50 protein-coding genes and 1 pseudogene (1 of these 51 cut by a window edge) are annotated in these 56,827 nt (G+C 72.6%); 21 read left to right on the top strand and 30 right to left on the bottom strand.

Annotated elements, in window-relative coordinates; translation table 11 throughout:
- The 4 genes from ACFRAV_RS22770 to ACFRAV_RS22755 form a co-directional block, all read left to right on the top strand.
- On the top strand, positions 1-930 hold the 3' portion of the coding sequence (locus tag ACFRAV_RS22770; protein WP_382558103.1) for a protein kinase. It extends 741 nt beyond the left edge of the window; 930 of the gene's 1,671 nt are visible here — the last part of the coding sequence; its start codon lies beyond the left edge, outside the window; it ends in the stop codon at positions 928-930.
- A gap of 490 nt (positions 931-1,420) precedes the next feature.
- On the top strand, positions 1,421-2,623 hold the full coding sequence (gene pdhA, locus ACFRAV_RS22765) for a pyruvate dehydrogenase (acetyl-transferring) E1 component subunit alpha (RefSeq protein ID WP_382558102.1): 1,203 nt from the start codon (positions 1,421-1,423) through the stop codon (positions 2,621-2,623).
- A 2-nt stretch (positions 2,624-2,625) separates the two neighbouring features.
- The gene (locus ACFRAV_RS22760) at positions 2,626-3,633 is read left to right on the top strand and encodes an alpha-ketoacid dehydrogenase subunit beta (protein ID WP_382558101.1); all 1,008 of its coding nucleotides are present in this window, start codon (positions 2,626-2,628) and stop codon (positions 3,631-3,633) included.
- A gap of 14 nt (positions 3,634-3,647) precedes the next feature.
- Positions 3,648-5,123, top strand: a complete 1,476-nt coding sequence (locus ACFRAV_RS22755) for a dihydrolipoamide acetyltransferase family protein (RefSeq protein ID WP_382558100.1) — start codon at positions 3,648-3,650, stop codon at positions 5,121-5,123.
- Positions 5,124-5,194: 71 nt separating this feature from the next.
- On the opposite strand, the gene ACFRAV_RS22750 is transcribed toward ACFRAV_RS22755, so the two are convergent.
- A complete protein-coding gene (locus tag ACFRAV_RS22750; protein WP_382558099.1) occupies positions 5,195-6,121 on the bottom strand; it encodes a D-alanyl-D-alanine carboxypeptidase family protein in 927 nt (308 codons plus the stop codon).
- A gap of 221 nt (positions 6,122-6,342) precedes the next feature.
- Here ACFRAV_RS22750 and ACFRAV_RS22745 point away from each other — a divergent pair, with 221 nt between their 5' ends.
- Together ACFRAV_RS22745 and ACFRAV_RS22740 are read left to right on the top strand one after the other, a co-directional pair.
- Positions 6,343-6,993, top strand: coding sequence for a GntR family transcriptional regulator (locus tag ACFRAV_RS22745; RefSeq protein WP_351114977.1), 651 nt, complete (start codon positions 6,343-6,345; stop codon positions 6,991-6,993).
- Positions 6,990-8,324 carry a nitrate/nitrite transporter gene (locus ACFRAV_RS22740; RefSeq protein ID WP_382558098.1) on the top strand — a complete coding sequence of 445 codons (1,335 nt, stop codon included), beginning with the start codon at positions 6,990-6,992 and terminating at the stop codon, positions 8,322-8,324. Before ACFRAV_RS22745 ends, ACFRAV_RS22740 begins: the two co-directional genes overlap by 4 nt.
- Positions 8,325-8,411: 87 nt before the next feature.
- Here ACFRAV_RS22740 and ACFRAV_RS22735 read toward each other — a convergent pair whose 3' ends face one another.
- Complete coding sequence (locus ACFRAV_RS22735; protein WP_382558097.1) at positions 8,412-9,236, bottom strand: maleylpyruvate isomerase family mycothiol-dependent enzyme; 825 nt, start codon at positions 9,234-9,236, stop codon at positions 8,412-8,414.
- 146 nt (positions 9,237-9,382) lie between these two features.
- Here ACFRAV_RS22735 and ACFRAV_RS22730 point away from each other — a divergent pair, with 146 nt between their 5' ends.
- A complete protein-coding gene (locus ACFRAV_RS22730; protein WP_382558096.1) occupies positions 9,383-10,186 on the top strand; it encodes a carbon-nitrogen family hydrolase in 804 nt (267 codons plus the stop codon).
- Between the two features lie 69 nt (positions 10,187-10,255).
- Here ACFRAV_RS22730 and ACFRAV_RS22725 read toward each other — a convergent pair whose 3' ends face one another.
- From ACFRAV_RS22725 to ACFRAV_RS22715, 3 genes are all read right to left on the bottom strand, one after another.
- Positions 10,256-12,418, bottom strand: a complete 2,163-nt coding sequence (locus ACFRAV_RS22725; RefSeq protein ID WP_382558095.1) for an Ig-like domain repeat protein — start codon at positions 12,416-12,418, stop codon at positions 10,256-10,258.
- A gap of 222 nt (positions 12,419-12,640) precedes the next feature.
- Positions 12,641-13,144, bottom strand: a complete 504-nt coding sequence (locus tag ACFRAV_RS22720) for an LURP-one-related/scramblase family protein (RefSeq protein ID WP_382558094.1) — start codon at positions 13,142-13,144, stop codon at positions 12,641-12,643.
- Positions 13,145-13,201: 57 nt separating this feature from the next.
- Positions 13,202-13,480: a hypothetical protein gene (locus ACFRAV_RS22715; protein ID WP_382558093.1), complete on the bottom strand. Its 279-nt coding sequence runs from the start codon at positions 13,478-13,480 to the stop codon at positions 13,202-13,204.
- 112 nt (positions 13,481-13,592) lie between these two features.
- Here ACFRAV_RS22715 and ACFRAV_RS22710 point away from each other — a divergent pair, with 112 nt between their 5' ends.
- Together ACFRAV_RS22710 and ACFRAV_RS22705 are read left to right on the top strand one after the other, a co-directional pair.
- Positions 13,593-13,844 (top strand): GntR family transcriptional regulator, encoded by a 252-nt coding sequence (locus ACFRAV_RS22710; protein WP_382558092.1) that lies wholly within the window; start codon positions 13,593-13,595, stop codon positions 13,842-13,844.
- Positions 13,845-13,892: 48 nt separating this feature from the next.
- On the top strand, positions 13,893-15,716 hold the full coding sequence (locus ACFRAV_RS22705; protein WP_382558091.1) for a thioredoxin-like domain-containing protein: 1,824 nt from the start codon (positions 13,893-13,895) through the stop codon (positions 15,714-15,716).
- A gap of 33 nt (positions 15,717-15,749) precedes the next feature.
- On the opposite strand, the gene ACFRAV_RS22700 is transcribed toward ACFRAV_RS22705, so the two are convergent.
- The 11 genes from ACFRAV_RS22700 to ACFRAV_RS22650 all read right to left on the bottom strand — a co-directional run bounded on the left by ACFRAV_RS22700 (position 15,750) and on the right by ACFRAV_RS22650 (position 27,404).
- Positions 15,750-15,971 (bottom strand): DUF6458 family protein, encoded by a 222-nt coding sequence (locus tag ACFRAV_RS22700; RefSeq protein ID WP_382558090.1) that lies wholly within the window; start codon positions 15,969-15,971, stop codon positions 15,750-15,752.
- Positions 15,972-16,051: 80 nt separating this feature from the next.
- Complete coding sequence (locus ACFRAV_RS22695; protein WP_382558089.1) at positions 16,052-17,347, bottom strand: M18 family aminopeptidase; 1,296 nt, start codon at positions 17,345-17,347, stop codon at positions 16,052-16,054.
- A gap of 112 nt (positions 17,348-17,459) precedes the next feature.
- Positions 17,460-18,752 carry an ABC transporter permease gene (locus tag ACFRAV_RS22690; RefSeq protein ID WP_382558088.1) on the bottom strand — a complete coding sequence of 431 codons (1,293 nt, stop codon included), beginning with the start codon at positions 18,750-18,752 and terminating at the stop codon, positions 17,460-17,462.
- The gene (locus ACFRAV_RS22685; protein WP_382558087.1) at positions 18,749-19,486 is read right to left on the bottom strand and encodes an ABC transporter ATP-binding protein; all 738 of its coding nucleotides are present in this window, start codon (positions 19,484-19,486) and stop codon (positions 18,749-18,751) included. Before ACFRAV_RS22685 ends, ACFRAV_RS22690 begins: the two co-directional genes overlap by 4 nt.
- Before the next feature lie 23 nt (positions 19,487-19,509).
- A complete protein-coding gene (locus tag ACFRAV_RS22680) occupies positions 19,510-21,228 on the bottom strand; it encodes a peptidoglycan-binding protein (protein ID WP_382558086.1) in 1,719 nt (572 codons plus the stop codon).
- Complete coding sequence (locus tag ACFRAV_RS22675) at positions 21,228-22,181, bottom strand: hypothetical protein (protein WP_382558085.1); 954 nt, start codon at positions 22,179-22,181, stop codon at positions 21,228-21,230. Before ACFRAV_RS22675 ends, ACFRAV_RS22680 begins: the two co-directional genes overlap by 1 nt.
- Positions 22,182-22,229: 48 nt before the next feature.
- On the bottom strand, positions 22,230-23,027 hold the full coding sequence (locus ACFRAV_RS22670; RefSeq protein ID WP_382558084.1) for a hypothetical protein: 798 nt from the start codon (positions 23,025-23,027) through the stop codon (positions 22,230-22,232).
- Between the two features lie 248 nt (positions 23,028-23,275).
- Positions 23,276-23,689, bottom strand: coding sequence for a peptidase inhibitor family I36 protein (locus tag ACFRAV_RS22665; protein ID WP_382558083.1), 414 nt, complete (start codon positions 23,687-23,689; stop codon positions 23,276-23,278).
- Between the two features lie 240 nt (positions 23,690-23,929).
- Entirely contained in the window at positions 23,930-24,811 is an 882-nt protein-coding gene (locus ACFRAV_RS22660) for a hypothetical protein (protein ID WP_382558082.1), read from the bottom strand.
- Positions 24,812-24,876: 65 nt separating this feature from the next.
- Positions 24,877-25,386, bottom strand: coding sequence for a SigE family RNA polymerase sigma factor (locus ACFRAV_RS22655; RefSeq protein ID WP_382558081.1), 510 nt, complete (start codon positions 25,384-25,386; stop codon positions 24,877-24,879).
- A gap of 197 nt (positions 25,387-25,583) precedes the next feature.
- Positions 25,584-27,404, bottom strand: coding sequence for an acyl-CoA dehydrogenase (locus ACFRAV_RS22650; protein WP_382558080.1), 1,821 nt, complete (start codon positions 27,402-27,404; stop codon positions 25,584-25,586).
- A 253-nt stretch (positions 27,405-27,657) separates the two neighbouring features.
- On the opposite strand from ACFRAV_RS22650, the gene ACFRAV_RS22645 reads away from it, so the two are divergent.
- Together ACFRAV_RS22645 and ACFRAV_RS22640 are read left to right on the top strand one after the other, a co-directional pair.
- Complete coding sequence (locus ACFRAV_RS22645; RefSeq protein ID WP_382558079.1) at positions 27,658-28,029, top strand: ADP-ribosylation/crystallin J1; 372 nt, start codon at positions 27,658-27,660, stop codon at positions 28,027-28,029.
- 23 nt (positions 28,030-28,052) lie between these two features.
- Complete coding sequence (locus ACFRAV_RS22640; protein WP_382558078.1) at positions 28,053-29,102, top strand: endonuclease/exonuclease/phosphatase family protein; 1,050 nt, start codon at positions 28,053-28,055, stop codon at positions 29,100-29,102.
- Positions 29,103-29,129: 27 nt separating this feature from the next.
- On the opposite strand, the gene ACFRAV_RS22635 is transcribed toward ACFRAV_RS22640, so the two are convergent.
- The gene (locus tag ACFRAV_RS22635) at positions 29,130-31,226 is read right to left on the bottom strand and encodes a PhoX family protein (protein ID WP_382558077.1); all 2,097 of its coding nucleotides are present in this window, start codon (positions 31,224-31,226) and stop codon (positions 29,130-29,132) included.
- A gap of 480 nt (positions 31,227-31,706) precedes the next feature.
- Here ACFRAV_RS22635 and ACFRAV_RS22630 point away from each other — a divergent pair, with 480 nt between their 5' ends.
- The 6 genes and pseudogenes from ACFRAV_RS22630 (at position 31,707) to ACFRAV_RS22605 (ending at position 38,523) form a co-directional block, all read left to right on the top strand.
- On the top strand, positions 31,707-33,605 hold the full coding sequence (locus ACFRAV_RS22630; protein ID WP_382558076.1) for a VWA domain-containing protein: 1,899 nt from the start codon (positions 31,707-31,709) through the stop codon (positions 33,603-33,605).
- A gap of 148 nt (positions 33,606-33,753) precedes the next feature.
- The gene (gene metG, locus ACFRAV_RS22625; protein ID WP_382558075.1) at positions 33,754-35,463 is read left to right on the top strand and encodes a methionine--tRNA ligase; all 1,710 of its coding nucleotides are present in this window, start codon (positions 33,754-33,756) and stop codon (positions 35,461-35,463) included.
- Between the two features lie 133 nt (positions 35,464-35,596).
- Positions 35,597-35,962, top strand: a complete 366-nt coding sequence (locus tag ACFRAV_RS22620) for a PH domain-containing protein (protein WP_382558074.1) — start codon at positions 35,597-35,599, stop codon at positions 35,960-35,962.
- A 110-nt stretch (positions 35,963-36,072) separates the two neighbouring features.
- Positions 36,073-36,540, top strand: coding sequence for a hypothetical protein (locus ACFRAV_RS22615; protein ID WP_382558073.1), 468 nt, complete (start codon positions 36,073-36,075; stop codon positions 36,538-36,540).
- A gap of 227 nt (positions 36,541-36,767) precedes the next feature.
- A complete protein-coding gene (locus tag ACFRAV_RS22610) occupies positions 36,768-37,328 on the top strand; it encodes a Uma2 family endonuclease (protein ID WP_382558072.1) in 561 nt (186 codons plus the stop codon).
- Positions 37,329-37,633: 305 nt separating this feature from the next.
- Positions 37,634-38,523, top strand: a pseudogene (locus ACFRAV_RS22605) (helix-turn-helix domain-containing protein).
- Positions 38,524-38,691: 168 nt separating this feature from the next.
- Here the strand turns inward: ACFRAV_RS22605 and aspS are convergent.
- Positions 38,692-40,455, bottom strand: coding sequence for an aspartate--tRNA ligase (gene aspS / locus ACFRAV_RS22600; protein WP_382558071.1), 1,764 nt, complete (start codon positions 40,453-40,455; stop codon positions 38,692-38,694).
- A 194-nt stretch (positions 40,456-40,649) separates the two neighbouring features.
- On the opposite strand from aspS, the gene ACFRAV_RS22595 reads away from it, so the two are divergent.
- Positions 40,650-42,842: a SpoIIE family protein phosphatase gene (locus ACFRAV_RS22595; protein ID WP_382558070.1), complete on the top strand. Its 2,193-nt coding sequence runs from the start codon at positions 40,650-40,652 to the stop codon at positions 42,840-42,842.
- A gap of 8 nt (positions 42,843-42,850) precedes the next feature.
- Here ACFRAV_RS22595 and ACFRAV_RS22590 read toward each other — a convergent pair whose 3' ends face one another.
- The 4 genes from ACFRAV_RS22590 to ACFRAV_RS22575 form a co-directional block, all read right to left on the bottom strand.
- Positions 42,851-43,828: a pirin family protein gene (locus ACFRAV_RS22590; RefSeq protein WP_382558069.1), complete on the bottom strand. Its 978-nt coding sequence runs from the start codon at positions 43,826-43,828 to the stop codon at positions 42,851-42,853.
- A 216-nt stretch (positions 43,829-44,044) separates the two neighbouring features.
- Positions 44,045-44,545 (bottom strand): SseB family protein, encoded by a 501-nt coding sequence (locus tag ACFRAV_RS22585; protein ID WP_351115047.1) that lies wholly within the window; start codon positions 44,543-44,545, stop codon positions 44,045-44,047.
- Between the two features lie 10 nt (positions 44,546-44,555).
- The gene (locus tag ACFRAV_RS22580) at positions 44,556-45,605 is read right to left on the bottom strand and encodes a hypothetical protein (RefSeq protein ID WP_382558068.1); all 1,050 of its coding nucleotides are present in this window, start codon (positions 45,603-45,605) and stop codon (positions 44,556-44,558) included.
- Between the two features lie 194 nt (positions 45,606-45,799).
- Positions 45,800-46,549 (bottom strand): hypothetical protein, encoded by a 750-nt coding sequence (locus ACFRAV_RS22575; protein WP_382558067.1) that lies wholly within the window; start codon positions 46,547-46,549, stop codon positions 45,800-45,802.
- 264 nt (positions 46,550-46,813) lie between these two features.
- Here ACFRAV_RS22575 and ACFRAV_RS22570 point away from each other — a divergent pair, with 264 nt between their 5' ends.
- Together ACFRAV_RS22570 and ACFRAV_RS22565 are read left to right on the top strand one after the other, a co-directional pair.
- Positions 46,814-48,223, top strand: coding sequence for a PP2C family protein-serine/threonine phosphatase (locus tag ACFRAV_RS22570; RefSeq protein ID WP_382558066.1), 1,410 nt, complete (start codon positions 46,814-46,816; stop codon positions 48,221-48,223).
- A 69-nt stretch (positions 48,224-48,292) separates the two neighbouring features.
- On the top strand, positions 48,293-49,054 hold the full coding sequence (locus ACFRAV_RS22565) for a hypothetical protein (RefSeq protein ID WP_382558065.1): 762 nt from the start codon (positions 48,293-48,295) through the stop codon (positions 49,052-49,054).
- Positions 49,055-49,376: 322 nt separating this feature from the next.
- Here the strand turns inward: ACFRAV_RS22565 and ACFRAV_RS22560 are convergent, their stop codons facing one another.
- Both ACFRAV_RS22560 and ACFRAV_RS22555 read right to left on the bottom strand, forming a co-directional pair.
- Entirely contained in the window at positions 49,377-49,691 is a 315-nt protein-coding gene (locus ACFRAV_RS22560) for a DUF6401 family natural product biosynthesis protein (RefSeq protein WP_382558064.1), read from the bottom strand.
- A 97-nt stretch (positions 49,692-49,788) separates the two neighbouring features.
- The gene (locus ACFRAV_RS22555; RefSeq protein WP_382558063.1) at positions 49,789-51,537 is read right to left on the bottom strand and encodes a glycoside hydrolase family 13 protein; all 1,749 of its coding nucleotides are present in this window, start codon (positions 51,535-51,537) and stop codon (positions 49,789-49,791) included.
- Between the two features lie 238 nt (positions 51,538-51,775).
- On the opposite strand from ACFRAV_RS22555, the gene ACFRAV_RS22550 reads away from it, so the two are divergent.
- The gene (locus ACFRAV_RS22550) at positions 51,776-51,940 is read left to right on the top strand and encodes a hypothetical protein (protein ID WP_382558062.1); all 165 of its coding nucleotides are present in this window, start codon (positions 51,776-51,778) and stop codon (positions 51,938-51,940) included.
- Here ACFRAV_RS22550 and ACFRAV_RS22545 read toward each other — a convergent pair.
- The 6 genes from ACFRAV_RS22545 to ACFRAV_RS22520 form a co-directional block, all read right to left on the bottom strand.
- The gene (locus tag ACFRAV_RS22545) at positions 51,935-53,074 is read right to left on the bottom strand and encodes an ABC transporter ATP-binding protein (RefSeq protein ID WP_382558061.1); all 1,140 of its coding nucleotides are present in this window, start codon (positions 53,072-53,074) and stop codon (positions 51,935-51,937) included. The two genes, ACFRAV_RS22550 and ACFRAV_RS22545, sit on opposite strands and share 6 nt — an antisense overlap.
- Positions 53,075-53,265: 191 nt before the next feature.
- Entirely contained in the window at positions 53,266-54,069 is an 804-nt protein-coding gene (locus ACFRAV_RS22540; RefSeq protein WP_382558060.1) for an ABC transporter permease, read from the bottom strand.
- On the bottom strand, positions 54,066-54,842 hold the full coding sequence (modA, locus tag ACFRAV_RS22535) for a molybdate ABC transporter substrate-binding protein (RefSeq protein WP_382558059.1): 777 nt from the start codon (positions 54,840-54,842) through the stop codon (positions 54,066-54,068). The genes ACFRAV_RS22540 and modA overlap by 4 nt, the downstream gene beginning before the upstream one ends.
- Entirely contained in the window at positions 54,839-55,243 is a 405-nt protein-coding gene (locus ACFRAV_RS22530; protein WP_382558058.1) for a molybdopterin-binding protein, read from the bottom strand. Before ACFRAV_RS22530 ends, modA begins: the two co-directional genes overlap by 4 nt.
- Before the next feature lie 113 nt (positions 55,244-55,356).
- Positions 55,357-56,226, bottom strand: coding sequence for an NAD(P)H-binding protein (locus ACFRAV_RS22525; protein ID WP_382558057.1), 870 nt, complete (start codon positions 56,224-56,226; stop codon positions 55,357-55,359).
- A gap of 105 nt (positions 56,227-56,331) precedes the next feature.
- Positions 56,332-56,535 (bottom strand): cold-shock protein, encoded by a 204-nt coding sequence (locus ACFRAV_RS22520; RefSeq protein ID WP_043247736.1) that lies wholly within the window; start codon positions 56,533-56,535, stop codon positions 56,332-56,334.
- Between the last annotated feature and the right edge of the window lie 292 nt (positions 56,536-56,827).

The raw sequence follows: 56,827 nt of genomic DNA, 5'->3' as shown, positions 1-56,827 counted from the left end.
CCGCTGTCGGTGGTCTACCAGCACGTCCAGGACATCCCGCTGCCTCCGTCCGGCGTGAGCAACCAGGTGCCGCCGGAGCTCGACGGCCTGGTGATGCGCTCCCTCGCCAAGGACCCGGACGACCGGTTCCAGACGGCGGAGGAGATGCGCGGGCTGGTCCAGTACGCCCTGGAGATGCTCTACGAGCAGGGCGGCTACACCGGCACCTGGAACACCGGACCGGTCCTCGCCAACGGCGGCGCGCGCGGTGGCGCCGGCGCCACCGCGGCGACGGCGATGCTCCCGCACGGCGGCGGTCCGGGCGCCGGTTCGTCGACGACGCAGATCCCGCAGCCGATGATCCCCTCGTACAACCCGGGGGACGACGGCGGCTACACCGGAGGCTCCGGCGGGTCGGGCGGCGGCAAGGGCAAGCTGCTGCTGCTGGCCGCGCTGGCGGTGATCGCCGTGGTGGCGGGCGTCGCGCTGGCCATGAACAACATGCAGAACGACACGACCGAGAAGAACCCGAAGAAGCCCCCGGCGACGTCGCAGACCTCCGCACCCGAGGAGGAGTCCGAGGCGCCGGACGACACCTCCGGCCAGGAGGAGGAGAACACGGACACCAGCACCGGCGGCGGATGGGGCGACACCCCGCGCGAGCAGGAGTCGCCGACGCCCTCCCAGCAGCCCGAGTCCCCCAAGCCGGGGAACAGCGGCAGCGGCGGGAACTCCGGTAAGGGCGGCAACACCAACAGCACCGGCGGCACGAGCGGCTCCACCAGCGGCGACACCGGCGACACCGGCACCGTGGACGGCTCCACCGGCAGCAGCACCGGCGAGAGCGGCACCGTGGACGGCTCCACCAGCGGCGACACCGGCGACACCGGCACCGCCGAGGGAAGTGCCGAGGGCACCATCGTGGGAAGCGTGACCGGCTCCGAGGGCTGACCGGCCAGTACAAAGAAAGGGGGCGGAGGAGCGTATGCGCTCCTCCGCCCCTCGATCTTTTCCCTAGGGAACTTCGTGCGATCCGGGAAAGGCTGGCACGAATGAGGAGAAAAAGAGCCGTACGGAGTCTTCCATGAGGCCCGTGTCCGTTATACGGTGCGCGATGTTCCGGCCACCTGCGGGCCGTTCCAAGGCTGCCACCAGCGGTTCTTCCCGACTTCTGGGAGATGGTCGGGCTTCCGAGTTCTTTTACTTGGAAATCCAATCAAAATCCCAGGTCAGGCGCGGTTTCCCAGAAATGAGGAGCCGCGGGTAACGTGATTTCTCGTAGGGCGCTCGCCGGGGCACTGTCACGCCTGCTACCGGCCGAGGGCACCCACCCCGTGCGCGCTGTCGGGGCCAGGCGGAACTGTTACCCCGCGTCCCAAAGGGCGAGGGGGGCACCCCAGGTCACCCGGCAACCCCGGGGACCGGACGACGGAGGAGCAACGTGACCGTGGAGAGCACCGCCGCGCGCACCCAGCGACGCAGCGCCGCCTCAGGCAAGGCCGGGACGTCCCGTGGCCGGACGGCGGCGAAGAAGACCGCCCAGGCGGCCGACTCCGCCCCGGCGGAGCCCCAGCTCGTACAGCTGCTGACTCCCGAGGGGCAGCGGGTGAGCAACCCGGAGTACGACGGCTACGTCGACTCCATCACCCCCGACGAGCTGCGCGGGCTGTACCGGGACATGGTGCTGACCCGGCGTTTCGACGCCGAGGCCACCGCCCTGCAGCGCCAGGGCGAGCTGGGCCTGTGGGCCTCGCTGCTCGGCCAGGAGGCCGCCCAGATCGGCTCCGGGCGCGCGCTGAACGACGAGGACTACGTTTTCCCGACCTACCGTGAGCACGGCGTCGCCTGGTGCCGCGGGGTCGACCCGGCCAACCTGCTGGGCATGTTCCGCGGCGTGAACCACGGCGGCTGGGACCCCAACAGCAACAACTTCCACCTGTACACGATCGTCATCGGCTCGCAGACCCTGCACGCCACCGGCTACGCCATGGGCGTCGCCAAGGACGGGGCCGAGAGCGCGGTCATCGCCTACTTCGGCGACGGCGCCTCCAGCCAGGGCGACGTGGCGGAGGCCTTCACCTTCTCGGCCGTCTACAACGCGCCGGTGGTGTTCTTCTGCCAGAACAACCAGTGGGCGATCTCCGAGCCCACCCACCGCCAGACCCGCGTGCCGCTGTACCAGCGCGCCCAGGGCTACGGCTTCCCGGGCGTCCGCGTCGACGGCAACGACGTGCTGGCCTGCCTCGCGGTGACCAAGCAGGCCCTGGAGCGGGCCCGCCGCGGCGAGGGCCCGACCCTGGTCGAGGCCTTCACCTACCGCATGGGCGCGCACACCACCTCCGACGACCCGACCCGCTACCGCGGCGACGACGAGCGGGCGGCCTGGGAGGCCAAGGACCCGATCGCCCGTCTGCGCGCGTACCTCCTCGCCGAGACCGACACGAACGAGGGGTTCTTCGAGGAACTGGAGACCGAGAGCGAGGCGTTGGGCAAGCGGGTACGCGAAGCGGTCCGGAACATGCCCGAGCCGGACAAGTTCGCGATCTTCGAGAACGCCTACGCCGACGGTCACGCGCTCGTCGACGAGGAGCGCGCCCAGTTCGCCGCCTACCAGGCGTCGTTCTCCGACGGTGAGGGGGTCTGACCATGGCAGTCGAGTCCGTGAAGGCGCGTGAGTCCTTGAAGACGCTGGCGATCGCCAAGGCGATCAACGAGTCGCTGCGCAAGGCCCTGGAGACCGACCCCAAGGTCCTGATCATGGGTGAGGACGTCGGCAAGCTCGGCGGCGTCTTCCGCGTCACCGACGGCCTGCAGAAGGACTTCGGCGAGGAGCGGGTCATCGACACCCCGCTCGCCGAGTCCGGCATCGTGGGCACCGCCATCGGTCTGGCGCTGCGCGGGTACCGGCCCGTCGTGGAGATCCAGTTCGACGGCTTCGTCTTCCCCGCGTACGACCAGATCGTCACCCAGCTCGCCAAGATGCACGCCCGTTCGCTGGGCAAGGTCAAGCTGCCGGTCGTCGTCCGCATCCCCTACGGCGGCGGCATCGGCGCGGTCGAGCACCACAGCGAGTCGCCGGAGTCGCTGTTCGCGCACGTCGCCGGCCTGAAGATCGTCACGCCGTCGAACGCCGCGGACGCCTACTGGATGATGCAGCAGGCGATCGAGAGCGACGACCCGGTCATCTTCTTCGAGCCCAAGCGCCGTTACTGGGACAAGGGCCAGGTCGACACCGAGGCCATCCCCGGCCCGCTGCACAAGGCCCAGGTCGTCCGCCAGGGCAGTGACCTCACCCTGGTGGCCTACGGCCCGATGGTGAAGCTGTGCCAGGAGGTCGCCGACGTGGCCGCCGAGGAGGGGCGCTCGCTGGAGGTCCTGGACCTGCGGTCGGTCTCCCCGCTCGACTTCGACGCGATCCAGGCGTCGGTGGAGCGCACCGGCCGGCTGGTCGTGGTGCACGAGGCGCCGGTCTTCTTCGGTTCCGGCGCGGAGATCGCCGCCCGGATCACCGAGCGCTGCTTCTACCACCTCGAGGCGCCCGTGCTGCGGGTCGGCGGCTACCACGCCCCGTACCCGCCGGCCCGCCTGGAGGAGGAGTACCTGCCCAGCCTGGACCGCGTGCTCGACGCCGTCGACCGCGCGCTCGCGTACTGAGAGGAGGCCGGAACATGAGCACCTCCGTGCGCGAGTTCAAGATGCCCGACGTGGGCGAGGGCCTCACCGAGGCCGAGATCCTCAAGTGGTACGTCCAGCCGGGTGACACCGTCACCGACGGCCAGGTCGTCTGCGAGGTCGAGACGGCCAAGGCGGCCGTGGAGCTGCCCATCCCGTACGACGGGGTGGTGCGCGCGCTGCACTTCGAGGAGGGCGTCACGGTCGACGTCGGCACCTCGATCATCGCCGTGGACGTGGCCGGCGGCGCGCCCGCCGAGCCCGAGGCGGCCCCGGCGGCCGAGCAGCCCGCCGCCGCCCCGGCGGCCCCGGCTCCGGCCGCGGGCGAGGAGGCCAAGCCGCAGGGCCGCCAGCCGGTGCTGGTCGGGTACGGCGTGGCGGAGTCCTCCACGCGCCGCCGCCCGCGCAAGAACGGCGCGGCCCCCGCCGTGGCCGTCGCCGAGGTGACCACCGCCCCGGCGGCGGTCCCCGCCCCGGCGCCCGCCGCGGTCAACGGCAACGGCGCGGCCCCAGCCGTGCCCGGCGGGCCGGACCGCCCGCTGGCCAAGCCGCCGGTGCGCAAGCTGGCGAAGGACCTCGGGGTCGACCTGTGGTCGGTCCGCCCGAGCGGTCCCGACGGGATCATCACCCGGGCGGACGTGCAGGCCGCGGCGGCCGCCGCCGTTCCCGAGGTGCAGGCCCCGGTCCCGGCGGCCCCGGCACCGCAGGCGGCTCCGACCGCTCCGCTTCCTGCCACGGCGGGCGCCGCGCCCGCCGCGGTGTCCGACGGTGCGCGGGAGACGCGGATCCCGGTCAAGGGCGTCCGCAAGGCCACCGCCGCCGCGATGGTCGGCTCCGCCTTCACCGCCCCGCACGTCACCGAGTTCGTCACGGTCGACGTGACGCGCACGATGAAGCTGGTCCAGGAGCTCAAGCAGGACCCGGACATGGCGGGGCTGCGGATCAATCCGCTGCTGCTGGTCGCCAAGGCGCTGCTGGTCGCGATCCGGCGCAACCCGGGGATCAACGCGTCCTGGGACGAGGCCAACCAGGAGATCGTCCAGAAGCACTACGTGAACCTGGGCATCGCGGCCGCCACGCCGCGGGGTCTGATCGTGCCGAACATCAAGGACGCGCACGCCAAGACCCTGCCGGAGCTCGCCGGGGCGCTGGGCGGCCTGGTCGCCACGGCCCGCGAGGGCCGGACGTCCCCCGCGGACATGCAGGGCGGCACGGTCACCATCACCAACGTCGGCGTCTTCGGCGTCGACACGGGCACGCCGATCCTGAACCCGGGCGAGGCCGCCATCCTGGCCTTCGGCGCGGTCAAGCTGCAGCCCTGGGTGCACAAGGGCAAGGTCAAGCCGCGTCAGGTCACCACCCTGGCGCTCTCCTTCGACCACCGGCTGGTCGACGGGGAGCTCGGCTCCAAGGTCCTCGCGGACATCGCGGCGGTCCTGGAGCAGCCGAAGCGTCTGGTCACCTGGGCCTGACGGTTCCCTGAGCAGAACGAAAGAGCCCGCCGCGCGACAGCGCGGCGGGCTCCTTTCCGTGTCCGGGTGGCTCAGCCCACGCGGGCGAAACCGTGGTTGAGCAGGCGGGTCGCGTCGGTGGTGCGCTGGGACGAGGACGTCGAGCCCAGGACCGTGCCGATCACGGTCTTGCCGTTGCGGGTGGCCGCGAACACCAGGCAGTAGCCGGCGACCTGGCCCGAGCCCGTCTTCACACCGATGGCCCCGCTGTAGCTGCTGAGCAGCGGGTTGGTGTTCTTCCAGGTGCCCATGGTGCGGGTGGAGCCGCTCTTGGTGACCGTCTTCGCGGTGTACGACTTCGTCTTCACCACGGTGCGGAAGGTCGTGTTGTTCATCGCGCTGCGGGCCAGCTTGGTCAGGTCCCGCGGCGTCGAGTAGTTCGAGCCGTTGCTGATGCCGTCGAACGAGTCGAAGTGCGTGTTGGTCATGCCGAGGCTCTTGGCGGTGGAGTTCATCTTGCCCAGGAACGACTTCACCCGCGCCGACCGCGTCGAGCCGGTGCCGAACTTGTCGGCGAGCGCGTAAGCGGCGTCGCAGCCCGACGGCAGCATCAGCCCGTAGAGCAGCTGCCGCACGGTCACCTTGTCGCCGACCACCAGGTTCGCCGAGGAGGCGCCCTTGTTGACGATGTAGTTCCGGTAGTCCTGGGCGATGGTCACCTTGGAGTCGAGGTTCAGGTTCGACTGGCTGAGCACCACCTTGGCGGTCATGATCTTGGTGGTCGAGCCGGTGGGCCGCTTGGTGTCGGCACTCTTGCTGTAGGTGGTCCGCCCGAACTGGGTCTCCATCACGAAGCCGCCCTTGGCGACGATGGACGGCGAGGCCACGTTCTTCAGCGGCGGCGCGGCGGCGGCATGCGCGGGCGCCGAGGCGAGCGTCCCGCCGAGGAGCATCGCGCCCCCGGTGACGAGCGAGACCGCGACTCTGCGCGGGCGACGGCTCCTGATGCCGGTCTTCACGTAGGGAACCCCCGGATGTGATGTGCCCCTGAACTGTCCCCGGGGCAGGGCGCCGCCGCGGGATACGGCGGTGCGTGATGTCCGACGACCGGCGAGGGCCAAGGGTTGCGCCGGAGACGGGGGTAATTTCTGGATTTTGCGGTGACTGGGGGTGGAAAGCCGTCCGTCCGCATGCCGGATGCGAACCGAGGATGCGCCTGTCTTGTATCTATGCTGTTCGCATGACCGTGCCGTTGAAGCAGCCGCCCGCCGCCGAGCGGGTGTACATCCACGTCAAGCAGGCGGTCCTCGACCGGCGGTACGAAGGGGGCAGCCTCCTCACCGAGGGTGAACTCGCCGAGGCGGTGGGGGTGTCACGCACCCCGGTGCGGGAGGCGCTGCTACGGCTCGAGGTGGAGGGGCTGATCAAGCTCTACCCGAAGAAGGGCGCGCTGGTCCTGCCGGTCACCGCCCAGGAGATCGCGGACGTGGTGGAGACCCGGCTGTTGGTGGAGGAGCACGCGGCCCGCAAGGCGGTTCCCGCCTCCCCGCAGCTGATCGCCCGGCTGGAGGAGCTGCTGGAGCGGCAGCGGGAGCAGGCGGCGGCCGGAGACTACGCCGCCGCGGCGGTCACCGACCGCTGCTTCCACGCCGAGATCGTCCGCAGCGGAGGGAACGTGATCCTCTCCCACCTCTACGACCAGTTGCGGGACCGGCAGTTGCGGATGGGCGTCGCGGTGATGCACTCGCATCCCGACCGGGCCGCCAAGACGCTGGTGGAGCACGGGGAGATCCTGGAGGCGCTGCGGGCCGGCGACGCGGACCGCGCGGTCGCGGTCGTGCACGGGCACGTCAGCTGGTTCTCCCACCTGGCGCGCGGAGAGGCCCGATGAGCGAGCAGCCGGCCGCACGGGCGGCCGACGCCCCGCGGGCCGGGGACGCCCTCCCGCCGCTGGACCCGCCGGGCGGCACACGGGCCGTCGCCGTCTGGGCGGTGGGCCTGTCCGTCTACTTCGTGGCCGTCCTCTTCCGCACCTCGCTGGGTGTGGCCGGCCTCGACGCGGTGGAGCGCTTCCACGTCAGCGCCTCCGCGCTCTCGACGTTCTCCATGCTGCAACTGCTGGTCTACGCCGCGATGCAGATACCGGTGGGCCTGCTGGTCGACCGGTTCGGCACCAAGAAGGTCCTGGTGGCCGGCTGTGTGCTGTTCACGCTGGGCCAGCTCGGGTTCGCGCTGGCGCCCTCGTACGGCATGGCGCTGGTCTCCCGCGCGCTCCTCGGCTGCGGCGACGCGCTCACCTTCCTCAGCGTGCTGCGGCTGGGCGCCCGCTGGTTCCCGGCGCGGCGCGGCCCGCTGATCGGGCAGCTCGCCGGTCTCATCGGGCAGGGCGGCAACGTCGTCTCCACGCTGGTGCTCTCCCGGGCGCTCACCCAGTTCGGATGGACGGCGTCGTTCGTCGGCAGCGCGCTGTGCGGCGTGGTGGTGCTGGTGCTGACCCTGCTCTTCCTCAAGGACCACCCGGACGGGCACGGCACCCCGCCGGCCCCGCACCGGGGCGTGGCCTACGTCCGGCGGCAGATCACCGAGTCATGGCGGGAGCCGGGAACCCGGCTCGGCATGTGGACGCACTTCACCACGCAGTTCCCCGGCATGGTCTTCCTGCTGCTGTGGGGCATGCCGTTCCTGGTCGAGGACCAGGGGATGGAGCGGGCCAGGGCGGGTTCGCTGCTCACCGTGATCGTGCTGGCCCACATGATGATCGGCGTGGTCTACGGGCAGATCATCGGCCGCCGCCACGGGGCGCGGATGCCGCTCGCGCTCGGCACGGTGGGAGCCACCGCGGTGGTGTGGGCGGTGCTGCTGGCCTGGCCCGGGAGGGCGCCGCTGGCCGTCTTCGCGCTGCTGTGCCTGGTGCTCGGGGCGTGCGGACCGGCGTCGATGATCGGCTTCGACCTCTCCCGCCCGGCGAACCCGGCGGAGCGCGCGGGCACCGCGTCCGGGATCACCAACATCGGCGGGTTCACCGCGTCGATGACGACCCTGCTCGGGATCGGCGTCCTGCTCGACGCCACCGGCGACGACTACCGCGTCGCGTTCTGCGTGGTGTTCGCGGTGCAGCTGCTCGGCGCCTCGCAGATGGTGCGGCTGTGGCGGCCGACGGTACGCCGCGAGCGCGAGCGGGCCGTGGTCCCGGGGCGGGTCGCGGCGGTCCACAAGCCGTAGACCGGCCCCGTCCGGTGCGAGGGACGGCAGCGGTCGCCGGAGGTCTCGGCCCGCTCCGGGCCGCTGCCCCGCCCCTCCCGCGCCGGGCTACCGGGTGACGGTGAAGTTGTCCAGGATCGCCGCGGTCAGGTCGAGGTCGCCCTCCTGCTTGACCCGGTCGATCACCGCGGCCGGCTTCACCCGGCCGCAGGCGAGCAGCACGTACGTCTCCCAGTCGAGCGTCAGCGTCGCCGCCGGGCCCAGCGCCGGCGCCGTCTCCACCGTGCCGCGGCCGCGGATGTCGACCCGCACCGTGCGCAGGAACTCCACCGGACCGTGCACGTCCACCACCACGGCCGAGCTGCGCGGCGCGCCCGCCCGCTCGGCGACCACCTCCGGCAGCGCGTCCAGCAGGTAGTCGCGCGCCACCTGGGCGCCCGGCGAGTCCAGGTTCCCCGGCACGCCGAGCGCGGCCCGCAGGTCCTGCTCGTGCACCCAGACGTCGAAGGCGCGGTAGCGCATCGACTCCTCCAGCGTGATCTCCCGCCCGAGGGGGCCGCGCACCACCGCGTCCGGCTGCCGGCTCTCGTTGCGCAGCTGCCGGTTGCGGCGGATCACCGTGTACTCCAGCTCGGAGGTCATCTCCGGCGCCGTGTGGTGACGCCGGACGTCGACCTGCATCTCCATGTACCGCTGGTGCTCGGTCGTCACGTGGTAGAGGTCGCGCGGCAGGGAGTGGATCGGCCGGGGGTCGCCGAGCATCTCGCAGTCCATCCCGATGACATGGGAGACGATGTCGCGGACGGACCATCCCGGGCAGGGCGTCCGCCGGTTCCACCCGCCCTCCACGAGGGGCAGCACCAGCTCGGATATCGCCTCGATCGAGTGAGTCCAGGCGTCGGCGTAGGGCTGAAGGGCAGGATGCAGACTCACGGAACGGGACCCCTCGGGCGGTTGGAACTCGGGCAGTGCCAGCGTCTTGGAAAGCTAAGTTACGCTGCGGGGAGGTACCCCGGCAGAGCTTTCGTGTGACGATCGTAGAGCTGGGTGGACATCACGACGGCCAAGGCGGTGGTACGGTGCGCGCCTCTCTTCTCCAGATGCGTGTCGACGGGAGCGAATCGGTCGAGCGGCGCCGCGAGCGGGCCTCCGCACTGGTGCGCGAGCAGGCCGGGGCGGACCTGGTCGTCCTGCCGGAGCTGTGGACCACCGGGGCCTTCGCCTTCGACGACTTCGACACCTGGGCCGAGCCGCTGAAGGGCCCCACCCACGAGGCCATGTCGGGGGCCGCGCGCGACGCCGGCGTCTGGCTGCACGCCGGCTCGGTCCCCGAGCGCGCCGACGACGGCACGCTCTACAACACCTCGCTGGTCTACGCGCCCTCCGGCGACCTCGCCGCCGTCTACCGCAAGATCCACCGCTTCGGCTTCGACAAGGGCGAGGCCGTGCTGATGGGCGCGGGAGGCGACCTGGTCACCGTCGAACTGCCGCGGACCACCCTGGGGCTGGCCACCTGTTACGACCTCCGTTTCCCCGAACTCTTCCGCGCGCTGGTGGACGCCGGTGCGCAGACGCTGGTGGTGCCGGCCGGGTGGCCGGAGCGGCGCCGCGGACACTGGACGCTTCTCGCCCGCGCGCGGGCGGTGGAGAACCAGTGCTTCGTCCTCGCTTGTGGAACGGCGGGCACGCACGCCGGAGTTCCGCAGGCGGGTCACTCGATCGTGGTGGATCCGTGGGGCGAGGTCCTCGCCGAGGCGGGCCCCGACGAGGAGGTCCTCACCGTGGAGTTCGACCCCGCGCGGGTCGCCGCGACGCGCGAGCAGTTCCCCGCCCTCAAGGACCGCCGCCTGGGCCTCCCCACGCCTCCCCGCCCCTCCTTCTGACGACATGCCTCCGACAGCACGACGCCGCGCCCCGGGGATCCGGGACGCGGCGTCGTGGCGTGACGGGCGTCAGTTGGTGAAGTACAGGTACTTCCAGGAGCCGTACGTCGTGGAGTTGACGTTGTCGCCGGACGAGGCGTTGATGTAGCTGGTCCGGACGCGGAACTTGAGGCCCGCCTGGCCGGAGGCGCCCAGGTTCACCGTGACCTTGCCGGTGCTGGACAGCTTGAAGTAATCCGAGACACCACTGCGCCAAGCGCCGTTGTAGTACATCTGCACTTCGTAGCGCGCCGCGCGACCCGAGTAGTAGCTCATCGTGGTGCCGACGAGCACGTCCTTGGTCTTGCGGAACCAGTAGTAGTTGTGCGAGCCGACGTAGCCGGTCTTGTAGTGGCCGGAGACGCTGTTGGAGATGCTGACCTTGGCGTAGCCGACCGACGTCACCGTCTTGGGCGCGTACTTGGCGTCGCCCTTGAACACGGCGGTCACCGTGGTGTCGCGCTTCATGTCGACGACCGCGGAGATGTTGCCGCTGGAGTTGACCTTGCCGGACTTCAGCAGCGTGTTGGGCTTGTCCGAGCCGTAGGGGTTGGCCCAGATCTCCACCGTGCGGTTGGAGTACGTCGTGCCCAGGTGGGCGGTGAACGTGACGTCCTTGCCGTACGAGTAGACCTTGCCGTTGTTGTTCAGGGTCAGCGAGGTCGAGGAGCGCGGGATGACGACGGTGTCCGACTTGACCACCGAGGTGTGCGTGGCGTCGCCCGCGTAGGTGACCCGGTAGACCACGTCACCGCCGGCCGGCGGCGTGTCCGTGAAGCTGAACGTGCCGTCCGCCTTCGCCGTCACCGACGCGAGCGCCTTGCCGCTGGGGCTGGCCACGTCGATGCGGGCGACCGACAGCTTCACCCCGGTCGGCAGCGGGACCGTCGCCGTGATCTTGCCGGTGACGGTGAGCTTCGTGCCGCGCGTGCCCTTGGAGGGGGCGCTGACGGTCAGGGTCGGGACGTTGAGCTTCGGGCCGCTGAAGGCCTTCAGGGTGTAGGTCCCGTTCGACCCGACCAGGGCGAAGAGGCGGGAGCCGTCCGGCGCCCACTCGACGTCGGCCAGGCCGCCGCCGGCGGAGAGGGTGCGCAGCGGCTTCGTGCCCTTGGGGGCGAAGACGGAGACGGTGCTGCCGCCGTAGGGGTCGAAGGAGGCGACGGTGCCGTCCCCGTTGACGTCCCCGCTGGCACCGTAAGGCGTGTCCACCGGGTACTGGCCGGCGACGGAGAACACGCCGCCCGCGTAGGTCAGACGCCTGGTGCCGTCGACCAGCACCTCGCCTCCGGGCGCGAGGTCCACGTCGCGGAGGAATTCGCCGAACGTCTTGCCGCTGCCGCTGGCCAACGTCACCGGCGTACCGGAGGAGACGTCGAGGACGGCGGTGGGGCTGCTGCTGATGGAGGTCGAGCCCATGGCGAGCAGGCCGGGGGAGGACGGGTCGGTGTCCAGGATGGCCGGGTCGTGCCAGTGGGAGGACGGGAGGAGACCCATCCTGACCTGGCCGTCCTCCTCCAGGGCCGCGGAGAACTCCGTCAGGGCGGGCTCGGTCGGCTCGGTCGGAGGCTCGGTGGGCTCGACGGGAGGCTCCGTGGGCTCGACCGGAGGCTCGGTCGGCTCGACGGGAGGCTCGGTCGGCTCGACGGGAGGCTCGGTCGGCTCGACCGGAGGCTCGGTGGGCTCGACGGGAGGCTCCGTGGGCTCGACCGGCGGTTCGGTCGGCTCGACCGGCGCCGTCCAGTCCGGGTCGATCGACCCCAGGTTGCCGTCCCACTGGTCGCCGTAGCTGAACCAGACCTTCCCGGAGGTGAAGGCGATGCCCCGCGGACCCTCGGTGGTGTCGATGGTCCAGCGGTCGGTGACCGCGAGCGTGCCCGCGTCGAGAGCCACGACCTCGTGGCTGCCCTCGGCCGCGGCGTACAGGGTGGAACCGTCGTCGGAGAGCACCAGACCGGTGACCCCGGGAAGGCCGGAGACCTTCTTGATGAGGCCGCCGGACCAGTCGGCGGCCGTGATGGTGCCGCCGCTGCGGTCGGCGACGAAGACGCGCTGGAGGCCCGCGTGGGCCACCATGCCGCCGGGAGTGGTGACGGAGGCGGCGGCCGAGGCGGTGCCGGCCGCGGTGACGGTCAGTGCCGCCGAGCTGAAGAGGACGGCCAGAGCCGTCGCGGTGGAGATGCTGCGCCTGCGCACAGGTGGTGTACCCCCCAGGGAACCCGGTGATCGCCGGGCGCGAGGGTCGCGCGAGAACACACGCGTGAGGCCGCCCTTCGAGCGGGGCGCCTTGCACGCGGGGCGCGACTGCCGAGGGCAGCATATGACGTGCCTGCGACAACGGAGAACAGGGTTTCTCCTGTGAATCCCCTCGCCTTCGTCACACCTCCTCCTCGAAAGGCGGAGTCCACCGCCGGAGGTCTAGTCGTCGCCGCCCCCGCGGTCCTTCTCCGCCAGCTGGATCACGCTGATGGCCACCGCGACCAGGAGCGGGGCGTCGGCGTCCTCGCGCACGATGTCGATGCCGTAGGTGTCGCGCAGGGTCAGCCAGCGGCGGGAGATCACCGCGAGGAGCTCGCCCTCGTGCTCCACGGCGAACTCGCGGTCCGCGATCCGGCCGCTGACGTTCAGCTCCGTGCCGTCGGCCATGGTGACCGTGTAGTGGTTCCGCAGCAGCGAGAGCCGCTTGCGGCGCACGGTGGCCAGCGTCTCGCCGTCCCGGTCGATCACCATCGTGCCGCGGAGGGCCACCATCTTCTGGTGGATGCCGAGCAGCACCTCGTCCGTCCGGCCGTGCTTCAGCTCGAAGGTCTCCCGTAGCCGCATGGACTTGCCGTCGACCAGGTAGACCTTGTTGCCGTTCTCGTCCTCGATCCAGTAGTCGTCGCCCACGGCGACCAAGCGTTCGCGCACCACGAGTCTCATGGGTGATGGAGTTCCCCACGAGAGGGCTCGGGACGCGGTGGGTAGACCGAACGGCGGTCACAGTCCCAGTCGCGCGCCGCGGGATTCGGCCACGTGCAGGGCGTCGCGCAGGCACTCGGTGAGGCGGCGGTTCACCCAGGTGGCCTCCAGCAGCGTCGTCCGGCCGGAGGCGAGCGTCTCGCGGGCGAGGGCCAGCACGACGGCGGCGGTCTCCAGCTGCTGGTCCTCCAGCTCGTCTGCGAGCCGCGAGACGGGCCCGTCGTCCCCCGACAGGAACGCCGGCCTCCCGTCCTCCGTCCACGGCAGCCGCCGCAGGGGTGTGGGTTCGTCCGTCACGGGGCGCTCCTCTCGTCGGTACGCCGTGACAACGACACAGGGCGGGGGTAGGTAGTGGTGGGTAGTGGTGGTGGGTAATGCGTAGTGGTGCACGGTCGCATACGGTCACCGTGTGGACAAGATCAATCCCGACTCGCCCCAGTACGTCTACGAGCAGCTGGCCTCGATACTGGAGGCCAAGATCAGGTCGGGCGAGTACCCGCCGGGGACGCGTCTGCCGGGAGAGCTGGCGATGACGCACCACTACGGCGTCGGCCCGGGGACCGTCCGCCGCGCGCTGGCCTTCCTGCGGGACGCAGGGCTGGTGGTCACGCGGCCTGCGCGGGGCAGCTTCGTCGCCGATCCGCTGCCTCCGGGGAAGTGAGGGGACGGTGCCCACCGGCACCGTCCACCCCCGTGGCACCCTTGAGGGATGAACGACTCCGCGCCCCGTCGCGCCCGCGTTCGCGCCCCCGAGCTGATCGGCAAGGGCGGCTGGCTGAACACGGGCGGTAAGCAGTACACCCTTTCCGACCTGCGAGGACGCGTTGTCGTTCTCGATTTCTGGACCTTCTGCTGCGTGAACTGCCTGCACGTCCTGGACGAGCTGCGGGAGCTGGAGGAGAAGCACCGGGACACCCTGGTGATCATCGGCGTGCACTCGCCGAAGTTCGTCCACGAGGCGGAGCACCAGGCCGTGGTCGACGCGGTGGAGCGGTACGGCGTGGAGCACCCCGTGCTGGACGACCCGGAGCTGGCGACCTGGAAGCAGTACGCCGTCCGGGCCTGGCCGACGCTGGTCGTGATCGACCCGGAGGGCTACGTCGTCGCCCAGCACGCCGGCGAGGGCCACGCGCACGCCATCGAGAAGCTGGTGGAGGAGCTGGAGGCCGAGCACGAGGCCAAGGGCACCCTGCGCCGCGGTGACGGCCCGTACGTGCCGCCGGAGCCGGAGCCGACCACCCTCCGCTTCCCCGGCAAGGCGCTGCTGCTGCCGAGCGGGAACTTCCTGGTCAGCGACACCACCCGGCACCAGCTGGTGGAGCTCGAAGCGGACGGCGAGAGCGTCGTGCGCCGCATCGGCGGAGGCGGCCGCGGTCTGGCCGACGGCGGTCCGGACACCGCCCTGTTCAGCGAGCCGCAGGGCCTCGCGCTGCTGGACGACACGACCGTGGTGGTCGCGGACACCGTGAACCACGCGCTGCGCCGCCTGGACCTGGCCACCGGCGAGGTCACCACGGTGGCCGGCACGGGCCGGCAGTGGATGCAGGGGGAGCCGACCTCGGGCGCGGCCCGCGAGGTCAGCCTCTCCTCACCGTGGGACGTCGCCCACTGGCGGGGCAAGGTGTGGATCGCGATGGCCGGCGTCCACCAGCTGTGGGCGTGGGACCCGGCGGCCGGCACGGTCGAGGTGACCGCCGGCACGACCAACGAGGGCCTGGTCGACGGCCCGGGCCGGGAGGCGTGGTTCGCGCAGCCCTCGGGACTCGCGGTGTCCACGGACGGCGAGCGGCTGTGGCTCGCGGACTCCGAGACCAGCGCGCTGCGCTGGGTGGACGGTGACGGCGCGGTGCACACCGCGGTCGGCACCGGCCTCTTCGACTTCGGCCACCGTGACGGCGAGGCGGGGCAGGCGCTGCTTCAGCACCCGCTGGGCGTCACCCCGCTGCCCGACGGCTCGGTCGCGGTCAGCGACACGTACAACCACGCGCTGCGCCGCTTCGACCCCGCCACCGGCGAGGTCGCCACGCTCGCCACGGATCTGCGCGAGCCCAGCGACGCGGTGCTGGTCGGCGGGGACATCGTGGTCGTCGAGTCGGCCCGGCACCGGCTGACCCGGCTGCGGCTGCCGGAGGAGGCGGTACGGGTGGAGTCGGTCGCGCACCGCACGCGGCGTGCGGCGACCGAGGTGGCCCCGGGCAGGCTGGAGCTCGACGTGATCTTCCAGGCTCCCGCGGGTCAGAAGCTGGACACCCGGTACGGGCCGTCGACCCGGCTGCTGGTCTCCTCGACCCCGCCGGAGCTGTTGCTCGCGGGCGAGGGCGCGGACACCGATCTGAGCCGTGCGCTGGAGCTGAACCCCGCGGTGGCGGAGGGCGTGCTCCACGTCTCCGCGATGGCCGCCTCGTGCGACGACGATCCGGCGAACGAGTACCCCGCCTGCCACGTGCACCAGCAGGACTGGGGCGTCCCGGTCCGCCTCACGGCCGACGGGGCGACCCGCCTGCCGCTGGTGCTCGCCGGGATGGACGCGTAACCACGCGTCGCCGGGGAGGAGTCCCGGTCCCCGTCAGTACGGGCGACGGGGCTCCTCCTCGATGACCGGGGCCGCCGGCGGCATGACCACGCGACGGCGCCGCGCGATGCTGGTGAACGTCGCCACGCCGATCAGGCCGACGAGCATCAGGATGATGCCGACCAGGTCGACGTTGACGCCGCTCATCTCCCAGTCGGTGGCGAAGGTGAGAATCGCTCCCACCGCTATCAGGACGATGCAGCCACCCAGTCCCATGACGTGTGTCTCCTTCGTGAGGATTCTTCGTCAACCCCGGATACCCGGGCGGCTGCCGCCCATGTGTCACAAGGGTTCCGCTATCCCTGGAGGAACGCGGCCAGCGCGCCCGCGAGGAGGAACGGGTCGTCGGCGGCGCACAGTTCGCGGGCGCTGTGCATGGACAGGATGGCCACGCCGATGTCGACGGTGCGGATGCCGTGGCGGGCCGCGGTGATCGGGCCGATGGTGGTGCCGCAGGGCATCGAGTTGTTGGACACGAAGGACTGGAACGGCACTCCGGCCCGCTCGCAGGCGTCGACGAACACCGCGCGGCCCGAACCGTCGGTCGCGTAGCGGTTGTTGACGTTCACCTTGAGGATGGGGCCGCCGCCGGCGCGCGGGTGGTGCGTCGGGTCGTGCCGCTCCGCGTAGTTGGGGTGCACGGAGTGGCCGGTGTCGGAGGAGAGGCAGACGGTGCCGGCGAGGGCGCGGGCCCGGTCCTCCAGGGAGCCGCCGCGGGCCAGCACGGAGCGCTCCAGCACGGTGCCGAGCAGCGGGCCGTCGGCGCCGGTGTCGGACTGCGAGCCGGTCTCCTCGTGGTCGAAGGCGGCGAGCACCGGGATGTACGGCAGGTCGTCGACGGCGGCCACGGCGGCCAGCGCGGCGGTGCCGGCGTGCACCGAGAGCAGGTTGTCCATCCGCGGCCCGGCCAGCAGTTCGCGGTCGCGGCCCAGGTAGGCGGGGGCCTCCACGGAGTGGGTCATCAGGTCCCAGCCGGCGACCGAGCCGCGCTCCAGGCCGGCCTCGTCCTCCACGAAGGCGATCAGGTCGCCCTCGGCGACGTCGTCGCCCAGGCCCCAGACGGGCTGCATGTGGCGCTGCTGGTCCAGCTTGAGTCCGTCGGTGTGGACGGAGCGGTCCATGTGGATGGCGAGCTGCGGGACGCGCAGCAGCGGACGGTCGACGTTCACCAGGCGGGTGCTGCCGTCGCGCAGGGTCAGCCGGCCGGCCAGGCCCAGGTCGCGGTCGAGCCAGGAGTTGAGCAGCGGGCCGCCGTAGATCTCGACCGCGACCTGCCGCCAGCCCTGGGAACCGGTGTCGGGCAGCGGCTTGACGCGGAGGTTGGGGGAGTCGGTGTGCGCGCCGACGATGCGGAACGGGGTGTGCGGGGCCGCGCCCTCGGGCACGAACCAGGCGATCAGCGCGCCGCCGCGGATCACGTAACGGCCGCCGGCCGAGGCGTCCCAGGCGTCCGTCTCCGACAGCTCGCGGAACCCGGCCTCCCGGAGCTTCGCGGCGGCGTTGGCCACGGCGTGGTACGGCGACGGGGAGGCCGCCAGGTAGGTCATCAGGTCGTCGGTGTGGCCGCGGTCGAAGCGGACGGGTGCGCTCATGGGAGCCAGCCTAGAGTGCGGCGGTCCGTGGGCTTCGGCGCCCACCGGGCGACCGGGCGGCCCGGGCGGTCCCGCCCCGCGGGGGGTGATGGCCGCCGGGCCGCGGCGGCCGTCACCGGCGCAGCGCCTCCACCGGTTCGATCCTGGCGGCCCGCCAGGCCGGGTAGATGCCGGCGACGACGCCGGTCACCAGGCCGATGACCGGGGCGGCGGCGACCGTGCCGGGGTGGATGACCGGTGTCCAGTCCCGGGCGATCGCCACGCCGACCACCGCGACCGTTCCGACGCTGGTGCCGACGAGCCCGCCCAGGGTGCCCAGGACGCCGGACTCGGCGAGGAACTGGCTGGTGACGTGCCGTCCCCTGGCGCCGAGGGCACGGCGCAGGCCGATCTCGCCGGTCCGTTCCAGGACGGCGACCAGCGTGGTGTTGGCGATGCCGACCGCGCCGATGACCAGGCAGATCGCGGCGAGCAGCAGGAACAGCTGGTTCAGGTCGGAGGTGACGGAGGTGCGCAGCAGTTTCGGGTCCGGCGGCGGAACGGACTTCAGGTACTCGGGATGGTCGGGACGCAGCGCGACGGGCGCCTCCTCGGCGATCTGCCGGGCGGCTCCGACCTTGGTGGAGATCAGCATCTCGGCCTTGGCCGACGGCCCCCACAGTTCCCGGGCGACGGTGTCGGGGACGAGCACCGCGGTCAGGAGGTCCGACTTGCGTTCCACGTCGTCGACGATGCCGATGACGGTGAACGGCTGGTCGCCGATGAACAGCGCGGGCCGGGTCTCCAGCGTGGTGATGCCCAGCCGGCCGGCGACGGCGCTGCCGACGACCGCGACCCGCTGCCGGCTGCCGGCGTGGAAGGCGTCGTAGGCCCTGCCTTCCTGGAGGTGGGCCACCGCCGCGCCGAGGACTCCGGGCGAGGCCGCCACCACGTCGACGGGCTGGTCCGAGCCGTCGCCCACCGGGGAGGAGCGCACGGCCGGGGCGCCGTCGGGAGGCTGCACCTTCCAGTGGACGCCCGCGTGTCTCACCCCGGCGAGCTTCTCGATCCGCTCGCCGGCGTCCTCGGGGAAGGAGGGGCCGGCGAATTCGTCCTTGTCCCGGGCGACGTCCTCGACGGTGACCTCGGTGGCGGTCAGCAGGTTGAACCGCTCGTCGATCTGCGAGGACGCGGTGGCCGTCAGGCCGAGCACGGCGACGAAGGTGCCCACGCCCAGGACGGTGCCGAGGGCGGTGAGACCGGACCGGCCGGGGCGCTGCAGCATCCCGGCCAGCGCCTCGCCCAGCAGGTCCCGCAGGGCGAACCGGGAGGACTCGACGAGAGGCGCGCCGGGGGCCGGAGGGGCGCCCCGGCGGCCGGGGCGGCGCGGTGAACAGCGCGGCGAGAGCCTGCCGAACGGGTTCATCCGGCCATCGCCTCCTCCCGCAGCACCCCGTCGCGGATGGCGACGGTGCGCCGGCCGCGCGCCGCGACCTCCTGGTCGTGGGTGATCAGCACGATGGTCATGCCCTCGTGGTGCAGTTCCTCCAGCAGGCGCAGCACGGTCTGCGCGTTGGCGGTGTCGAGGTTTCCGGTGGGCTCGTCGCAGAGCAGCAGCGACGGGCGGCCCACCAGGGCCCTGGCGATGGCGACGCGCTGCCGTTCGCCGCCGGACATCCGGGACGGGAGCGCGTCGACGCGGTGGCCGAGGCCGACGCGGCGCAGCGCCTCACGGGCCCGTCGCGTCCTCTCCCGCCGCGGGGTGGCCCGGTAGACCATGGCCAGGGCGACGTTCTCCAGGGCGCTGCGGTGGGGCATCAGGTGGAAGGACTGGAACACGAAGCCGATGCGGCGGCCGCGCAGCGCGGTGCGGTCGGCGTCCTTCAACGAGCCGGTGTCGATGCCGTCCAGCAGGTAGGCGCCCGCGGTGGGGGCGTCCAGCAGTCCGGCGAGGTTGAGGAAGGTGGACTTGCCGGAGCCCGAGGGGCCGACGACGGTCACGAAGTCCCCGTGCCGGATGGTCAGGTCGCACGGGCGGAACGCCTCGACCGGCGGTGGCCCGGGGTAGGTGCGGGCCACCTGGCGGAACTCGATCACCGGTGGCCGCCCGGCGGCACCGTCCGGTCCGGCCACGGCGGCGGTACCGTCCGATCGGGTCACGGCGGCGGCACCGTCCGGTCCGGTCACGGCGCCCCTCCGGCGTCCGTGCCGGCGGCCCGCCGTACGCCGGTGAGCACCTTGTCCCCTTCGGTGAGCGTGCCCTTGTCCTCCGGTGTGACCTGCACGTAGCCGTCGCCGCTCGCGCCGGTCCGCACGGGCACCCGCCGTTGGGCGCCTGTCCCGTCGACGACGGTGACCAGGGTCCTGCCGTCGGTGCCGGAGGCCACCGAGGTCACCGGCACGCTGAGCACGGGACCGTCGGTCGAGGCGGCCTGCACGGTGAGCCGGACGTCCTGGCCGGCGAGGTCGCCGGGGAGGGCCTTGCCGGGCCGGACGACCATGAGGAAGCCGGACCTGCCGGCCGGCTGGGTCCCCTGGTCGCCCTGTTCGGCGGTGCCGGCGGCCTGCTCGGCGGACGGGGAGTCGGCCACCGACTGCACGGTGCCCTTGGCGGCGGTACCGGTGATCTCGGAGAGGATGTCGGTCTTCATGCCGGACTTCACCAGGCCCTGCTGGTGTGCCTGGAGGTAGCCCTGGACGACGAGTTCGCCCGAGGACACCTTCATCACCGGGCCCGACACCTCGGTGCCGACCGAGGCCGAGAGGCTCGCGACGCGCGCCGGGAAGGACTTCAGGAAGACGACCTCGGAGGACGGCAGCATGGCGCCGGACGCCGCCTGCGCCTCGGCGAGGTCGGTGCGGGCCTCCGCCAGGTCCTCCTGGGCGCGGGCCAGGTTCTTGCGGGGGCCCTCCAGTCCGTTCTGCGCGTCGCCGCCGCTCGCGCTCCCTCCGCCGCTCGCGCCGGGGGCGTTCGGGGCGGGGCTCTGGGCCGCCGTGCCGTCCGACGCCTCGTCCCCTTCCCCGTCCGCGTCGCCGCTGCCGTTCCCGGAACCCGCGGTGGCGTCGCCGGCGCCCGCCTGCGCGGCGTCCTCCGCGTCGTCCAGGGCGTCCTGCGCGTCGGCCACCGCGCGCTCCAGCGACTTCACCTGGTCCTCGGCGGCCTCCACCTCGGTGTCGTCCTCGCCGCCCGCCGGTACCGGGTCGTAGCCGAGGGAGCCGTAGAGGGCGGTGACGGCGGCCTTGGTGCCGGATCCGTAGGTGCCGGACGGGTCCGGCGAGGTGCCGTGACCGAGTCCGGCCAGCGCCTTCTGCAACTGGACGACGTCGGCGCCCTCGGAGCCCGGCTTGAGGTCGCGGTACACCGGCAGGTCACCCTTGAGCGCGATCACCGGGCGGCCGGAGACCTCGATCAGCACCCTGCCGGGGGAGATCTTCGCCCCCGCCTTCAGCGGGGTCTTGGTCACGGTCGGCGCGCCGCCGCCCCCGTCCTCGCCGCCGACGGCCGAGGGGGTGACGTCCACGCTCTGTTCCGCGACCACGGTGCCGCGCAGGATCACGGACGTGGTGAGCACCTTGCGTTCGGCCGGGGCGGTCAGCACGTCCGCGGGCGGCGCCTTCGACTCGGCGGCCGCCTGGGCCGGTGACTTGATCAGCATGGAGGCGCCCAGCCCGGTGCCGGTGAGGGCGACCGCGCCGGCCGTCACGGCGATCAGCCACCGGCGGCCGCGGGCCGCACCGCTCGGCGCGGCGCCGCCCGCGGGGTCGTCGTCCCCGGCCGCCGCCGGAGCCGGTGCGGGCTCCTCCGTCGCGAGGACCGCCGTGTCCTCGAGGAAGGGCTCCTCCCCCGGGCCGGAGGTGTCCTTGCGTCTGCCGAAGCCCCCGAAGGGTCCGCGCCCCGTCATCAGTTGCTCTCGAGCGCGCTCTTGGCGTTGGCGAGGTAGCCCTTGTTCCACTCGGCCATGACCTCGAACTCCTCGGCGTGCTGGTCGATGGCCTCCTGCTGGAGGGGCACGATCACCTTGAGCCAGGCCTGCTCCAGGGCCGCCTTCTTGTTGCAGGAGCTGTCCGCGACGGCGACCTGCTTCTCCTCGTCGGTCGCGACGGCGGAGACCCGGGCGCCCTCGGACGGCTTGGACGCCTTGGCCGTGCCCTTGCCCAGGAAGCGGCCCGCGGCCTCCCGCGGGTGGGCGAAGACGAAGCCCTGCTCCTTCATGCAGGAGCCCCACTTCTGGACGGCCTTGGTGAGGGCCTGGTCGGACTCCGCCTGCTGCGTGGTGGCGCGGACGACCTCGTCCACCTTGCCGCCGGCGTCGTTCACGTCGGGCAGACCGTCGGACAGCTTGCGGTCGACCTCGCCCTTGCAGCCGCCCTTCGGCACCGCCTTGCCGTTGACCGTGGCGGCGCCGGTGCCCAGGCGCACGGCGTTCTCGGCGTCCGAGCCCGCCTTGCCGTCGCCGCGGTCGGTCGCGACCGTCCCGCCGCCCTTGGGGTGGTAGCCGTACGCCGAGGCGTGGTCGGACGGCAGCATCCGGTAGTCGGAGTCCCGCACCGGCTTCTCGGTCCCGGTCTCGTCGCCCGCGGCGGCGGTGTCGGTGAAGCCGTACTTCTCCATGCACTGCTGCATCAGCAGGTCCGAGGCCCGGCGGATGGTGCGGCTGTCGTCCTCGGACAGCTCGGAGTAGGCGGCCAGCGGCAGCGCCTGGGACGTGGTGCCGTTTCCGGCCTGCGCGGCGGAGGCGCCCTTGCCCTTCGACGCGCCGTCCTCGTCGGAGGCGCCGCAGGCGGTGACCGCCGTCAGCAGGAGGGCCGGCAGGGCGCAGCGCAGCGCGGTGCGGTGGGCGGAGCTGAGCTTCATGTCTGTTCTCCGGATACGGGGATGGACGGTCGGTGGGTGCGGGTGTGGTCAGCCCTTGTGCCGCGCGAGGACCTCACGGGCGTTGGCCAGCCGGGTCTCGCGGTCCTTCCCGGCCGCCTCCAGCTCGGAGGTGTGCCGTGCCATGAGGGCCCGCTCGGCGGCGCTCTCGGCCTTGTGCCAGACGGCGACGAGACCGGTCCGCTCCTTGCAGGCCACGTCGGCGACCGCGGTGCGCTTCTCGGCGTCGTCGGCCGGCGGGTCGCGGGGGAAGGACTTGTCGTTGGGCGGCTCGAGCGGGCTCCGGTAGGAGAAGCCCTTCTCCTTCATGCACGCGGACCAGGCGGCGAAGACCGCGACCACCTTCGGGTCCTTCTGGGAGTCCCGGTAGGCCTCGGCGTAGATGTCCCTGGTGACCGGTGTCAGGTCGCGGTTGTCGTCACGCTCGGCCAGGGTGCGCCGGGCCTCGCCCAGACAGCCGCCCTCGGGGACCGGGCGCCCCTTGTACTCGGTGGTCTTCGGGACGTCCGCGTACGGCATGGGGGAGCCGTCCTCCTCGTAGGCCGTTCCCCCCGTGATGAGCGTCAGCGCCGTGTCGTCCGGCTGCTGTTGCTCCGCGTCCGGCCCCGGGGAGGCCGCCAGGCCCGGGGGAAGCCGGTAGCCGTGGTCGCGGGCCCACGCCTCGACGGTGACGCCGTAGGGGGCCTCGGGCGACGGCTCGGTCACGTCGGTGTGGGGCGAGCGGTAGTCCGCGCCGAGATCGGCGAGACATTCGTTGACGAGCAGCTGCTCCGCGGCGCGGAGTTCGGCGAGCTCGCCGTTGTCGAGCCGGTACCGGTCGATCGGCATTTTCAAGGGGGCGGGAATGCGTAATTCCTCTTTCGACACCGAGGCGGAGGCGGAAGGGGAATTCCCGGCTTCCTTTTCCGTTCCGGTTCCACTCGAACAGGAGGTGAGAAATGCGCAGGCGGTCAGCAACAACAAGGGCGCGAGGCCCTGCTTGGCGAAAGAGTGCATCGTTCCGCTCATGGAGGTGGGGAGAGGGACGGGTGCCCGCCTTTCGGCGGGCACCCTCTTCCTCGGATCCGGAGTTCGGTCTACCAGAAGCTGTGCGAGGCGTTCTCGTTGTAGACGTTGTCGAACTGGCCGTCGCCGGTACCGGCGGGCAGGGTGTCCGAACGGCCCGTGTAGGTGCCGTTGTTGAAGTTGCTGTTGTACCAGATGCTGACGTGCAGGTACGTCTCGAAGTTGAAGCCGCCGGCGGCGTTGTTCTTGACGACCTGCCCCTTGCCGTTCCCGGTGCTCAGGTAGGTGTTGTCGGCCAGGTTGGCGTCGTTGTAGAAGAAGTCCGACCGCGAGCCCGCGTAGCCGGTGTTGAAGTAGTAGCAGAGCTCGCCGGTGTTGCAGGAGCCGTCCCGGTCCGCGGCCGCGGCCGGGGTGGAGAGGGCCAGGCCCAGGCCGGCGGCGGTCGTGACCGCGGCGAGCAGAACCGCGCTGAAGCGCTTGGTCATGAAAGTCTCTTCCTCGGTTTCTCGACTGACAGGTGTCGACACCGGGAATGGGCGTTTCCGCCGTGTTTCCCGAGGCCGACATCCACGCTACCGAGGGAGATCCAAAAGCCTGCCGGCCATTTGTCCTGATGCCGTTGATCTTGACGGCGAATTCGGGCCACGGTGAATACAGCGAGCGAAGATCGTCTCTTGCGGGAATGTTTGGTTCCTCCCGATAAGGGAGGGGGGCACCCGTGTTGATCAAGACGCGCTCCGAGGGCGGTCAACATTGGCCCGATTCGAATGCTTGTTCACGGAGGGGTCCACCCACAGCTCCCAGCGCGGGCTGGTGGCGACCGACCGGAGCTGCTCCGGCGCCAGTTCGGTTCCTGTGGCGACGACGACCACGCGGATGCCGTCGGGGCGCAGGACGTCCGCCGCGTACTCGCCGGAGCGGTTCTCACGGCTCAGCAGGACCGAGCCGTCGCTCAGGCTGGAGGAACGGCACCGGTCGTCGTCCTGGTCCGGGCAGGCCTGACGCTCGGCGAGTTCGTCCCCGGTCGCCTTCCCCGGGTCCGGCTGCCGGCTCCTGCCGCCGGAGTCCTTGCCGCGACCCCGGGCGGGGTCGGAGGCGGCGGGGTCCTGCGGCTCCCCGGTGCCGGCGAGGCCCGCCTGCAGCCAGACGGTGACCTTCCCCCCGCCGGCCAGGGTGACCTGGCCGCGGACCTGGACGACCGGGTGGTGGGGCACGCTGTCCGTGCCGGAGAACTCGGCCACCTCGGGCCGGCCGGGGAGGAGTTCCGCCAGCAGCGCGGCCGCGGCGGCCCCGGTGACGGGCTCCTTGCCGACGGGCGCCGAGGCGCCGGGGCCCGCGGGCCCCGGCGGCAGGGCGACGGTGGCCGGCCGGTCCGGGTCCCCTGGCAGGGCCAGGACGAGCGAGGCGCAGGTCAGCGCGGCCGCGGCGACGCAGGCGGTGCTCCAGGCGGCGACCCGCCTGCGGCGCCGGATGTGGTTCCCCCTGGTGATCGCGCCGGACACCAGGTGATCTGTGCGCAGGGGGATGCCCTCCAGGGCGGCGGTGATGTCGCGGGAGAGTTCGCCGCCGAAGCGCAGGTCGTCCTGCGGGGTCGGGTCGTGCCGCATGGTGCACCGTCCTTTCCGGTGGCGGATCGGCGTTCGGTCATGGGGTGAGGCGGGACGCCGCGGAGTCAGACCATCGCCGTGGACCCCTGTTCCTCGCCGATCAGCTTGCGCAGCTTCGCCAGCGCACGGCTGCTGCGGTTGCGGACGGTGCTCTGGCTCATCCCGAGCATCGACGACGTCTCCTGGACGCTGCGGTCCTCCCAGTAGCGGAGGACCACGACCGCGCGGTCCCGCTTCTGGAGCTTGCCGAGGGCGGCGACGAGGGTGACGCGCAGTGCGCCGTCGCCCTCCTCCGCCGCCTCCTCCTCGGGCAGCACCGCCACCGGCTGTTCCGAGGAACGGCGCAGTCGCTTGTGGGAGATGTAGGTGCGCATCAGGACGGTGTGGGCGTAGGCGTGCGGGCTCTCCGCCCGGCGGACCCGCGACCAGGCGGCGTAGACCTTGCCGAGGGCGGTCTGCACCAGGTCCTCCGCGAGGTGCCAGTCGCCGCACATCAGCAGGGCGGAGCGGAACAGCCGCGGCGTCACGGCACGGGCGAAGGCCTGGAAGTCGTCGAGCGCACCGGCAGTCCGCACTCGTCCCCGCCCTTCCCTCGGTTCAGCTCCTCACCCGTATGACGCTTCGGCGGTACGGGTGTGTCGCAGGGGTCCGGGAAATTTTTTTCCGGGGGTCCGGGGACGCGGGACGACGCGGGACACGGACAGGCGAAACGGCCTGTGCCCCCGCCGGAGGGCGGGGGCACAGGCCGTCGGGCCGGGAGGCGTCAGCCGGATCAGAAGGCCTCTTCGGGCAGCTCCATGATGTCCAGGTCGACGCTCTGGGCGACCTTGCGGGCGAGGGTGACGCCCGGCAGCACGGTCTTCGCGAAGAACTTCGCGGCCGCGATCTTGCCGGTGTAGAACGCGACGTCCTTGCCGGTGGCGGTCTGCAGCTTCTCGACGGCCACGGCCGCGCCCTTGAGCAGCAGGTAGCCGACGATCACGTCACCGGCGGCCATCAGCAGCCCGGTGGTGTTGAGGCCGACCTTGTAGATGTTCTTGACGTCCTCCTGGGAGGCCATCAGGTCGTTCAGCAGCTGGCCGACGATCGCCTCGAGCTCACCGGCCGCGCGGCCGAGCTGCTCGCGGGAGGCGGCCAGGTCCTCGCCGCCGATGTTCTGGCCGATGAAGGACTTGATCTCCTCGGCGATCGCGGTGAGCGGGGCGCCGCCGGTGCGGACGATCTTCCGGAAGAAGAAGTCCTGGCCCTGGATCGCCGTGGTGCCCTCGTAGAGGGTGTCGATCTTGGAGTCCCGGATGTACTGCTCGATCGGGTACTCCTGGAGGAAGCCGGAGCCGCCGAAGGTCTGCAGGGACTGCGCCAGCTGCTCGTAGCCCTTCTCGGAGCCGTAGCCCTTGACGATCGGGAGCAGCAGGTCGTTGAGGGCCTGCTCGGCGGAGGCGTCCTCGCCGTTCGCCTCCTTGACCTGGATGGCGTCCTGGACGGAGGCGGTGTACGTCACCAGGGCGCGCATGCCCTCGGCGTACGCCTTCTGCGTGAGCAGGGAGCGGCGGACGTCGGGGTGGTGGGTGATGGTGACCTTCGGGGAGCCCTTGCCGCCGGCCAGGTCGTTGCCCTGGACGCGCTCCTTGGCGTACTCCAGCGCGTTGAGGTAGCCGGTGGAGAGGGTGGAGATCGCCTTCGTGCCGACCATCATGCGGGCGAACTCGATGATGAGGAACATCTGGCGGATGCCGTCGTGCTTGTCGCCGACCAGCCAGCCCTTGGCGGGGTGCTGGTCGCCGAAGGTCATCTCGCAGGTGTTCGAGGCCTTGAGACCCATCTTGTGCTCGACGTTGGTGGCGTAGACGCCGTTGCGCTCGCCCAGCTCACCGGTCTCGAAGTCGAACTCGTACTTCGGGACGAGGAAGAGGGACAGGCCCTTGGTGCCGGGGCCGGCGCCCTCGGGGCGCGCGAGCACGTAGTGGAGGATGTTCTCCGACATGTCGTGCTCACCGGACGTGATGAAGCGCTTGACGCCCTCGATGTGCCAGGAGCCGTCCTCCTGCTGGACCGCCTTGGTGCGGCCGGCGCCGACGTCGGAGCCCGCGTCGGGCTCGGTGAGCACCATGGTGGCGCCCCACTGACGCTCGACGGCGATCTCCGCGATCTTCTTCTGGACCTCGTTGCCCTCGTCGTACAGGACGCCGGCGAAGGCCGGACCGGAGGCGTACATCCAGATGGCCGGGTTCGAGCCGAGCAGCAGCTCCGCGTACGACCAGATGAGGGAGCGCGGCGCCGGGGTGCCGCCGATCGCCTCGGGCAGGCCGAGGCGCCAGTACTCGGAGTCCATGAAGGCCTGGTAGCTCTTCCGGAAGGACGCCGGAACGGGCGCGGTGTTGGTGGTGGGGTCGAACACCGGGGGGTTGCGGTCCGCGTCGGCGAAGGACTCGGCCAGCTCGTTCTCCGAGAGGCGGGCTACCTCTTCGAGGATGCTGCGAGCGGTGTCGACGTCCATCTCCGCGAACGGGCCGGTGCCGTACAGCTTGTCGCGCCCGAGGACCTCGAAGAGGTTGAACTCGATGTCGCGGAGGTTCGACTTGTAGTGCCCCATCGACGGCTCCGTAAGGGATCAGGTGGCGGTTCCGGCGGTCTACCGGCAGGTAACAACGATGATGCTACCCGTCGGTAATAAGCCGCAACCCCGCATGGGCCATCTGTGACCGAACACTCCCGCCCTGGCGGCATCGTGCCTGGTGGAGGGGGTGTTGGGTCTCCGGGCTGTTACCGGCGGTAGCCCGCGGGTCGGCCTGCGCCGCCGGGAAATCGCGTGGCCCGCACGCTCCGCCCCCGCCTGTCGTCGCCGCATGACCGCGACGAAGAGGACGACGAGCACCACGACCCTCTGGCGCCCCGTGGGCCCGGAGGAGCTGGCGCTGGTCGCGGCGTCCGGTCACCGTGCCTGGCCGCCGCGGCTGCCGGAGCAGCCGATCTTCTACCCGGTGCTCAACGAGGACTACGCCGTCCGCATCGCCCGGGACTGGAACGTGCCTGCCTCCGGATCGGGCTACGTGACCCGCTTCGAGGTGGAGAGCGACTTCCTGGCCCGCTACCCGGTCCGTCAGGCCGGCGGCGAGACCATCCTGGAGCTCTGGGTGCCGGCCGAGGAGCTGGACGAGTTCAACCGCCACATCGTCGGGCGCATCGAGGTCGTGCGGGAGTTCCACGCCCCGCGGTGAGCCGGGTGCGGCACGATGGACGCGTGGCCGCCGTGAAGCAGCAGCAGGAGCCCGGCGGCGGACGCCGGGGCGCCGGACGTACCGTCGCCACCTGGGGCTGCGCGGCGCTCCTGGCGGGGACCTCCGCCGTGACGGCGTTCCGGGTCGCCGACGCCGACGGCCCCACCCCGGTGCCGCAACTGCTCGCGTTCCTGCCCTGGTTGCTGGTCCCGGCCGGTCTGGGACTGCTGTGCGCGCTGCCCGCCCGGCGTCCGGCCCTGGCCGTCTGGGGAGCGGGGCTGACCGCGCTCCTGGCCTGGTACACGGCCGCGCCCGGCGCGGTCCGCGCCGCCGAGGGGGTTCCGGCGGCCGAGGGGGCTCCCTCGGCCGAGCTGCGGGTGCTGACCGCCAACCTGCAGTTCGGGCAGGCCGCCGACGCCCTGGTGGACCTCGTCCGGCGTGAGGAGCCGGACCTGGTCTTCGTCCAGGAGTGCGACCCCGCCTGCGTGCGGGAGCTGGCCGGCGCCCTCGCCGCCACCCATCCGCACCACCACGCGGTGGAGGCACGGGGCCCGGCCGGGTCGGTGATCCTCTCGCGGCGGCCCCTGACGCCGGCCGCGGGCGTCCCGGCGGAGATGGGGCAGCCGGGCGCCTTCGTCGAGGCGGACGGCCACCGGGTGCGGCTCCAACTGGCCCACCCCTCTCCCCCGACCCCGGGGCGGCTCGCCGCCTGGCGCACGGAGCTGGACGGCCTGCGCCGCTGGGCCCGGGCGCAGGGTGCCCGCGGGCCCGCGGCCCGGGAGGGCGGAGCCGCCGCCGAGGACACCCCCGTGATCCTCGCCGGCGACTTCAACGCCTCCCGCGACCACGCCGCCTTCCGCCGCCTGCTGGACGACGGGGACCTCGCGGACGCGGCCGCCCTGGCCGGCGCCGCCCGCGCGACCAGCTGGCCGGTGACGGGCGGGCCGGCCCCGGGCGTCCAGATCGACCATGTGCTGGTCTCCGCCGGGTTCGCCGCCCGGGACGCGCGCTTCCTGGAGATGGAGGGCTCGGACCACCGGGCCCTGCTGGTGACCCTCGCCCTCCGTCGTTAGTTCTCCTCCGCCGGGTCCTGCCCGGCGTCAGACACCGATGTCCTCGCCGTCCTTCCGCCACACGGCGACCACGGAGGGCCGGACGTAGGTGCCCGGACCGTCGGGCCACTGCGAGGCCGGGTGGGCGACGTCGGCCCCGGCGATCTCGCCCGGGTGCTGCACCGACACCAGGACCCGCCGGTCCTGGACGACCGGACCGCAGGTCTCCGCGCCCTTCGGCATGGTCAGGAACTGCTTGAGCTCACCGCGCCGCTCGCCCGTGGTGGCCACGCCGAACAGGCCGTCGTGGTTGCCGAGCGCGTTGCCGTCGGTGGAGATCCACAGGTTGCCGTGCGGGTCGAACGCCACGTTGTCCGGGCAGGAGATGGGGCTGACCTTCTCCTTGGGGAAGCCGGCGAAGTAGGTCGCCGGGTCCGTCGGGTCGCCCGCGACCAGGAACAGCTTCCAGGCGAAGGTGAGGGCGTCGGCGCGGTTGCGGGACTCGGTGAGCTCCAGGACCTGGCCGTGCTTGTTGAGGTTGCGCGGGTTGGCCTCGTCCGCACCGGGCTTGTTGGTCTTGCCGCGGTCGGTGTTGTTGGTGAGCGCGATGTACACCTTGCCGGTGCGCGGGTTGGGCTCGACGTCCTCGGGGCGGTCCATCTTGGTGGCCTGCCGCTTGTCGGCCGCTATGCGGGTGAAGACGAACACCTCCTCGGCGGTCATGCCGTCGACGTGCGAGACGGCGCCCCTGGCGGTGGCGGTGGCCAGCGGGACCCACGTGCCGCCGCCGTCGAACTCGCCGTCGGAGGGCAGCTTGCCGGTGCCGTCGAACTCGGCGGCCGGGGAGTCGCCGGTGAACCGGGCGACGTACAGCGTCCCCTCGTCCAGCAGCGTCAGGTTGTGCTCGCGGGCCGCACGGGAGGTGCCCTTCGCCATCCGCTTCGAGCCGACGAACTTGTAGACGTAGTCGAAGCGCTCGTCGTCGCCGGAGTAGATCACCGGGCGGCCGTCGTCGGTGAGACGCACGGTCGCGGCCTCGTGCTTGAAACGGCCCAGCGCGGTGTGCTTGCGCGGAGTCGAGTCCGGGTCGGTGGGGTCGAACTCGACGACCCAGCCGAAGCGGTGGACCTCGTTGGGCTCCTGGGCGACGTCGAAGCGCTTGTCGAAACGCTCCCACTTGCGCTCGGTGGCGCCGGTGCCGATGCCGTACCGGGCGTCGGTGGGGCGCGAGGCGTTGGCGAAGTACTGGTTGAAGTTCTCCTCGCCGTGCAGTGTGGTGCCCCACGGGGTGGTGCCGCCCGCGCAGTTGTTGAGGGTGCCGAGGACCGTGCGGCCGGTCGGGTCGGCGGAGGTCTTCAGCAGGTCCGAGCCGGCCGCGGGACCGGTGAGCCGGAACTCGGTGGTGGCGGTGACACGGCGGTTGAGGTGGTGACGGCGGACCGGGCGCAGCGCGCCGGTGCGACGGTCTTCCTCGACGACCACGGCGGACAGGCCGTGTGCCGCCCAGGCGATCTCCACCTGGGCGGGGGTCGGGTTCGCGGCGTCGTAGTCGCGGAACATCAGGATCTCGTCGGTGTACTCGTGGTTGGCGACGAGGATCTGACGGTGCGGCTCGCCCCGTAGCGGGAGCAGCGCCAGGAAGTCGTTGTTGTAGCCGAACTGGCCGGCCTGGGCGGCGGCACTCTGGTGCTCCGGGTCGAACTCCGGGGCGCCGCGCAGGATCGGTTCGCCCCAGCGGATCACCACGTTCTGGCCGTAGCCGTCGGGGACGGTGACCTGGTCCGCGGTGTTCGGCGCGACCGGCGTGAAGCGCAGGCCGCGGGCGCCCTCCGCCTTTCCGGGCCTCCCGGGGCTCCCAGGGTGGCGGCCCTGACCGGCCCCGGTGGCGGGCGTGGCCTGCGCGGGCTCGGCGCCCAGGGCCGTGGTGGCGCCGGCCGCGGCGGCGACCGTCACCACGGCGGCGGCGCGCATCACCGAGCGGCGGCTGACGGCGCCGGCCACGATGTCGCCGATGTACTCGTTGTCGCTGGTGTTCGGGACCGCGTGGAAACAGGCGTCACCGCACCGGAAACGACAGGTCAGGGCGGACCGGCCGCCGGGGTGAGCGGCGGACGGCGTTCCGATGAGCGGCAGCGGTTTGCGCACTTCGTTTCTCCCCTTGTGCCCTAGGTGTGGGCGTGACGCTAGGGAGGAAGACGTGCGGGAACGGATCGTGCGGGTGAACGGAGGCTGAACCGAGGGCAGCGATACGGGTCCTGCGGCGCGGGACCGGTCATCGCGGGCGTCCTCAAACCCCTTCGGGGCATGTGTGCACCCGATGGGACGCGTCCGGTCGGGTGCGGCCGGGGGCCCGGGGCGTGCGCCCCTTACCGAGCGGCCCCAAGGGGGCCGCTAACCTTACGTGTCCGTCCTGGCCAGGGTTCGACGGGCTTCAGCTCCTCCGAAGGGTAGCGACACATGGGCATCTTCTCTCTCCTGCGGAACAAGTTCGGAAAGGCGCGGAAGGAACGCGCTGCCGATGCGGAGCCCACGGTCCCGGCGCAGGGTGGCGCCCCGGACGAGGCGTCCTCTTCTTCCTCTTCTTCCGCTTCTTCCGCTTCTTCCACCACTTCTCCTGCCTCCGCTTTGGATTCCTCCTCGGCCGCCGAGCCCGACGCCTCGGCGAAGGTGTCGGCGCCGGCCTCCTCGCCCGAGCAGCCGACCGGGGACACGGAGCACGAGCTGGTGTCCGCCGCGTTCGACGGCGTCGCCATCCCGTCGCCCGCCGCGCCGGGTGACGACGCCGTCCCGGCGGCCAGAGAGTCCGCCGCCGACGGGAAGGCCGCCGACGGGAAGGCCGGCGACGGGAAGGCCACCGATGAGAAGGCCGCCGACGGCACCCCGGTGCCGCAGGCCGTGGCCGAGCCGGAGGACCTCGCCGAGGCGGAGGCCAAGATCGAGGCCCGCATCGAGGAGGTGAAGGAGGAGGGGACCGGCGAGGACGCCGATGCCACCGCCCCTGCTCCTGACGCCGCCGAGGACGAGGCCGCCGCGGAGGAGCCCGCCGCGCAGGACGACGCCGAGGCCGGGAGCAAGGACGCCGAGGCGGCTGCGGAGACCCCCGCCGAGGACGAGAAGCCTGCGGCGAAGCCCGCGGAGGCCGAGGCCGAGCCCGCCGCGAAGGCCGACGAGGACGAGGCGCCCGCGAAGGCCGAGCCCACCGAGGACAAGGCCGCCGCGAAGGACGAGCCCGCGGCTAAGGATGAGGCCGCCGCCAAGGGCAAGGCTGCCGCGAAGGACGAGCCCGCCGCGAAGGATGAGGCCCCCGCCAAGGATGAGGCCGCCGCAAAGGACGAGCCCGCGGCTAAGGATGAGGCCCCCGCCAAGGACGAGCCCGCGGCGAGGGATGAGGCCGCCGCCAAGGGCAAGGCCGCCGCGAAGAACGAGCCCGCCGCGAAGGATGAGGCTCCCGCGAAGGACGAGGCCGCCGCCAAGGGCAAGGCTGCCGCGAAGGACGAGCCCGCCGCGAAGGATGAGGCCCCCGCCAAGGACGAGGCCGCCGCGAAGGATGAGGCTCCCGCGAAGGACGAGCCCGCGGCGAAGGAGAAGGCTGCCGCCAAGGGCAAGGCCCCCGCCAAGGACGAGCCCGCGGCTAAGGATGAGGCCGCCGCCAAGGGCAAGGCTGCCGCGAAGGATGAGCCCGCGGCCAAGGATGAGGCCCCCGCCAAGGATGAGGCCGCCGCCAAGGATGAGGCTCCCGCGAAGGACGAGCCCGCGGCTAAGGAGAAGGCTGCCGCCAAGGGCAAGGCCCCCGCCAAGGACGAGGCCCCCGCCAAGGAGAAGGCCGCCGCGAAGAGCAAGGCCACCGCCAAGGGCAAGGTGGCTGACGCCGTGCCCGCCGCGCTCGCCCCCGCGTACTCCGCCGCGTCCGCCGCCCTGGAGGCGCGTGGTCTCGCGAAGGCGCAGGCACGCGTGTACCTGGTGCTCGACCGGTCCGCGTCGATGCGCCCCTTCTACAAGGACGGCTCCGCCCAGGCGCTCGGCGAGCAGGCCCTCGCGCTGGCCGCCCACCTCGCCCCCGAGGGCGCGGAGAAGGCCGCCCTCCCCGTCGTCTTCTTCTCCACCGAGATCGACGGCACCGGCGAGCTCACCCTCGCCGAGTTCGAGAACAAGGTCGACGACCTGCACGCCGACCTCGGCCGGATGGGCCGCACCAGCTACCACGCCGCCGTCGAAGAGGTCCTCCGCCTCCACGACGCCTCGGCGGACCCGAAGGCCCCCGCCCTGGTCGTCTTCCAGACGGACGGCGCGCCCGACGCGAAGACCCCGGCCACCCAGGCGTTCACCGACGCCGCCGCCTCGCACCCGGCCGTGTTCTTCTCCCTCGTCGCGTTCGGCGAGCACGACAACAAGGCGTTCGACTACGCGCGGAAGCTGAAGACCGGCAACACCGCGTTCTTCCACGCCGGCCCGACCCCGCTGGAGCTCACCGACCGCGAGCTCTACGACGGCGTCCTCGCCGACTGGGAGCCCGCCTCCAAGTAGGTCCGCCGCCGGGCCCGCCGCCCGGACTTCCGGCCCGCAAGATCAACGGTGCCGCCCCCTTCCCACTGGGCAAAACGGGAGGCGGGCGGCACCCCCGCGTCGGCTACGATTCCAAGGTTCGAAGACATTGCGACCTGGGAGCAGCCCCGTGGCTCGACACCTCATCACCAGCGCCCTTCCGTACATCAACGGGATCAAGCACCTGGGCAACATGGTGGGGTCCATGCTCCCGGCCGACGTGTACTCCCGGTACCTGCGCCAGCGCGGTCACGACGTCCTGTACATCTGCGCCACCGACGAGCACGGCACCCCCGCCGAGCTGGCGGCGAAGGAGCGGAACCTGCCGGTCGCCGAGTTCTGCGCGCAGGCGCACGACGCGCAGAAGGCGGTCTACGACGGCTTCGCCCTCGCCTTCGACCACTTCGGCCGCAGCTCCTCGCGGGAGAACGTCGAGATCACCCAGCACTTCGCCCGGAAGCTGAACGAGAACGGCTTCATCGAGGAGCGGGCAATCCGCCAGGTCTACTCCCCGGCGGACGGCCGGTTCCTCCCGGACCGCTACGTCGAGGGCACCTGCCCGCACTGCGGCTACGACAAGGCCCGCGGCGACCAGTGCGAGAACTGCACCCGCGTCCTCGACCCGACCGACCTGATCAACCCGCGTTCGGCGATCTCCGGCTCCACCGAGCTGGAGGTCCGCGAGACCAAGCACCTGTTCCTGCTCCAGTCCAAGCTCCAGCACGAGGTCGAGCAGTGGGTGTCGGCCCACGAGGAGCAGTGGCCGCACCTGTCCTCCTCCATCGCCCGCAAGTGGCTGACCGAGGGCCTGCACGACCGCGCGATCACCCGTGACCTCGACTGGGGCGTCCCGGTCCCGGCCGACACCTGGCCGGAGCTGGCCGCCGAGGGCAAGGTCTTCTACGTCTGGTTCGACGCCCCGATCGAGTACCTGGGCTCCACCAAGGAGTGGGCGGACGTCGACCCGGCCGCCCGGGACTGGAAGTCCTGGTGGTACGAGGCCGACGAGAGCGTCCGCTACACGCAGTTCATGGCGAAGGACAACGTTCCCTTCCACACGGTGATGTTCCCGGCGACCCAGCTGGGCGTGCGCGAGCCGTGGAAGAAGGTCGACGTCGTCAAGGCGTTCAACTGGCTGACGTACTACGGCGGCAAGTTCTCCACCTCGCAGAAGCGCGGCGTCTTCACCGACCAGGCGCTGGAGATCCTGCCGGCCGACTACTGGCGCTACTTCCTGATCGCCAACGCCCCGGAGTCCGACGACTCGTCGTTCACCTGGGAGCACTTCACGGCGACGGTGAACAAGGACCTGGCCGACACCCTCGGCAACTTCGTGAACCGGGTGCTGTCCTTCTCGAAGAAGCGCTTCGGCGAGGAGGTCCCGGCGGGGGCCGAGGCGGGCGAGGCCGAGGCGAAGCTGGGCGAGCAGATCGCCGCGCTGCTGGCCGAGTACGAGACCCAGATGGAGGCCCTCCAGTTCCGCAAGGCCGCGGCCGCGCTGCGCGCGCTGTGGTCGGCGGGCAACTCCTACCTGGAGGAGAAGGCCCCCTGGCTGGAGATCAAGACGGACAAGGACGGCGCCGCGCTGACACTGCGCACGGCGATGAACCTGATCCACCTGTACGCGATCGTCTCCGAGCCGTTCATCCCGGCCAGCTCGGCGGCGATGCGTCAGGCGTTCCAGCTCGACGGCGACACCGCCACGTGGGTGTCGGCCGAGGAGGCGCGCGCGCTGGCGTTCCTGCCGGTGGGCACGCCGTTCACGGTCCCGCCTGTGCTCTTCGCCAAGCTGACCGAGGACGACCTCGAGGCCTACAAGGAGCGCTTCGGCGGCGAGTGACCCGGACGCGTCACGGGTTTTCCACAGGCTGGTGACGGGCGGCGCCCGTTGTCGTACCCGCGTGCGAGGATCACTGTCGGTAGCGGACGACCGTCCGCTGCCGCAGTGATCGTCACCGACCGTGGGGGGAACCATGGCTCTGTTCGGCAACGCGCACCCGATCGACCCGGCCCAGGCGCAGCAGGAGTACGCCCGCCTGATGGGCCAGGGCGAGCAGGTGCGGGCCGCGTATCTGCTGATCCGCGACACCATCATGCTCACGGACCGCCGCCTGATCCTGGTGGACAAGCAGGGCATCACCGGTAAGAAGACCGAATACCACTCGATCCCGTACCGCTCCATCACGCACTTCGCGGTGGAGACGGCCGGCACGTTCGACCTTGACGCGGAGCTGAAGATCTGGGTGTCCGGCTCCTCGATGCCGATCCAGAAGACCTTCACCAAGGGCGTCGACATCTACGAGGTGCAGGCGATCCTCACGCAGTACGTGGCGAGCTGAGCCGCCCGGGCGGTGAGGACCGGCGCGCCGGGGTGCGGAATCCGCGCATCCCGGGCGTTGTGCCCCTCCCGGCTTCGCAACTGGGGGCCTTGGGCCTTAGGTTGCCGCTCATGGCAATTCCCCAGGTCATCCCGATCGCCCATGAGCCGGACGGCCGTACGGCCACCATCGGCCGCTACGCCGACGGCCAGTTCCTGGCGTCGGTGACGTACGCGTACCCCGTCGGGTACCGCCCCGACGACGAGTGGGAGCGGCAGCGGCGGCTCTACGCCGTCCTGCACACCTTCGACGCGGACGGCGTCCACCGGGACACCGACGTCTGGTTCGGCGGCACCTGGGCCGACCAGCGGCGCGACCCGGCGGTCCTCGGCCAGGCCGAGGCCCACCTGACCAAGCTGCTGGAGACCCTGCCCTCCCGCACCTACGGCGACATCGCCGTCCGCCCCTTCCGCCGCACCGTCGACGGGGTCCTCTTCGGCCTCCTCGTCGAGTCCGAGGACGAGGGCGACGAGTGGACCGAACTCCACCCCGACCGCCTCGGCTTCGGCCCCCCGTGGAACGGCGCCTACGAGGCCTGACGGTCGCAGTCGTCACCTTCGTGCCACACCGGCTGCCCGATCGTGTGAGGCCCGGGCGAACCAGACGCTCCCCGGGCCCGCCGCCTCTACGTTCGGCCATATGACCGATGACCGAATCGATGGAGCACACAGCGGAAGGAGTGCCCGTGGCGGCCGCCCTGCGTACGCTGAAAACGTCACCTACCCACGAGGGGGCAGACGTGAGTTCCGCCGACGAACATACCGGTGTGCTGAACCAGGAAGAGTTCGAGGAGCTGGCCCGGATGGCCGACCGGGTCAACGAGGCGGTCCGGCTGGAGTTCATCGAGGGGCGGGTCCTGGAGAAGCCCATGCCCGACGGTGACCACGACACCATCGTCGAGTGGCTGACTCGCGTGTGCATCCAGTCGCGATCCGACTGGTGGCTCTACCCCGATCGAGGCCTTCGCATCGACGGCTACCGTCAGGGCAATGCCCGCCCTGACGGTTCGCTCGCCGTCACCGGCACATTCGCCGGCCAGGGCGAATGGGCGAGCCCGGACGGCGTGCTCATGGTGGTCGAGGTGACGTCCCACGACCGCGATACGCATGCTCGGGACCACGTCGAGAAGCCCCGCGCCTACGCAGGGGCCGGCATCCCCGTCTTCCTCCTCGTGGACCGCGACTCCTGCGAGGTCAAGGTCCACTCCGAGCCGGAGGGCGGCCGGTACACCCGGCAGGTCGTCGTGCCCTACGGCAAGACGGTGACCCTCCCCGACCCCGTCGGCATCGAGCTGGACACCGAGCCGCTGAAGGACTGGACGCGCTGACGCCGACGGTCCCGCTGCCCTGGTCAGCGGCACGCGGGGCACCGGGACCCGTCGGGCCGTGCGCCGGTCCGGATGGCTGTCCCTATGCACTACCCACTGTGCTGAAAACACCCAGCCAAACCCCACCCCTCCCTCCCGTCGGCCCCGACTCACTCCCGCGAGTGAATATGCCCGGGAGGGCTGGATTTGGCCCCGGTTGCCTGCCTTACGCTCAGCGCGACACAACCGCAGACATGTGACGGCCCCCGCCGGGACTGGCATCCCAGTGCGAGGGCCTGACCACCGAGGAAGAAAGCCGCTTCCCGATGGACACCGAAAACCCTAGCGCGCCCTCGCGCGCCCAGTCCCGTAACCGCGGCACAAACCACCCCGCCGGGCGGTCGTTCGCGGGCGTCGTCCACGACAACGTCCGCCACACCGAGAACTTCACGGTGATCGGCAACGACCTGGCCCAGCACCAGCAACTCTCGCTGCTGGCCATCGGGCTGGCCTGCTACATCCAGTCGGTCCGCACCGGCACCGCGATCGACATCAAGACCCTCGCCGCCCGCTTCCCCGAGGGCGCCGCCCGGATCTCCGCCGCCCTGCGCGAGCTCGAGGCCCACGGCTACCTGCGCCGCACCCGCGAGCGGACGTCCACCGGACGGGTCGTCACCCGCACGGTCTCCTGCAACAGGCCCGGTCACAGCGCTGCCCGGGAGACCGCCCCCCGCCGGCCCGCCCGGCGCGCCGCCGCCACCGCGGACGAGCCCTCGCCACGCAAGCGCCTCCCCGCCGTCCCCCGGCCCGCGTACCCGGCCCCCTGCTGCTGCAGGCGGCCGTCGAGGTCCTGGCCGGCCTGCGCCGCGTGGACCCGCGCCTGTTCCTGTCGGCCACCGACGCCGAACACCTCGCGCCGGGCGTCGCCGCGTGGCTGGAGCGGGACGTCCCACCCAGCGTCGTGCGCCGCGTGCTGACCGAGAACCTGCCCGACGCGCCCCTGGTCCGCCCGGCCGCGCTCCTCGCCCACCGCCTCACCGCCCAGCTGCCGCCGTTGCCGCCCCTGCCGTCCGCCAGAGCCGGGGACGCCCCGCCCCCCGACCTCCGGCACAGGCACCCGCTCCACACCTGCGAGACCTGTGACCGCGCCTTCCGCGCTCCGGAGCCCGGCCACTGCCGCGACTGCCGCGGCGAACTGGTCGCGTCCGGCAGGTGAGCCCCGAATGCGCTGCCCCAGCGACACATTCAGGGCACACCCCCCCACGCACCCACCCGCACCCGTACCCGCGCGCGCCGGAGGGCCCCGTCCTGCCGCGTGGAGGCGGCGGGACGGGGCCCTCGGGGACAGCGGTGAGGCGTGGGGCCCTCGTGGGGCCCCGGGGGACTACTTCGGCTGCGGCTTGCGGACGGAGATGTGCAGCTCGCGCAGGCGGGCCTCGTCCAGCTCGGTCGGCGCGCCCATCATGAGGTCCTGGGCGTTGCCGTTGAGCGGGAAGGCGATGGTCTCGCGGATGTTGGGCTCGTCGGCCAGCAGCATCACGATGCGGTCCACGCCCGGGGCGATGCCACCGTGCGGCGGGGCGCCGAAGCGCAGGGCGCGCAGCATGCCGGCGAACTCGCGCTCGACCGTCTCGGCGTCGTAGCCGGCGATCTCGAACGCCTTGAGCATGATCTCCGGCTCGTGGTTCCGGATCGCGCCGGAGGACAGCTCCACGCCGTTGCAGACGATGTCGTACTGCCAGGCCAGGATGTCCAGCGGGTCCTGCTTCTCGAGCGCGTCCATGCCGCCCTGCGGCATCGAGAACGGGTTGTGCGAGAAGTCGATCTTCCCGGTCTCCTCGTCCTTCTCGTACATCGGGAAGTCGACGATCCAGCAGAACCGGAAGACGCCCTCCTCGAAGTGACCGGCCCGCTTGGCGGCCTCGACGCGGACCGCGCCCATGATCTTGGAGACCTCGTCGAACTCGCCGGCGCCGAAGAAGACGGCGTGACCGGCGGCCAGGCCGAGACGCTTGGTCAGCTCGGCGACGTTCTCCTCGGTGAGGAACTTGGCGATCGGGCCGGTCAGCGAGCCGTCCTCGGTGACGCGGACCCATGCGAGGCCCTGCGCGCCGAGGTCGACGGCGAACTGGCCGAGCTGGTCGAAGAACTTGCGCGGCTGGGCGGCGACGTCCGGCACCGGCAGGGCGCGGACGTGCTTGCCGGCGAAGGCCTTGAAGTCGGAGCCCTCGAAGACGTCGGTGATGTCGACCAGCTCGAGCTTGGCGCGCAGGTCCGGCTTGTCGGAGCCGTACTTCAGCATCGACTCGCGGAACGGGATCCGCGGGAAGGGCGAGGTGACCTCGCGGCCGTTGCCGAACTCGGTGAAGAGCTCGGTCATCAGCTTCTCGATCGGCTGGAAGACGTCCTCCTGCTCGACGAAGCTCATCTCGACGTCGAGCTGGTAGAACTCGCCCGGCGAACGGTCGGCGCGGGCGTCCTCGTCGCGGAAGCAGGGCGCGATCTGGAAGTAGCGGTCGAAGCCGGAGATCATCAGCAGCTGCTTGAACTGCTGGGGCGCCTGCGGCAGCGCGTAGAAGCGGCCCGCGTTCAGGCGGGAGGGCACGACGAAGTCGCGGGCGCCCTCGGGCGAGGTGGCGGTGAGGATCGGCGTCGCCATCTCGTTGAAGCCGAGCGCGGTCATCTTGTGCCGGATGGCGGAGATGACGGCGGTGCGCAGCATGATGTTGCGGTGCATCCGCTCGCGGCGCAGGTCGAGGAAGCGGTACTCCAGACGGCGCTCCTCGTTCACCCCGTCCTCGGCGTTGATGGTGAACGGCAGCGGGGCGGCCGCGCCGAGCAGCTCGACCTCGGCCACCTCGACCTCGACCTCACCGGTCGGCAGGTCGCCGTTCACGTTCTCCGCGCCGCGGGAGACGACCTTGCCGTCCACCCGGACGGTCGACTCCTTGGACATCTTGTCCAGGGCCTCGTACGCGGCGGTGCCGGGACGGGCGACCAGCTGGGTGATGCCGTAGTGGTCGCGCAGATCGATGAAGAGGATGCCGCCCAGGTCGCGCCGATTGTGCAGCCAGCCGCTCAGCCGGACGTCGGTGCCGACGTCAGAGGCGCGGAGCTCGCCGCAGGTGTGGGACCTGTACCGATGCATCGTCGTTCATCCAGTCTTCGTGGAAGCGGGGTCTCCCGGCATGACTCGGCCGGGCCCTCCCAGGGTACCGGTCGTGCTGTCGCCCCTTCCCCTTGGTTTCCGCGCCTCGCGGGGGTCCCGGGCGCCCGGGCATACGGAACATATGCGTCCGCTTCGGATGGCAGGCTCGGTCACCGTCTTCCTACAGTGGTGCAATGCGCCACGACGATCCCCTGTCGGCCGAGAAGGTTCCGGAGGTCCTGTCGATCCTTTCGGTCGGCCTCTGGCAGTGGGACACGGCCAACGACCGGATCGCCGCCGACGCCGAAGCCGCCCGCCAGCTGGATCTGCCGGCCGAGCCGGTGGTCCTGCGGGCCGCCCAGCTGCGGGCCAAGGTCCACCCGGAGGACTGGAGCGAGATGGTGGGCGTCGTCCAGCTGGCGCTCGCGGAGAACACCCTCGCCGAGGCGCGGATCCGGGTGATGGACGGCGGCAACCGGGTGCTGCGCACACTGCGGTCGCGCTGCCGCCCGTCCTACGACGCGCGGCGCGACTCCTACGAGCTCGTCGGCATCATCCAGGAGGTCGGTGACCAGGGCGGGGACGCCGCCTCGCAGGGCCCCGTGATCGGCGACTGGCGGCGCAACCGGGAGGCGTTCCTGCTGGACGCGGGCCGGGCGCTGGCGGAGGCGGGCTCCACCGACGAGGTGCTGCGGGTCGCCGCGGGTCTGGCCATGCCGGGGTTCTCCCCCGACGGCCTGGCCGTCTTCGGCGTCGAGGGGTCCCGGCTGACGGTGGTCGGGCACCACGGGCAGCCCCAGCAGGACGCGTTCCCGTTCACCCAGATGTCGGTGGACACCGACTATCCCGCCGCGGAGGTCATCCGCACCGGCCGGCCGGTCTACCTCCGCTCGCCCGAGGAGTACCGCTCCCGCTACCCCAGCGGATGGCCACTGGCCGCGCACTTCGGGCGCAAGTCCTGGGCCTTCCTGCCGCTGGTGGTGGGCGGCCGGACCATGGGCGCCTGGATGGCGGGCTTCGCCCATCCGGTCAAGTTCACGCCCGACGAGCGCTCGGTCCTCACCACGGTGGCCCGGATGCTGGCCCAGGCGCTGTCCCGGGCGGGCACCGCCGAGACGGAACGCGAACTGAGCCAGGGGCTCCAGGCCTCGATGATGCCGCGCCTGGGCCCGAAGATCCCGGGCATGGAGATCGCCGGACGTTACGTGCCCACCGGCGGCGGGCTCCAGGTGGGCGGGGACTGGTTCGACATGATCCCGCTGCCGGGCAGCACCGCGGCCCCCGGCCCCGGCGGCCGGTTCGCCCTGGTCATCGGCGACGTGCAGGGTCACGACGTGCAGGCCGCCGGGCTGATGGGACAGCTGCGCATCGCGCTGCGGGCCTACGCCTCCGAGGGGCACCCGCCGGACGCGGTGCTCTCCCGTGCCTCCCGGTTCCTGCAGGGCATCAACGACTCCGAGCACACCGACGACACCCGGTTCGCCACCTGTCTGTACGTGGAGGTGGACCCGGACAGCGGCACGCTCACCATCGCCCGGGCCGGGCACCTGGACCCGGCGATCCGGCTCACCGACGGCACCGTGCTGCTGCGGTCGACCGCGGGCGGACTCCCGCTGGGCGTCTATCCGGACCCGGACTACCCGATCACCGAGTTCATCCTGGAGCCCGGCGAGACGCTGCTGCTGTGCACCGACGGGCTCGCCGAGACCGGCGGCCACGACCTGCTCACCGGCTGGACGCGGGTCCGCGACATCCTGGAGGCCGCCGACGACGGCGGCGACATGGAGGAACTCGCCGACATCCTGGTGACCGCGGTGCTGGGCCCGGCGTCGCACTCGACCGCAGGCCCGCTGCCGGACCGGCGTGAGGACGACATCGCCCTGCTGCTGCTCCACCGGCTCTCCCCGGAGCGCCTGGCCCGCCACGGCGACGAGGAGCCGCTGCCCAAGCGCAAGGTGGTGGCGACGGTGGCCCAGGACCAGCCCGAGCGGATCGCCAACGCGCGCGCCGACCTGCGGCAGCTGATGCACGACTGGACCGAGCAGGACCACGTCGACTCGGCGGTGCTGCTCACCTCGGAGATGCTGGCCAACGTCCTGATGCACACCGACGCCGACGCCACCCTGATCGCCGAGATCACCGGCACCGGCGCCCTCCGCCGGCTGCGCGTCGAGGTCACCGACTCCGACGACGCGCTGCCGCACAAGCGCGACCCGGGGGAGATGGCCTCCTCGGGCCGGGGCCTGGTGCTCATCGAGCAGCTGGCCCAGGCATGGGGCGTCGACCCGCGCGGGGACGGCAAGACCATCTGGTTCGAGCTGCTGGAGGAACCGGAGGACGAGGAGGGGGAGGGCTTCGGCGAGGAGGGGGAGGACGGCGGCGGCTGACGGGCGGGTCAGCCCTGCGGGCCGGCCGGGGTCATCCCGTGGGCGGCCGGGATCTGCCCGAAGCGGCCCTTCTGGAAGTCCTCGAAGGCCTGCGTCAGCTCGTCACGGGTGTTCATGACGAACGGCCCGTACTGCTGCATCGGCTCGCGGATCGGCTGCCCGCCGAGCAGGACGATCTCCAGGTCGGGGGTGTTCCCGTCCTGCCGCTCGTCCGCCCGGAAGGTCAGCGAGGAGCCCTTGCCGTAGACGGCCGCCTGGCCCGTGTGGACCGGGCGCCGCTCCGAGCCCACCGAGCCGCGGCCGGCCAGCACGTAGGCGAGGGCGTTGAAGTCCTCGCGCCAGGGCAGCGTGATCTCGGCGCCCGGGGCGACGGTCGCGTGGATCATCGTGATGGGGGTGTGGGTGATGCCCGGGCCCCGGTGGCCGTCCAGCTCGCCCGCGATCACGCGGATCAGCGCGCCACCGTCGGGGGAGGTCAGCAGCTTGACCGTGCCGCCGCGGATGTCCTGGTAGCGCGGGGCCATCATCTTGTCCTTGGCCGGCAGGTTCACCCACAGCTGCAGGCCGTGGAAGAGGCCGCCGGACATCACCAGCTGCTCCGGCGGCGCCTCGATGTGCAGCAGGCCGCTGCCGGCCGTCATCCACTGGGTGTCGCCGTTGGTGATCGAGCCGCCGCCGCCGTGGCTGTCCTGGTGGTCGAAGGCGCCGTCGATGATGTACGTGACGGTCTCGAAACCGCGGTGCGGGTGCCAGGGGGTGCCCTTCGGCTCGCCCGGCGCGTACTCCACCTCACCCATCTGGTCCATCAGGATGAACGGGTCCAGGTGCCGGTGGGCGATGCCCGCGAACGCGCGGCGCACCGGGAAGCCCTCACCCTCGAAACCGCTGGGCGCGGTGGTGACGGTGAGCACGGGACGGGCGGTGGCCTCGGCGGGCGCGGTGACGCGGGGCAGGGCCAGGGTGTTCTCGACGGTCACGGCGGGCATGGCGGTGTACCTCCTGTGCGGCGGCAACCTGGGCGGCTGCATCCTCGAGGAAGAGGTTAGTTGATTGTTGAACTTTCCGCTAGTTGAGAGTTCAACTTTCTCGCCTGCGGTGGTGGAGGGGTGGGGGGCGTACGCGTCAGGCCCGGAGGGAGGTCCTCCGGGCCTGTGACTTCTCGCGGCGGGGGCGCCGGCGCGGTACCGGCGGGGCGGCGGCGCTCAGGTGTACATGCGCCGCATGGCGTAGTCGACCATCTGCTCCACGGTCTGGGCGTCGAAGACCATGCGGTGCTCGCCCTCCATGTCCAGCACGAAGCCGTACCCCGAGGGCAGCAGGTCCAGCACCTCCGAGCCGGTGATGACGAAGTACTTGGACTCCTTGCCCGCGTACCGCCGCAGCTCCTTGAGCGAGGTGAACATCGGGATCACCGGCTGCTGCGTGTTGTGCAGGGCCAGGAAGCCCGGGTTGTCGCCGCGCGGGCAGTAGACCTTGGACGTGGCGAAGACCTGGTGGAAGTCCTCCGCCGTCATCGTGCCGGTGGTGAAGGCGCGTACCGCCTCCGCGAGCGAGGGGGGCGCGGCCGTCGAGGGCTCGGGGTAGAGCGGCTGCTGCGGCTGACCGTAACCGCCGCTCATGCCGCCCATCGGCTGCTGCTGGTGCTGCTGCGGCGGCGGGGCGTACTGCTGCTGGGCGCCGGCGTTCGGGTCGTAGCCGTACATGCCGCAAAGACTAGTCAACGACGCGTCCTTGAAGCGACGGGTTGGCGGAGCGGGCCTCTCCGGTCCCCGGACCGGTGGGCGCGACCGGGGTGGCGGGAGTGGTCGGCGAGGTCGGCGTGACAGGTGTGACAGGTGTGGCGGGTGTGACGGAGGGGGGTGAGGTGGCGGGAGTGCCCGGGGTGGCGGTCGGGTCGGCCGGGCGGCGTGGCGGGCGGGGGAGGAAGCGGCGGCGGGTCAGCCAGGTGCCGGCGGCCACCAGGAGACCGAGGGCGAGGAGCGACCAGGCGACCTGCCGCAGGGTGGTCGTCAGCGCGTCGTACACCGCGGCCGCCGCCGCCCGGGAGACGCCGGGCGGCAGGTCGGCGAGGATCGTGGCCCGCCCCACCACCAGCGCGACCACCAGTACCGCGCCGCCGACCGCCGTGCCGAGGGCCGTGGCGGTGACGGCGCGGCGGCGCCGCACCGCGACCGCGATGCCGGCCACCGCCAGCACCCCCGCCGACACCGGCAGCCACACCCCGGCGACCTCCAGGGTGCGCAGCCCTTCCCGCAGCCGCCGCAGCTCCTGCGGCTCCAGCACCGCCACCCGCGCGTGCCGGACCGGGATGCTGCCGGCCAGCGGCACGTTCTCGTCGGCCAGCTCGTGCCGGACCCGCTCGGTGATCGGGGCCAGGTCCACCGTGACCGGGCCGTCGCCCCGCTCCCGCAGCGCCTTCAGGACCGCCTCGTGGGACGCCCGGTTGCCGGCGTCCCAGACGGCACGGAACGCCGCGGTCCGGGTGAAGGAGTCCACAGCGCTGTGGACGAAGGGCGCCGCCGACGGGGGCAGGTCACGCCGGTCGGTCAGCTCGTGCACGATGCCGGCGCCCACCGTGTCCGCGATCACCCCGCGTACCGCGGGGTCCGAGGACAGGGGCGCCATGCTCTCGACGTACCGGCTCGTGTCGGCGACCTGGTGCACCGCCCAGGCGGCGAGCGCGCCGAACGGCAGCACGAGGCACGCCGCGACGGTCAGGGCCGCCGACAGCACGTCACGGAGACGGCGCGTGCGGGGACTCACCCTCCCAGGAGACGCCGCCCGCCCGGCCGGGGCGAGCGACGCGCGTCCGACCGGGTGAGGCGGCGGCCCCGGGACCGGGCCGACGGCCCGGTCGCGCGAGGTGCGGGTCGGTCGGCCCGGCCGCACGGGGCGCGGGTCGGTCGCCCGCCGCGCGGTGTGCCGGTCGGTCCAGGGGCCGCCGCGCGGAGTCCGGGTCAGTGGTGGCGGCGCACCGCGCGGGCCATCTTGAGTGTCCGCATCAGCAGGCGCACCTTGCCGCCGCGACGCCGCCGGCGGTGCCGGATCGTGCCGTAGCCCGCGGGCCGCACGGAGAAGGCGGGGGTGGTGGCGGGGGACTCCGGCGCGGTCGGCGCAGTCGACGCGGCGGGTCCGACGCCTTCCCGTGCCGTCCGTCCCGTGAAGGACTCCTCTCCGTACTCATCGACGCGCCGCGCGTCCTGCCGCTCGGCGAGCGGATACCCGGGGTCACCCGTCCGGGCGTCGCCCGGCCTCGGGTGGGTCTGTATCCGGTAGAGAGCGGAGACGAAGACGCCCACCGCCAGGGCGGCGCCCAGGACGACGGACCGGATGACGCTGGTGTCGGTGGTGCTCACCAGGAAACCCAGCGCGATGCCGGCGAAGGCGGCCCAGGCCACCGCGCGTATGCCGCGGGACAGCCGCGGGGTGATCAGCAGCATCGCCCCCAGCGCCAGGACGAAGGCCAGCGCCGCCATGAAGCCGTAGAACGTGTTCCAGCCGGTGATCGGGCCGCCGTCCCGGGTGTTGGCCGCGGCCCAGTAGCCGTAGATCAGGCCGAAGCCCACGGTCGCGACCAGCTTCATGGTCTTCGTCCCGCGGTCGCCGAGCAGTCGGGGGTCGGCCTGCGGGCGCGAGTCGGCGCCCGGGTGCCAGGTACCGGGCGGCCGGGACAGGGACTTTCGGGGGGCGTGTGGCGCGTACGTCATGGAAACGCTCCTCTCCGCCGGAAACCGGGCGGTCGTCGAGCCGGACCACGAGCATGGAACAGATGCCGCGGACGTGCGGCGGCCTGTGGACGAAGCCCGGCTCCGATATCCAGCGGACACCCGAACGAGTGAACGGGCAACTCGGGAACGCGCCCCTGTCCACAACCGGATGCAGGCCCGCCACGCCCGTGTTTCGCTGAAAACATGCAGTCCACACCCCCTGCCGGGAGAAGCGACGCCGGAGATCCGGTCTACGATCCGGCGATGCCGCGCGCCGTGTTCGTGCGGGTGGCCCGGGCGGCGCGCTTCCCCCACTGGCGCGGCCACGCGGTCAGCTGGGCGCTCCCGGTGCTGATCGGGCTGGTCGGCATCGTGGTGGAGGTGTCGACACCGGACTGGTTCCGGGCCGCGTCCTGGCTGGTGCTGGTCCCCGGCGTGGCCTCGGCGCTGTGCACCGTGCGCGCCACGGCGGTCCTGGCGGTGCTGGCGCTGGTCGCCTACGGGCTGGTCACGGTGGTCTCCCGGCCCATGGTCAGTGTGTGGCCGGTCCTCGTGCTGCTGATCGTCGGCGGGCTGTTCTCGGTCATCGCCTGCGCGGTGCGTGTCGCCCACGCGAACAGACTCATGCAGATGTCAGTGATCGCCGACACCACGCGCCGCGCCGTCCTGCGGCCTTTCCCGCCGGGGCTGGGCGGGCTCGAGCACGCGGCGCTCTACATGCCGGCCAACAGCGAGGCGCGGGTCGGCGGAGACTTCTACGACATCCAGCCCAGCCCGTGGGGGACGCGGGTGCTCATCGGCGACGTCCAGGGCAAAGGGCTGGAGGTGGTCGAGACGGCGGCCGCCCTGCTCGGCACGTTCCGGGAGGCGGGGTTCCACGAGCGGTCGTTGTCGGTGGTCGCCACCCGGCTGGAGATCCGGCTGAAACGGCAGGTCGCCTACCGACTCGACCTGGGGGCCGAGCAGGACCGCGACCGGTTCGCCACGGCGGTGATGCTGAGCTTCCCGGCCGACGAGCCGGGTGTGGTGGAAATCGTCAACTTCGGTCACGAGCCGCCGCTGATCGTCAGCCCTTCGGGGGAGTGCCGTCCGCTGCCCGGCGCGCACGGTCTGCCGCTGGGACTGAGCGACGTCGCCGACCTGCCGCCGCCGATGGTTCGGGCCACGGTGCCGGTGGGGTCCACGTTGCTGCTCACCACCGACGGGGTGACCGAGGCGCGGAACGAGGCGGGGGAGTTCTACCCGCTCCGGGACGAGGTCACCCGTGCTGCCGCCCGGAGCCCGACGCTGCGCAGGCCGCGCGCGGTCGCCCGGTTCGTGCGGGACGGGGTGCTGCTGCACGCCGACGCCCACCTCGAGGACGACACGACGATCTTCTGCGTCCGGCGACCCGGGCCGGACGAGCCGCCGCCGTGGCGGCAGGCGGCGAGGTCGCTGGACGACGTGGACGACGAGGACGACGTGGACGACGAGGGCGTCGGCGGGGCCGAGGTCGTCGGGGGCGTGCGCCCGGTGGACGTCGACCGGTACCGAGCAGCGCGTCCGCACGGGCGGTTCCGACTCGGGCCGGTGCCGGTGCCGGTGCCGTCGCGGCTGCCGTGGCCGGTGCTGCTGCCGGTGTTGTGGCGTCGGGGCCGGACGTGGCGTCGGAGGCCGGCGAGCGGGGGCGGGTGAGAGCGGGGGCGCCGGACGGGGGCGTGGTGAGGGCAGCACCGGAGGGTGCGTGAGGAAGGGGTTCCGCCGATGGTTCTGCGACGCGTGGCCGTGGACCTCACCGAAGGGCTGGACGACGCCTGGTCGGGGGTCGTCGGGTTCGTGCCGCGGCTGGCGGCGTTCCTGGTGGTACTGGTCCTCGGATGGGCCGTCGTCCGGACGGCCGCCAAGGTGCTGGACCGGGTTCTCCGCACGGCCGGCTCGGAGAGGCTGGCGGAGCGGTCGGGCGTGCGGCGGTGGCTGCGGGAGTCGCCGTACGACCTGACCGGGATCGTCAGCCGACTGGTGTTCTCCCTGCTGATGCTGGTGGTGCTGCGGCTGGCGCTGGGCGTGTTCGGGCCGAACCCGCTCGGCGCGATGATCGACGGGGTGGTGGCGTGGCTGCCGCGCGGCATCGTGGCGGTGGTGCTGGTGGTGGTCACGCTGGCGGTCGCGGGCGCGGTGCGGAAGGTGGTGGGCTCGGTGCTCGCGTCCGCCGCGTACGGCGGTGCGGTGGCGCGGGTGCTGTGGGCGGTCGTCCTGGTCCTGGGGTTCGTCGCGGCGCTGAGCCAGGCGGGGATCGCGACGGGGGTGGTTCTGCCGGTGCTGTACACGGGGCTCGCGACGGTCGGCGGCATCGCGGTGGTGGGGGTCGGCGGCGGACTGATCGGGCCGATGCGGTCGCGATGGGAGCGGTGGCTGACGCGGGCGGAGCAGGAGGTTGCGGCGGCGCGGGGTGGGGTGGCGGCGTATCGGGCGGAACGGGAGGGGGAGGCGGGGCGCGAGGGTGGGCGCCGCCCCCGGGACGGGTGACGTCCTCGCCGGGGGCCTCGACGGCTCGGGGCCCGCGGTGCCGCGCGAGCGGGGCGGGGCGCGATTCGCGACGGCTGGACCGTGGTGGACGTGTGCGAAGGCTGGGCTTGGTGGGTGCGCGAGCCCTCAGGCCGAGGCCGGGTGGGTGGAGCGAACCGCTCGCCGCGGAGGCGCCGCCCTGCGCCCGCCTCCCCCAAGGACTTCGTCCAGGGGGTACCCCCACCCCCAAGCTCTCGGCTTCGCTCGAGCAGGGGGGGACCCGGTGCGGGCGCGGCCGTGGTGCTGCGGAGTCCTGCCGCCCGTCGGGGGAGGTAACGGGTGCTCAGGGGCGGGGTGGGAGGAGGTTGTGGTGGTGGACGAGCCAGGTGATGGCGGTGAGGCGGCAGACGGCGTAGTCGTGGCCCGGGGGTTCGCGCCAATCGAGGTCGTCGAGGGCGTCGAGGAAGCCGAGGGCGTAGTCCGTGAGGTCGGCGGGGTCCGGGGCGGCCGGGGTGAGGGTCGCGGCCGGGCCGGTGGCGGAGAGCCGGTCGCGCAGTTCCGCCACGTGCTGGTCCACGGCCGCGGTGAAGCCGGGCTCGAAGGCGAACTCGGCGAAGCGCGGCGTGAAAGTACGGGCGATCCGGGCCAGCGGGGACATGCCCCCACGGTAGGCGGAGGCACGTCCCCGCAGGGGCCGACCGGGCATGGAGCGCGTCACACGACCCGCCGCGTCTCCGCCGGATTGTCCGCCCGCGTCACGCCTTCAGCCACACCGTGGTGTCCGCCGGGAGTTCCGTGCCCGCGGCGTCGAGCGGTCCGCTGGTGAGCAGGACCCGTCCCGCGGGGAGCGGGACCGGCGCCGAGGTGGTGTTGGCGACGACCTGCCAGCCGCCCGGGCGGGCGAAGTGCAGGACGCCGGGGCCGGAGCCGTCGAGCCAGGTCAGGGACTCGTCCGCGCTCAGCACCCCGCGGCGGACGCGCAGGGCCGCCCGGTAGAGCTCCAGCGTGGAGCCCTCCACCCCGTCCTGCGCCTCGACGGACAGCTCGGCGAAGTGATCCGGCTGCGGCAGCCACGGCAGTCCGCCGCCCGGCCCTCCGCCCGGTCCGGCGCCGCTCCCGCCGCCGGACGCGGGGCCGAACCCGAACCCCGCGCCGCCCCGCGTCCACGGCAGCGGCACCCGGCAGCCGTCGCGTCCCTTGCGGGCGTGCCCCGTCTGCTCCCAGATCGGGTCCCGCAGCGCCTCGGCGGGCAGGTCGGCGACCTCCGGCAGCCCCAGCTCCTCGCCCTGGTACAGGTAGGCCGAGCCGGGCAGCGCCAGCATCAGCAGGGTGGCCGCCCGCGCCCGCCGCAGCCCGAGTTCCGCGTCGACGACGGGTTCACGGCCGTCGGAGAGCAGCCAGGCGTCCGGGTCCGCGTCCGGCGGGAGGGCGAGGCGGGTGGCGTGCCGGATGACGTCGTGGTTGGAGAGCACCCAGGTCGCCGAGGCGCCCGCCGTACGGGCCTGCTCCAGCGAGGCGGTGATCACCTCGCGCAGCGCCTCGCCGTCCCACGGGGCGCGCAGGTACTCGAAGTTGAACGCCTGCCCCAGCTCGTCGGGCCGCGCGTACAGCACCCGCCGCTCGCCCGGGACCCAGGCCTCGGCGACCGCCATCCGCGGCGGGGAGTAGGAGTCGAGGATCTTGCGCCAGTCACGGTAGATCTCGTGCACCTCGTCCCGGTCGTAGAGCGGGTGCTCGCCCGGGGCCATGCCCTCCAGCGCCTCGTCGCCGCCGGCCGCCAGGTCTCCGAGGTCGCGCAACGGCTCGGTGAGGTCCTTGGAGAGTGCGTGCGCCACGTCGACCCGGAAGCCGTCGACGCCGCGGTCCGACCAGAACCGCAGGGTGGTGCGGAAGTCGGCGCGCACCTCCTCGTTGTCCCAGTTGAGGTCGGGCTGCTCCGGGGCGAACAGGTGGAGGTACCACTGGCCGTCCGGCACCCGCTCCCAGGCGCTGCCGCCGAACACCGAGTGCCAGTCGGACGGCGGGAGTTCGCCGCCATGGCCGTGGCCGTCGCGGAAGACGTACCGGTCCCTGGCCGGGGAGCCGGGGCCCGCCCGCAGCGCCTCCTCGAACCAGGCGTGCCGGCGGGAGGTGTGGTTGGGGACGAGGTCGACGATCACCTTGAGGCCCAGCCGGTGCGCCTCGGCCACCATCAGGGTGAAGTCCTCCAGCGTGCCCAGGCGGGGGTCGACGTCCCGGTGGTCGGCGACGTCGTAGCCGCCGTCGGCGAGCTCCGAGGGGTAGAAGGGGCTCAGCCAGACCGCGTCCACGCCCAGTGTGGCCAGGTGGGCGAGCCGCCGGGTGACACCGCGCAGGTCGCCGAGCCCGTCGCCGTCGGCGTCGGCGAAACTGCGCGGGTACACCTGGTAGATCACCGCCTGGCGCCACCAGTTGGGGTCCCTGGACGACAGGTCGGGGGCGGTGCGCTCGGCGGGGTTCTGCTCGGGCGGGGGACTGACGGTCACGACGACTCCTGCGGCTCGGCTCCGGTACTCCCGTACCTCCCTCCACTTTTCACAACCTGTGGACGACCGTGTTCATGCCGCGCGGACATGTCCGCAAAAGCCGCCCACGTGCCCGCACACCTGAGCCCCTTGCCGTGGGGCGGACACGGCCCTAGGTTGAGCCGCACGTTGATCGTCTCTCACCCGTCGTCTCCCGATGTCGTTTCGCGATGTCCTTCCCGTACTTGGCGAGGTCGCCTTGATCGCACGTTCGCACGCACGTCACCTGCGCGCCGTGGGCGCCGCGCTGGTGGCGGTGGCGGCCCTGGTCCTGGCGGCCCACCTGGGACCGTCGGCCACGGTGGCGCCGGGGCCCGGGACCACGGAGAACGAGGCGGTCGAGAGCGCGACGGACCGGTTATGACGCCTGGGGCGAGGCCGTGGCGTCGGACGCCGGGTAGGCGTGCGTCTGCCCGGCCTTGACCGCGGCCCACACCTCCCCGCCCGGGGAGAGCCCCAGTTCGGCGGCGGAGACCGTGGTGAGGTCGGCCGCCATGGGCAGTTCGCCGGTGAGCTCCGCGCGGACGCGGTCGCCGTGCGTCTCGATCCCGGCCACCCGGCACCGCCACACGTTGCGCGCGCTGGTGCCCACCGGGCGCTCGCGGTGCAGGGTCACCGCCGACGGCGGGAAGGCCACGAAGACGTCGCCCGACAGGTCCTCGGTCACCGTCACGGTCACGGTCACCGCTGCCGTGCCGGCGTCCAGGCGCACCCGGTGCCCCGAGGCGGTGCCGCGGTAGAGGTTGAGGCCCACCAGGCGGGCGACGTAGTCGGTGCGGGGCCGGCGGGCGACCCGGTCGGGGGCGCCCGTCTGGACCACGCGGCCCTCCTCCACCACCACCAGCCGGTCCGCCAGGACCATGGCGTCCAGCGGGTCGTGGGTGACCAGCACGGCCACCGCCTCGAACTCCTCCAGGTGCCGTCGCAGCGTGGCGCGGGTCTCCAGCCGGGTGCGAGCGTCCAGTGCCGCGAGCGGTTCGTCGAGCAGCAGCAGCCGGGGGCGGGTCGCCAGCGCGCGGGCCAGCGCGACCCGCTGGGACTGGCCGCCGGACAGGTGCCGCGGGCGGGCCGCCGCGTGCTCGGCCAGCCCCACCCGCTCCAGCCACCGTCCGGCCTCGGCCCTGGCCTCCCGCCGTGGCATGCCCTGGCAGCGCAGGCCGAACGCCACGTTGTCCCGCGCGGACAGGTGGGGGAAGAGGAGATGGTCCTGGAAGACGACGCCGACCGGGCGGCGCTCGGCGGGCAGCGGGGCGAGGTCCTCGCCGTCCAGGCGCAGGCGGCCGCCGTCGAGCGGGGCGAGACCGGCCAGGGCGCGCAGCGCGGTCGTCTTGCCCGCGCCGTTCGGGCCGAGCAGGGCGACCACCTCGCCCGGCGCGGCGCCCAGCGTCACGTCCAGCCGGAACGCGCCGCGCCGCACCACCAACCGTGCGTCCAGCCCTTCCTCCGCCGGCCCGCTCGCCGCCGCGGCCGCGTCTCCCGCCGCGCCGTCTCCTGTCACGCCGCCCCCCGCCGCGCCGTCTCCTGTCACGCCGCCCCCCGCCGCGCCGTCTCCTGTCGCGCCGCCCCCCGCCGCGCCGTCTCCTGTCGCGCCGCCCCCCGCCGCGCCGTCTCCTGTCACGCCGCCCCCCGCCGCGCCGCCCCCCGCCGCACCGTCTCCCGCCGGCCGGTCCGCGGCCGCCGCGTCCTCCGTCACGTCCCCACCCCCGTCGTCCACCGGTCCCGCATCGCGCCGAGGACCGCCACCGAGACCGCCAGCAGCACCAGGGAGAGCGCGACGGCGGCGGCCGGGTCGCTCTGCAGGGCCAGGTAGACGGCGAGCGGCATGGTCTGGGTGCGGCCCGGGAAGTTGCCCGCGAAGGTGATCGTCGCCCCGAACTCGCCGAGCGCCCGCGCCCAGGCCAGCACCGCGCCCGCCGCGACCCCCGGGGCGATCAGCGGCAGCGTCACCCGCCGGAAGGCGGTGAACCGGGACGCCCCCAGCGTGGCCGCCGCCTCCTCGAACCGCGGGTCGGCGGCGCGCAGCGTGCCCTCCACGCTGATCACCAGGAACGGCATCGCCACGAACGCCTCGGCGACGACCACGCCCGCCGTGGTGAACGGCAGGGTCACGCCGAGCCAGTCGTCCAGCAGCCGGCCCAGCACACCGTCCCGGCCCAGCGCGAGCAGCAGCGCCACACCGCCGACCACCGGCGGCAGCACCAGGGGCAGCGTGATCAGCGCGCGGACCAGCCGCCGGCCGGGGAAGTCGGTGCGGGCCAGCACCCAGGCCAGCGGCACGCCCAGCACCAGGCAGAGCGCGGTCGCCGTGGTCGCCGTCAGCAGCGACAGCCGCAGCGCCTCCCAGACCCGCGGGCTGCCGAGCTGCGCGGGCAGGGCGGCCCACGGCGCGCGCAGCAGGAGCGCGGCCAGCGGCAGCAGCAGGAAGACCAGACCGGCCGCCGCGGGCACCAGCAGGGCCAGCGGGGCGCGCGCGGCCGGGCGGGCGGTGCTCACCGTGAGCCCGCGGCGCCCGGGTCCGGGTCCAGGAAGCCCGCCTCGCGCAGCACCCGGCGGCCCTCCGCCGAGCGGACGAACTCCACGAACTCCGCCGCGCGTTCGGGCTGCGGCGCGTTCTTCAGGACGGTGATGGGATAGCTGTTCGTCGCGGTGTCCGCCTCGGGGAACTCCACGCCGGTCACCGCGTCGCCCGCCGCCTTCACGTCCGTGGCGTACACCAGCGCCGCGTCGGCCTCCTTCAGCCGCACCTTGGTCAGCGCCCCCTTGACGTCCTGTTCGTAGGACGCGGCCCGGACGCGGAGCCGAGCGGAGTCCAGCGCCTTGCGGGCCGCCGCGCCGCACGGCACGGAGACGTCGCAGAGCACCACCTTCAGCTCCGGGCGGGCCAGGTCGCCCAGGCTCCGCACGCCGTGCGGGTTGCCGGGAAGGGTGACGATCGACAGCCGGTTGCGGGCGAAGACCTCGGGCCGCCCGGACGCCTCGCCCGCCTGCGTGACCCGGGCCATGGTGGCCTCGTCCGCGGAGGCGAAGACGTCGGCGGGGGCGCCGCCGGTGATGCCCGCGGCCAGGGTGTCGCTGCCGCCGAAGCTGAACTCGACGTTGACGTCCGGGTGTTCCTCCTCGAAGCGCTCCCCGAGGGTGCCGAAGGACTCCTTGAGGGAGGCGGCGGCGAACACGGTCACCGTCGGCTCCGCCTCCTGCGCGCCGCATCCTGTGAGGACCACCGCCGCCGCCAGGGCCGCGCCGGCCCACCGCAGCCCGCGCCTCACCGCTGCTCCACCGGCCGGTCGACGTGCACGCTGGTCGCCTTCACCCGGGCGGTGGCCTCCACGCCGATCTCCAGGCCGAGTTCCTCCACGGCCTCCCGGGTCATCAGCGACACCAGCCGGTGCGGGCCCGCCTGGATCTCCACCTGGGCCGCCACGTCGCCCAGCGTCACCCCGGTCACGATGCCGGCGAACGCGTTGCGCGCCGAGGTGTACGCGGGGCGCTCCTCGTCGCCCTGCCGGGCCAGCTCCACGGCGAAGGCCGCGAGGTCCCGCCCGTCGACCACCCGGCGTCCCCCGTCGTCCCGCCGGGTCGCCAGCCGCCCGGCGTCCGCCCACCGGCGCACCGTGTCGGCACTGACCCCCAGCAACCGGGCCGCCCGAGCCATGGAGTATTCACGCATGTGCGTCAACCTATGGCACTCACCGCCGCGAATGCCAGCCTTCAGGAGTCCGATCACCCGTATCTGCGGCGCGAGTCGCCTGTGAGGGTCCGGGCGGGCCGCCCCGCCGCGGTTCACCCCGCGGTGGCGAGCGCCCCCACGGCCTCGGCGACGGAACGGTGCATCGGGGTGGTCGGGCGGCCGATCAGGCGGGAGAGGGCGCCGGGAGTCGCGGACAGCTGGCCGCGGGCCACCGAGACGTCCGCGCCCGCGAGCAGTTCGGCCGCCCGTTCGGGCAGTCCGGCGGTGATCAGGTGGGCGAGGTAGCCGTCGAAGGCCATCGCCCGGTACGGGACCTCCCGGCCGGCGTGGCGGCTCACCTCGGCCGCGTACTCGGTCAGGTTCCAGGCGGTGTCGCCGCCGAGCTCGTACGTCCGGTTCTCGTGGCCGGGGCCGGTGAGCACGGCCACGGCCGCGGCGGCGTAGTCGGCGCGGGAGGCGGAGGCGACGCGTCCGTCCGCACAGGCCCGGGCGACCGCGCCCAGGTACAGCACCAGCGGCAGTTGCTCGGTGTACGCCTCGGTGTACCAGTTGTTGCGCAGCAGCGTGTACGGCAGACCGGAGGCGAGGATCAGGCCCTCCGTGCGCCGGTGGGCGTCGGCCAGGCGGGCCTGGAGCGCGCCGGGCACGCTGGTGTACGCCAGCAGTCCCACCCCCGCCACGGCGGCCGCCTCGACCACCGTGCGGTGCTGCGCGAGGCGGTCCGCGGTCACGTCGTTGCCGGATACCAGCAGGACCCGGTCGCCGGCGCGGAAGACGCCCTGGAAGGTGTCCGGGGCGTCGTAGTCGGCCGTCGTCAGCCGCACGCCCCGCGCGGCGAGCGCCGCACCCTTCTCCCTGTCCCGCACCACCGCGACCACCTGATCCGCCGGAACCCTCTCCAGCAGACCGTCGATCACCAGCGTGCCCAAGCTACCGGTGGCCCCGGTCACGACCATGCGCATGGCACCAGCATCCCCTGTCCCTCCGGCACGCAACAGGCCGGGCCCGCACTCACGAGGAGTGCGGGCCCGGCCCGGTGATGCGTGGTGCGCGGAGCGCGGTACGCGTCAGGCGGGGGTGATGTTCTCCGCCTGCGGGCCCTTCTGGCCCTGCGTGACGTCGAAGTTCACGCGCTGACCCTCCTGGAGCTCACGGAAGCCGGAGGAGTTGATGTTCGAGTAGTGGGCGAAGACGTCGGCGCCGCCGCCGTCCTGCTCGATGAAGCCGAAGCCCTTTTCCGCGTTGAACCACTTAACGGTGCCGGATGCCATGTGAATCTCCCTCTGGGCAGTTTCCGAGACCACACCTCGTGGCCCCGGGGTCGCTGCTCTGGCAATGTCCGGAAATACAAAAGAGTGCTCCCGTAGACGTAAAGGTCGTCTGAGAGCACTCAAGAAGTCTCTGGTAACCAAAACTGCAACTGGTCACCACCGTAGCACAGGGGTCCTGCGAAAAGTCGAGCCGTCGCGCCGGGAAGTCGCCGCGAAAACTGTACGGAAATTCATGCGACAAGTGGAATAAAAAGCGCCGGGCCGGGAAGCGCCCCGAAGGTCGCTTCCCGGC

Source organism: Streptomyces sp. NPDC056600, from assembly GCF_042792855.1.
Classification (GTDB): domain Bacteria; phylum Actinomycetota; class Actinomycetes; order Streptomycetales; family Streptomycetaceae; genus Streptomyces.
The sequence above is the reverse complement of the archived record's forward strand: the minus strand, read 5'-3'. Positions and strand labels throughout refer to the sequence as shown.

Bases quoted from the DNA above. Each gene is read 5' to 3' on its own strand.
- ACFRAV_RS22760 (WP_382558101.1), top strand. From the start codon at position 2,626: ATGGCAGTCGAGTCCGTGAAGGCGCGTGAGTCCTTGAAGACGCTGGCG.
- ACFRAV_RS22755 (WP_382558100.1), top strand. From the start codon at position 3,648: ATGAGCACCTCCGTGCGCGAGTTCAAGATGCCCGACGTGGGCGAGGGC.
- ACFRAV_RS22745 (WP_351114977.1), top strand. From the start codon at position 6,343: ATGACCGTGCCGTTGAAGCAGCCGCCCGCCGCCGAGCGGGTGTACATC.
- ACFRAV_RS22740 (WP_382558098.1), top strand. From the start codon at position 6,990: ATGAGCGAGCAGCCGGCCGCACGGGCGGCCGACGCCCCGCGGGCCGGG.
- ACFRAV_RS22720 (WP_382558094.1), bottom strand. From the start codon at position 13,144: ATGAGACTCGTGGTGCGCGAACGCTTGGTCGCCGTGGGCGACGACTAC.
- ACFRAV_RS22705 (WP_382558091.1), top strand. From the start codon at position 13,893: ATGAACGACTCCGCGCCCCGTCGCGCCCGCGTTCGCGCCCCCGAGCTG.
- ACFRAV_RS22700 (WP_382558090.1), bottom strand. From the start codon at position 15,971: ATGGGACTGGGTGGCTGCATCGTCCTGATAGCGGTGGGAGCGATTCTC.
- ACFRAV_RS22695 (WP_382558089.1), bottom strand. From the start codon at position 17,347: ATGAGCGCACCCGTCCGCTTCGACCGCGGCCACACCGACGACCTGATG.
- ACFRAV_RS22690 (WP_382558088.1), bottom strand. From the start codon at position 18,752: ATGAACCCGTTCGGCAGGCTCTCGCCGCGCTGTTCACCGCGCCGCCCC.
- ACFRAV_RS22680 (WP_382558086.1), bottom strand. From the start codon at position 21,228: ATGACGGGGCGCGGACCCTTCGGGGGCTTCGGCAGACGCAAGGACACC.
- ACFRAV_RS22675 (WP_382558085.1), bottom strand. From the start codon at position 22,181: ATGAAGCTCAGCTCCGCCCACCGCACCGCGCTGCGCTGCGCCCTGCCG.
- ACFRAV_RS22670 (WP_382558084.1), bottom strand. From the start codon at position 23,027: ATGCCGATCGACCGGTACCGGCTCGACAACGGCGAGCTCGCCGAACTC.
- ACFRAV_RS22665 (WP_382558083.1), bottom strand. From the start codon at position 23,689: ATGACCAAGCGCTTCAGCGCGGTTCTGCTCGCCGCGGTCACGACCGCC.
- ACFRAV_RS22660 (WP_382558082.1), bottom strand. From the start codon at position 24,811: ATGCGGCACGACCCGACCCCGCAGGACGACCTGCGCTTCGGCGGCGAA.
- ACFRAV_RS22650 (WP_382558080.1), bottom strand. From the start codon at position 27,404: ATGGGGCACTACAAGTCGAACCTCCGCGACATCGAGTTCAACCTCTTC.
- ACFRAV_RS22645 (WP_382558079.1), top strand. From the start codon at position 27,658: ATGACCGCGACGAAGAGGACGACGAGCACCACGACCCTCTGGCGCCCC.
- ACFRAV_RS22620 (WP_382558074.1), top strand. From the start codon at position 35,597: ATGGCTCTGTTCGGCAACGCGCACCCGATCGACCCGGCCCAGGCGCAG.
- ACFRAV_RS22615 (WP_382558073.1), top strand. From the start codon at position 36,073: ATGGCAATTCCCCAGGTCATCCCGATCGCCCATGAGCCGGACGGCCGT.
- aspS (WP_382558071.1), bottom strand. From the start codon at position 40,455: ATGCATCGGTACAGGTCCCACACCTGCGGCGAGCTCCGCGCCTCTGAC.
- ACFRAV_RS22595 (WP_382558070.1), top strand. From the start codon at position 40,650: ATGCGCCACGACGATCCCCTGTCGGCCGAGAAGGTTCCGGAGGTCCTG.
- ACFRAV_RS22590 (WP_382558069.1), bottom strand. From the start codon at position 43,828: ATGCCCGCCGTGACCGTCGAGAACACCCTGGCCCTGCCCCGCGTCACC.
- ACFRAV_RS22585 (WP_351115047.1), bottom strand. From the start codon at position 44,545: ATGTACGGCTACGACCCGAACGCCGGCGCCCAGCAGCAGTACGCCCCG.
- ACFRAV_RS22575 (WP_382558067.1), bottom strand. From the start codon at position 46,549: ATGACGTACGCGCCACACGCCCCCCGAAAGTCCCTGTCCCGGCCGCCC.
- ACFRAV_RS22570 (WP_382558066.1), top strand. From the start codon at position 46,814: ATGCCGCGCGCCGTGTTCGTGCGGGTGGCCCGGGCGGCGCGCTTCCCC.
- ACFRAV_RS22565 (WP_382558065.1), top strand. From the start codon at position 48,293: ATGGTTCTGCGACGCGTGGCCGTGGACCTCACCGAAGGGCTGGACGAC.
- ACFRAV_RS22560 (WP_382558064.1), bottom strand. From the start codon at position 49,691: ATGTCCCCGCTGGCCCGGATCGCCCGTACTTTCACGCCGCGCTTCGCC.
- ACFRAV_RS22530 (WP_382558058.1), bottom strand. From the start codon at position 55,243: ATGCGTGAATACTCCATGGCTCGGGCGGCCCGGTTGCTGGGGGTCAGT.
- ACFRAV_RS22525 (WP_382558057.1), bottom strand. From the start codon at position 56,226: ATGCGCATGGTCGTGACCGGGGCCACCGGTAGCTTGGGCACGCTGGTG.
- ACFRAV_RS22520 (WP_043247736.1), bottom strand. From the start codon at position 56,535: ATGGCATCCGGCACCGTTAAGTGGTTCAACGCGGAAAAGGGCTTCGGC.